57 protein-coding genes and 2 pseudogenes (1 of these 59 only partly in view) are annotated in these 56,868 nt (G+C 70.4%); 9 read left to right on the forward strand and 50 right to left on the reverse strand.

From position 1 onward, the window contains the following. Nucleotides 1-21: 21 nt before the first annotated feature. The 18 genes and pseudogenes from nuoN to VME70_06305 form a co-directional block, all read right to left on the reverse strand. A complete protein-coding gene (nuoN, locus tag VME70_06220) occupies nucleotides 22-1,557 on the reverse strand; it encodes an NADH-quinone oxidoreductase subunit NuoN (GenBank protein HTW19788.1) in 1,536 nt (511 codons plus the stop codon). Next, nucleotides 1,554-3,293, reverse strand: coding sequence for an NADH-quinone oxidoreductase subunit M (locus VME70_06225; protein ID HTW19789.1), 1,740 nt, complete (start codon nucleotides 3,291-3,293; stop codon nucleotides 1,554-1,556). Before VME70_06225 ends, nuoN begins: the two co-directional genes overlap by 4 nt. Next, complete coding sequence (gene nuoL, locus VME70_06230) at nucleotides 3,290-5,239, reverse strand: NADH-quinone oxidoreductase subunit L (GenBank protein ID HTW19790.1); 1,950 nt, start codon at nucleotides 5,237-5,239, stop codon at nucleotides 3,290-3,292. The genes VME70_06225 and nuoL overlap by 4 nt, the downstream gene beginning before the upstream one ends. A 7-nt stretch (nucleotides 5,240-5,246) precedes the next feature. Beyond that, nucleotides 5,247-5,546, reverse strand: a complete 300-nt coding sequence (gene nuoK, locus VME70_06235) for an NADH-quinone oxidoreductase subunit NuoK (protein HTW19791.1) — start codon at nucleotides 5,544-5,546, stop codon at nucleotides 5,247-5,249. Nucleotides 5,547-5,550: 4 nt separating this feature from the next. Next, nucleotides 5,551-6,330 carry an NADH-quinone oxidoreductase subunit J gene (locus VME70_06240; GenBank protein HTW19792.1) on the reverse strand — a complete coding sequence of 260 codons (780 nt, stop codon included), beginning with the start codon at nucleotides 6,328-6,330 and terminating at the stop codon, nucleotides 5,551-5,553. Next, nucleotides 6,327-7,010 carry an NADH-quinone oxidoreductase subunit NuoI gene (gene nuoI, locus VME70_06245; GenBank protein HTW19793.1) on the reverse strand — a complete coding sequence of 228 codons (684 nt, stop codon included), beginning with the start codon at nucleotides 7,008-7,010 and terminating at the stop codon, nucleotides 6,327-6,329. Before nuoI ends, VME70_06240 begins: the two co-directional genes overlap by 4 nt. Further along, a complete protein-coding gene (nuoH, locus tag VME70_06250) occupies nucleotides 7,003-8,325 on the reverse strand; it encodes an NADH-quinone oxidoreductase subunit NuoH (protein ID HTW19794.1) in 1,323 nt (440 codons plus the stop codon). Before nuoH ends, nuoI begins: the two co-directional genes overlap by 8 nt. After that, nucleotides 8,325-10,745 carry an NADH-quinone oxidoreductase subunit G gene (locus tag VME70_06255; GenBank protein HTW19795.1) on the reverse strand — a complete coding sequence of 807 codons (2,421 nt, stop codon included), beginning with the start codon at nucleotides 10,743-10,745 and terminating at the stop codon, nucleotides 8,325-8,327. The genes nuoH and VME70_06255 overlap by 1 nt, the downstream gene beginning before the upstream one ends. Then, entirely contained in the window at nucleotides 10,742-12,043 is a 1,302-nt protein-coding gene (gene nuoF / locus VME70_06260; GenBank protein HTW19796.1) for an NADH-quinone oxidoreductase subunit NuoF, read from the reverse strand. The genes VME70_06255 and nuoF overlap by 4 nt, the downstream gene beginning before the upstream one ends. Nucleotides 12,044-12,098: 55 nt before the next feature. Beyond that, nucleotides 12,099-12,734, reverse strand: coding sequence for an NADH-quinone oxidoreductase subunit NuoE (gene nuoE / locus VME70_06265; protein HTW19797.1), 636 nt, complete (start codon nucleotides 12,732-12,734; stop codon nucleotides 12,099-12,101). After that, nucleotides 12,734-14,107 (reverse strand): NADH-quinone oxidoreductase subunit D, encoded by a 1,374-nt coding sequence (locus VME70_06270; protein ID HTW19798.1) that lies wholly within the window; start codon nucleotides 14,105-14,107, stop codon nucleotides 12,734-12,736. The genes nuoE and VME70_06270 overlap by 1 nt, the downstream gene beginning before the upstream one ends. Further along, nucleotides 14,104-14,808, reverse strand: a complete 705-nt coding sequence (locus VME70_06275) for an NADH-quinone oxidoreductase subunit C (GenBank protein ID HTW19799.1) — start codon at nucleotides 14,806-14,808, stop codon at nucleotides 14,104-14,106. The genes VME70_06270 and VME70_06275 overlap by 4 nt, the downstream gene beginning before the upstream one ends. A gap of 152 nt (nucleotides 14,809-14,960) precedes the next feature. Beyond that, nucleotides 14,961-15,413: pseudogene (locus tag VME70_06280) on the reverse strand (NADH-quinone oxidoreductase subunit B family protein). Nucleotides 15,414-15,419: 6 nt separating this feature from the next. Beyond that, entirely contained in the window at nucleotides 15,420-15,773 is a 354-nt protein-coding gene (locus VME70_06285; GenBank protein HTW19800.1) for an NADH-quinone oxidoreductase subunit A, read from the reverse strand. 65 nt (nucleotides 15,774-15,838) lie between these two features. Then, nucleotides 15,839-17,107 (reverse strand): geranylgeranyl reductase family protein, encoded by a 1,269-nt coding sequence (locus tag VME70_06290; GenBank protein ID HTW19801.1) that lies wholly within the window; start codon nucleotides 17,105-17,107, stop codon nucleotides 15,839-15,841. Nucleotides 17,108-17,139: 32 nt separating this feature from the next. After that, a complete protein-coding gene (locus VME70_06295) occupies nucleotides 17,140-17,847 on the reverse strand; it encodes a class I SAM-dependent methyltransferase (protein ID HTW19802.1) in 708 nt (235 codons plus the stop codon). A 56-nt stretch (nucleotides 17,848-17,903) separates the two neighbouring features. After that, nucleotides 17,904-18,272, reverse strand: a complete 369-nt coding sequence (locus tag VME70_06300; protein ID HTW19803.1) for a response regulator transcription factor — start codon at nucleotides 18,270-18,272, stop codon at nucleotides 17,904-17,906. Nucleotides 18,273-18,298: 26 nt separating this feature from the next. Further along, on the reverse strand, nucleotides 18,299-18,661 hold the full coding sequence (locus VME70_06305) for a DUF4229 domain-containing protein (protein ID HTW19804.1): 363 nt from the start codon (nucleotides 18,659-18,661) through the stop codon (nucleotides 18,299-18,301). A 93-nt stretch (nucleotides 18,662-18,754) separates the two neighbouring features. Between VME70_06305 and VME70_06310 the strand changes: the two genes are divergently transcribed. After that, the gene (locus VME70_06310; protein HTW19805.1) at nucleotides 18,755-19,036 is read left to right on the forward strand and encodes a BldC family transcriptional regulator; all 282 of its coding nucleotides are present in this window, start codon (nucleotides 18,755-18,757) and stop codon (nucleotides 19,034-19,036) included. A 163-nt stretch (nucleotides 19,037-19,199) separates the two neighbouring features. Here VME70_06310 and ccsB read toward each other — a convergent pair whose 3' ends face one another. Genes ccsB through hemL form a run of 6 tightly spaced genes read right to left on the reverse strand, consistent with a single transcriptional unit; the run spans nucleotide 19,200 to nucleotide 25,335 of the window. Beyond that, a complete protein-coding gene (gene ccsB / locus VME70_06315) occupies nucleotides 19,200-20,279 on the reverse strand; it encodes a c-type cytochrome biogenesis protein CcsB (GenBank protein HTW19806.1) in 1,080 nt (359 codons plus the stop codon). Next, a complete protein-coding gene (locus tag VME70_06320) occupies nucleotides 20,280-21,887 on the reverse strand; it encodes a cytochrome c biogenesis protein ResB (GenBank protein ID HTW19807.1) in 1,608 nt (535 codons plus the stop codon). A 3-nt stretch (nucleotides 21,888-21,890) separates the two neighbouring features. Then, entirely contained in the window at nucleotides 21,891-22,739 is an 849-nt protein-coding gene (locus VME70_06325) for a cytochrome c biogenesis protein CcdA (protein HTW19808.1), read from the reverse strand. Continuing rightward, the gene (locus VME70_06330) at nucleotides 22,736-23,329 is read right to left on the reverse strand and encodes a TlpA disulfide reductase family protein (protein HTW19809.1); all 594 of its coding nucleotides are present in this window, start codon (nucleotides 23,327-23,329) and stop codon (nucleotides 22,736-22,738) included. Before VME70_06330 ends, VME70_06325 begins: the two co-directional genes overlap by 4 nt. A gap of 52 nt (nucleotides 23,330-23,381) precedes the next feature. Continuing rightward, the gene (locus VME70_06335) at nucleotides 23,382-24,038 is read right to left on the reverse strand and encodes a histidine phosphatase family protein (protein ID HTW19810.1); all 657 of its coding nucleotides are present in this window, start codon (nucleotides 24,036-24,038) and stop codon (nucleotides 23,382-23,384) included. Further along, complete coding sequence (gene hemL, locus VME70_06340; GenBank protein ID HTW19811.1) at nucleotides 24,019-25,335, reverse strand: glutamate-1-semialdehyde 2,1-aminomutase; 1,317 nt, start codon at nucleotides 25,333-25,335, stop codon at nucleotides 24,019-24,021. Before hemL ends, VME70_06335 begins: the two co-directional genes overlap by 20 nt. 61 nt (nucleotides 25,336-25,396) lie before the next feature. On the opposite strand from hemL, the gene VME70_06345 reads away from it, so the two are divergent. Further along, the gene (locus VME70_06345) at nucleotides 25,397-26,632 is read left to right on the forward strand and encodes a serine hydrolase domain-containing protein (protein ID HTW19812.1); all 1,236 of its coding nucleotides are present in this window, start codon (nucleotides 25,397-25,399) and stop codon (nucleotides 26,630-26,632) included. A 13-nt stretch (nucleotides 26,633-26,645) separates the two neighbouring features. Here the strand turns inward: VME70_06345 and VME70_06350 are convergent, their stop codons facing one another. Genes VME70_06350 through VME70_06380 form a run of 7 tightly spaced genes read right to left on the reverse strand, consistent with a single transcriptional unit; the run spans nucleotide 26,646 to nucleotide 32,899 of the window. After that, nucleotides 26,646-27,143: a TMEM175 family protein gene (locus VME70_06350; GenBank protein HTW19813.1), complete on the reverse strand. Its 498-nt coding sequence runs from the start codon at nucleotides 27,141-27,143 to the stop codon at nucleotides 26,646-26,648. Beyond that, on the reverse strand, nucleotides 27,086-27,286 hold the full coding sequence (locus VME70_06355; protein ID HTW19814.1) for a TMEM175 family protein: 201 nt from the start codon (nucleotides 27,284-27,286) through the stop codon (nucleotides 27,086-27,088). The genes VME70_06350 and VME70_06355 overlap by 58 nt, the downstream gene beginning before the upstream one ends. Beyond that, complete coding sequence (gene hemB, locus VME70_06360; protein ID HTW19815.1) at nucleotides 27,283-28,281, reverse strand: porphobilinogen synthase; 999 nt, start codon at nucleotides 28,279-28,281, stop codon at nucleotides 27,283-27,285. Before hemB ends, VME70_06355 begins: the two co-directional genes overlap by 4 nt. Continuing rightward, nucleotides 28,278-29,855: a uroporphyrinogen-III synthase gene (locus tag VME70_06365; protein HTW19816.1), complete on the reverse strand. Its 1,578-nt coding sequence runs from the start codon at nucleotides 29,853-29,855 to the stop codon at nucleotides 28,278-28,280. The genes hemB and VME70_06365 overlap by 4 nt, the downstream gene beginning before the upstream one ends. Nucleotides 29,856-29,886: 31 nt before the next feature. Next, on the reverse strand, nucleotides 29,887-30,831 hold the full coding sequence (gene hemC / locus VME70_06370) for a hydroxymethylbilane synthase (GenBank protein HTW19817.1): 945 nt from the start codon (nucleotides 30,829-30,831) through the stop codon (nucleotides 29,887-29,889). Beyond that, a complete protein-coding gene (locus tag VME70_06375) occupies nucleotides 30,828-32,147 on the reverse strand; it encodes a glutamyl-tRNA reductase (protein HTW19818.1) in 1,320 nt (439 codons plus the stop codon). Before VME70_06375 ends, hemC begins: the two co-directional genes overlap by 4 nt. Then, entirely contained in the window at nucleotides 32,144-32,899 is a 756-nt protein-coding gene (locus tag VME70_06380) for a redox-sensing transcriptional repressor Rex (protein HTW19819.1), read from the reverse strand. The genes VME70_06375 and VME70_06380 overlap by 4 nt, the downstream gene beginning before the upstream one ends. Before the next feature lie 200 nt (nucleotides 32,900-33,099). On the opposite strand from VME70_06380, the gene VME70_06385 reads away from it, so the two are divergent. After that, entirely contained in the window at nucleotides 33,100-34,302 is a 1,203-nt protein-coding gene (locus VME70_06385) for a DUF349 domain-containing protein (GenBank protein HTW19820.1), read from the forward strand. Nucleotides 34,303-34,335: 33 nt separating this feature from the next. Here the strand turns inward: VME70_06385 and VME70_06390 are convergent, their stop codons facing one another. The 4 genes from VME70_06390 to VME70_06405 form a co-directional block, all read right to left on the reverse strand. Continuing rightward, nucleotides 34,336-34,887 carry a hypothetical protein gene (locus tag VME70_06390; GenBank protein HTW19821.1) on the reverse strand — a complete coding sequence of 184 codons (552 nt, stop codon included), beginning with the start codon at nucleotides 34,885-34,887 and terminating at the stop codon, nucleotides 34,336-34,338. A gap of 39 nt (nucleotides 34,888-34,926) precedes the next feature. Then, on the reverse strand, nucleotides 34,927-35,184 hold the full coding sequence (locus tag VME70_06395) for a hypothetical protein (GenBank protein HTW19822.1): 258 nt from the start codon (nucleotides 35,182-35,184) through the stop codon (nucleotides 34,927-34,929). Continuing rightward, nucleotides 35,181-36,698 (reverse strand): AMP-binding protein, encoded by a 1,518-nt coding sequence (locus VME70_06400; GenBank protein HTW19823.1) that lies wholly within the window; start codon nucleotides 36,696-36,698, stop codon nucleotides 35,181-35,183. Before VME70_06400 ends, VME70_06395 begins: the two co-directional genes overlap by 4 nt. A 63-nt stretch (nucleotides 36,699-36,761) precedes the next feature. Next, on the reverse strand, nucleotides 36,762-38,744 hold the full coding sequence (locus VME70_06405) for a transglycosylase domain-containing protein (GenBank protein HTW19824.1): 1,983 nt from the start codon (nucleotides 38,742-38,744) through the stop codon (nucleotides 36,762-36,764). Nucleotides 38,745-38,808: 64 nt separating this feature from the next. Here VME70_06405 and VME70_06410 point away from each other — a divergent pair, with 64 nt between their 5' ends. Next, the gene (locus VME70_06410) at nucleotides 38,809-39,711 is read left to right on the forward strand and encodes an HAD-IB family hydrolase (protein HTW19825.1); all 903 of its coding nucleotides are present in this window, start codon (nucleotides 38,809-38,811) and stop codon (nucleotides 39,709-39,711) included. A gap of 38 nt (nucleotides 39,712-39,749) precedes the next feature. Here VME70_06410 and VME70_06415 read toward each other — a convergent pair whose 3' ends face one another. The 6 genes and pseudogenes from VME70_06415 to VME70_06440 all read right to left on the reverse strand — a co-directional run bounded on the left by VME70_06415 (nucleotide 39,750) and on the right by VME70_06440 (nucleotide 44,189). After that, nucleotides 39,750-40,724 carry a lysophospholipid acyltransferase family protein gene (locus VME70_06415; protein HTW19826.1) on the reverse strand — a complete coding sequence of 325 codons (975 nt, stop codon included), beginning with the start codon at nucleotides 40,722-40,724 and terminating at the stop codon, nucleotides 39,750-39,752. Further along, nucleotides 40,717-41,757 carry an NAD-dependent epimerase/dehydratase family protein gene (locus tag VME70_06420; protein ID HTW19827.1) on the reverse strand — a complete coding sequence of 347 codons (1,041 nt, stop codon included), beginning with the start codon at nucleotides 41,755-41,757 and terminating at the stop codon, nucleotides 40,717-40,719. The genes VME70_06415 and VME70_06420 overlap by 8 nt, the downstream gene beginning before the upstream one ends. A 37-nt stretch (nucleotides 41,758-41,794) precedes the next feature. After that, the gene (locus VME70_06425; protein ID HTW19828.1) at nucleotides 41,795-42,655 is read right to left on the reverse strand and encodes an SAM-dependent chlorinase/fluorinase; all 861 of its coding nucleotides are present in this window, start codon (nucleotides 42,653-42,655) and stop codon (nucleotides 41,795-41,797) included. A gap of 16 nt (nucleotides 42,656-42,671) precedes the next feature. Continuing rightward, a complete protein-coding gene (locus tag VME70_06430; protein HTW19829.1) occupies nucleotides 42,672-42,770 on the reverse strand; it encodes an AURKAIP1/COX24 domain-containing protein in 99 nt (32 codons plus the stop codon). A 70-nt stretch (nucleotides 42,771-42,840) separates the two neighbouring features. Continuing rightward, nucleotides 42,841-43,098: a helix-turn-helix domain-containing protein gene (locus tag VME70_06435; GenBank protein HTW19830.1), complete on the reverse strand. Its 258-nt coding sequence runs from the start codon at nucleotides 43,096-43,098 to the stop codon at nucleotides 42,841-42,843. A gap of 169 nt (nucleotides 43,099-43,267) precedes the next feature. Continuing rightward, nucleotides 43,268-44,189 (reverse strand): annotated as a pseudogene (locus VME70_06440) (CapA family protein). Here VME70_06440 and VME70_06445 point away from each other — a divergent pair. Continuing rightward, the gene (locus tag VME70_06445; GenBank protein HTW19831.1) at nucleotides 44,176-44,448 is read left to right on the forward strand and encodes a hypothetical protein; all 273 of its coding nucleotides are present in this window, start codon (nucleotides 44,176-44,178) and stop codon (nucleotides 44,446-44,448) included. The pseudogene VME70_06440 and the gene VME70_06445 sit on opposite strands and share 14 nt — an antisense overlap. Here VME70_06445 and VME70_06450 read toward each other — a convergent pair. The 5 genes from VME70_06450 to VME70_06470 all read right to left on the reverse strand — a co-directional run bounded on the left by VME70_06450 (nucleotide 44,408) and on the right by VME70_06470 (nucleotide 48,892). Next, on the reverse strand, nucleotides 44,408-45,484 hold the full coding sequence (locus VME70_06450; protein HTW19832.1) for an acetoin utilization protein AcuC: 1,077 nt from the start codon (nucleotides 45,482-45,484) through the stop codon (nucleotides 44,408-44,410). The two genes, VME70_06445 and VME70_06450, sit on opposite strands and share 41 nt — an antisense overlap. A gap of 3 nt (nucleotides 45,485-45,487) precedes the next feature. After that, nucleotides 45,488-46,297 carry a pyrroline-5-carboxylate reductase gene (proC, locus tag VME70_06455; protein HTW19833.1) on the reverse strand — a complete coding sequence of 270 codons (810 nt, stop codon included), beginning with the start codon at nucleotides 46,295-46,297 and terminating at the stop codon, nucleotides 45,488-45,490. Nucleotides 46,298-46,361: 64 nt separating this feature from the next. After that, a complete protein-coding gene (locus VME70_06460) occupies nucleotides 46,362-47,279 on the reverse strand; it encodes a proline dehydrogenase family protein (GenBank protein HTW19834.1) in 918 nt (305 codons plus the stop codon). Nucleotides 47,280-47,319: 40 nt separating this feature from the next. Further along, on the reverse strand, nucleotides 47,320-48,084 hold the full coding sequence (locus VME70_06465) for a class I SAM-dependent methyltransferase (GenBank protein HTW19835.1): 765 nt from the start codon (nucleotides 48,082-48,084) through the stop codon (nucleotides 47,320-47,322). After that, nucleotides 48,077-48,892 carry a sugar phosphate isomerase/epimerase gene (locus VME70_06470; protein HTW19836.1) on the reverse strand — a complete coding sequence of 272 codons (816 nt, stop codon included), beginning with the start codon at nucleotides 48,890-48,892 and terminating at the stop codon, nucleotides 48,077-48,079. The genes VME70_06465 and VME70_06470 overlap by 8 nt, the downstream gene beginning before the upstream one ends. 34 nt (nucleotides 48,893-48,926) lie before the next feature. Here VME70_06470 and VME70_06475 point away from each other — a divergent pair, with 34 nt between their 5' ends. The 3 genes from VME70_06475 (at nucleotide 48,927) to disA (ending at nucleotide 52,304) form a co-directional block, all read left to right on the forward strand. Continuing rightward, entirely contained in the window at nucleotides 48,927-49,661 is a 735-nt protein-coding gene (locus VME70_06475) for a hypothetical protein (protein HTW19837.1), read from the forward strand. Between the two features lie 64 nt (nucleotides 49,662-49,725). Next, complete coding sequence (gene radA / locus VME70_06480; protein ID HTW19838.1) at nucleotides 49,726-51,105, forward strand: DNA repair protein RadA; 1,380 nt, start codon at nucleotides 49,726-49,728, stop codon at nucleotides 51,103-51,105. Between the two features lie 107 nt (nucleotides 51,106-51,212). Next, nucleotides 51,213-52,304, forward strand: coding sequence for a DNA integrity scanning diadenylate cyclase DisA (gene disA, locus VME70_06485; protein ID HTW19839.1), 1,092 nt, complete (start codon nucleotides 51,213-51,215; stop codon nucleotides 52,302-52,304). A gap of 7 nt (nucleotides 52,305-52,311) precedes the next feature. Here the strand turns inward: disA and VME70_06490 are convergent, their stop codons facing one another. From VME70_06490 to VME70_06505, 4 genes are read right to left on the reverse strand one after another with little or no spacing between them, the layout of a single operon-like run. Beyond that, nucleotides 52,312-52,764 (reverse strand): chemotaxis protein CheW, encoded by a 453-nt coding sequence (locus VME70_06490; protein ID HTW19840.1) that lies wholly within the window; start codon nucleotides 52,762-52,764, stop codon nucleotides 52,312-52,314. After that, nucleotides 52,761-54,194: a CheR family methyltransferase gene (locus VME70_06495; GenBank protein ID HTW19841.1), complete on the reverse strand. Its 1,434-nt coding sequence runs from the start codon at nucleotides 54,192-54,194 to the stop codon at nucleotides 52,761-52,763. The genes VME70_06490 and VME70_06495 overlap by 4 nt, the downstream gene beginning before the upstream one ends. After that, the gene (gene cheB / locus VME70_06500) at nucleotides 54,191-55,444 is read right to left on the reverse strand and encodes a chemotaxis-specific protein-glutamate methyltransferase CheB (protein HTW19842.1); all 1,254 of its coding nucleotides are present in this window, start codon (nucleotides 55,442-55,444) and stop codon (nucleotides 54,191-54,193) included. Before cheB ends, VME70_06495 begins: the two co-directional genes overlap by 4 nt. A gap of 9 nt (nucleotides 55,445-55,453) precedes the next feature. Continuing rightward, a complete protein-coding gene (locus VME70_06505; GenBank protein ID HTW19843.1) occupies nucleotides 55,454-56,038 on the reverse strand; it encodes a hypothetical protein in 585 nt (194 codons plus the stop codon). Nucleotides 56,039-56,102: 64 nt separating this feature from the next. Here VME70_06505 and VME70_06510 point away from each other — a divergent pair, with 64 nt between their 5' ends. Continuing rightward, on the forward strand, nucleotides 56,103-56,868 hold the 5' portion of the coding sequence (locus VME70_06510; GenBank protein ID HTW19844.1) for an A/G-specific adenine glycosylase. 104 nt of this gene lie beyond the right edge of the window; the window shows 766 of its 870 coding nt (coding positions 1-766); it begins with the start codon at nucleotides 56,103-56,105; its stop codon lies beyond the right edge, outside the window.

Raw genomic sequence — 56,868 nt, forward strand, 5'->3', positions numbered from 1 at the left:
GATCGGCCGATCGCTAGCGCCTCAGTGATAGAACGGCAGTGCCTGGTTGGCGAGGTTCAACAGCGGCTGCGGGAAGACGCCGAGCACCACGGTAGCCGCAACGGCGAGAACCAGCGCACTCGCGGTTCCGCCGCCGGGAGCGACGACCACCGGCCCGTCCTCGATCGGCTCCGCGAAGAACATCATCACGATCACGCGGACGTAGAAGAACGCCGCCATCGCGCTCGTGATCACCCCGACGATGACCAGCGGCGTCGCTCCGCCGGAGACGCCGGCCGAGAACACGGCGAACTTTCCGGTGAAGCCCGAGGTCAGCGGGATGCCGGCGAGCGCGAGCAGGAACAGCGCGAATACGCCCGCCACCAGCGGCGAGCGCCGGCCGAGTCCCGCCCAGCGCGACAGGTGGGTCGCCTCACCGTCCGGGTCGCGCACGAGGGTGAGGATCCCGAACGAGCCGATGGTGGTCACGCCGTAGGTCACCAGGTAGAACATCGAGCCGGACAGGCCGGCCTTGTTGAGCGCGATCACCCCGATCAGGATGAAGCCCGCGTGCGCGACTGAGGAGTACGCGAGCATGCGCTTCACGTCGGTCTGGGTCACCGCGAACACCGAGCCGACGACCATCGTGAGGATCGCGACCCCCCAGGCAACCGGCCGCCACTCCCAGCCCAGGCCGCCGAACGCGACGTAGAACACCCGCAGCAGCGCGCCGAAGGCGGCCACCTTGGTGGCCGATGCCATGAACGCCGTGATCGGCGTGGGTGCGCCCTGGTAGACATCCGGGATCCAGGACTGGAACGGCGCCGCTCCAACCTTGAACAGCAGCCCGACCGCCAGCAGCGCGAGCCCGAGGAACAGCAGCGTGTCGCTGTGCGTGCCCGTCACCGTCGCGGCCTGGATACCGGCGAGCGACACCGTGTTGGCGTAGCCGTAGAGCAAGGCAACGCCGTACAGGAAGAACGCCGAGGAGAACGCGCCGAGCAGGAAGTACTTGACCGCCGCCTCCTGGCTCAGCAGCCGGCGGCGGCGCGCCAGCCCGCACAGCAGGTAGAGCGGCAGCGACAGGACCTCGAGCGCGACGAAGAGGATCAGCAGGTCGTTCGCGGCCGGGAACAGCATCATGCCGGTGACCGCGAACATCATCAGCGGGAAGACCTCGGTCTGCGCCCGGCCACTGATGATCCCGGCCCGCTCTTCGGACGAGCCAGGCGTCGACGACGCCTGTGCAACCAGGGCACCGCCACCCATCCCCGGCGAACGGTCCGAGACCAGCAGAACGCTGGCGATGCCGAGCACCGCGATCGTCCCCTGGAGGAACAGCGTCGGCCCGTCCACGCTGACCGCGGTCCCAGCCGTGACGATGTGGTCGCCGGCGAGAGCAGCGGCCGCGACCAGCGCGCCGAGCAGACCGAGCAGCGCGACCGCAACCTGCGTGCGCCAGCGCGCGACCGCCGGCACGAACGCATCGACCAGTACGCCGACCACGGCCGCGCCGGCCGGGATGATGATCGGCATCAGCGCGTGGTACGCGATGGACGGGGAGTGGAAGTCGCTCACTTGCCACTCCCGGCGCCGAAGTGCGACACGGGCTTGCCCAGTCCGGTGTTGACGTTGACGATCCCGGAATAGGTGTCACACAGCGTGATCGTCAGGCGCGACTGGTAGGCGGCGGTCCCGATGTTCTTCGGTACCGGGCGAGCAAGGCTCGTCGAACAGGCCGCGTTCGTCGCGGATCGTTCCGGGACCGAGGGGTACGGGTCGTGCGTCCGGACCACCGAGTTGGTCTGCTGCACCGACGGGTTGATGAAGTCGAGGATCGGCTTCGGGTAGACACCGAGCGCGACGATCACGACCATGACCGGCGCGATGACCCAGGCCTCCCGCAGGCTGAGGTCCTTGAAGCCCTCGACCGCGGCCGTCACCGGGCCGTGGATCGTGCGTTGGATCATCCAGAGCACGTAGACGGCGGCCAGCACGATGCCGAAGATCCCCACGACCGCGAACCAGCGGTGCGCCGTGAACGTCCCGACCAGCACGAGGAACTCGCTCACGAAGGTCGACATGCCGGGGAGCGCGAGCGCCGACAGCCCGGCGACCATCACCATCGCACCGAGCCACGGCGCGACCTTCGCCACGCCACCGAAGTCGTCGACCAGGCGCGAGCCACGGCGCGAGGCCAGGAACCCGACAACGATGAACAGCGCGCCGGTGGAGAACCCGTGGTTGACCATGTACAGCGTCGCGCCCGAGCCGCCCTGGGTCGTGAAGGCGAAGACTCCGAGCGCGATGAAGCCGAAGTGCGACACCGAGGAGTAGGCGACCAGCCGCTTCATGTCGCGCTGCCCGATCGCCGCCAGCGCGCCGTACAGGATGCCGGTCACGCACAAGCCGAGGACGTACGGCGCGAGCAGCTTGGAGGCGTAGGGGAACAGCGGGATGCAGAAGCGCAGGAACCCGAAGGTTCCGACCTTGTCCAGGACGCCGACCAGCATCACGGCGGTCCCGGTCGGCGCCTCGCTCGCGGCATCCGGCAGCCAGGTATGGAACGGCCAGAGCGGCGCCTTGATCGCGAACGCGATGAAGAACCCGAGGAACAGCGCGACCTGCTCGCCGTGGGAGATGTGCAGCCTCGAGACGAGCACCTGGTAGTCGAACGTGCCGGTGCCGAGCTGGTGGCTCGAGACGACGTACAGGGCGATCACCGCGACCAGCATCAGCAGGCCGCCGGCGAGGGAGTAGAGCAGGAACTTCACTGCGGCGTACGACCGGCGCGGGCCACCGAAGGACCCGATCAGGAAGTACATCGGGATGAGCATCGCCTCGAACAGGACGTAGAAGAAGAACACGTCCAGCGCACCGAACACCCCGACGACCAGCGTCTCGGTCGCAAGCAGCAGCGCGAAGAACAGCCGCGGCCCGCGACCGCTCGGTGCCGGGCCGTCCGGTCCGTCGACCGGGTCGGCGTCGTGCCACGACGCGAGCACGCAGACCGGGGTCAGCACCGTGGTCATGAGGATCAGCGCGAGCGCGATGCCGTCCACGCCGAGCGCGTAATGCGCGCCGAACGCCTTGATCCAGGTGTAGTCCTGCACAAACTGGAAGCGCGCGCCGTTGGTCTTGTAGGCGAACGCCATGACGATCGACACGACCATCGCGACGAGCGAGGCACCGAGCGCCACGAACTTCGCCTGCTGCTCGCGCGCCTTGGGCAACGCCAGGATCGCGACCACGCCGGCAAGCGGCACCAGCGCCGTGACCATCACCCAGGGGAACCCGCTGTGCACCGCGATCACCCCACCCTCAGCAGCACGAGGGTCGCGGCCACCGCGAATGCACCGGCGAGCATCGACAACGCGTACGAACGGACGAAGCCGGTCTGCGCCCGGCGCACCCGCGCGCTCGTGCCGCCGATGCCCGCGGCGAAGCCGTTGACGACGCCGTCGACGCCCCGGTTGTCGAAGAAGACGAGCGCGCGAGTCAGGTACTGGCCCGGTCGCATGAAGACGGCCTCGTTCAGCGCATCACCGAATAGCGACTTGCGCGCCGCCACCGTGATCGGCGTCACGTGCGTCGGCGGCTCGGCCGGCACCGGTCGCATGCCCACCCGCCAGTAGGCGATGCCGACGCCGACGAGCACGACCGCGAGCGCGAGCAGGCTGAGCGCGGTTGCTGAAAGCGGCCGGTGCGCGGGTACGGCGATCGCTCCGACACTCGGCGTCAGGAAGTGCTGCAGGTCACCGTGCAGGATCAGCAGGTAGCCGGAGACCAGCGCGCCGAAGGCGAGGATCGCCATCGGGATGACCATGACGTTCGGCGACTCGTGCGGGTGCACGTCCCTCGGCCAGCGCTTGTTGCCGAAGAACGTCATGAGCATGAGCCGGGTCATGTAGAACGCGGTCAGGCCGGCACCGGCCAGTGCGACGGCGCCGAAGATGTCGCCTCGAGCTCCACCCTGGTCGAGGGCGGACTCGATGATCTTGTCCTTGGAGAAGAACCCTGAGAACGGGATGATGCCGATGATCGCGAGGTAGCCGAACGCGAAACACGCGAACGTCCACGGCATCACCTTGCGCAGACCGCCGAAGCGGCGCATGTTGACCTCGTCGTCGTTGCCGTGCATCACCGACCCGGCGGATAGGAACATGTCCGCCTTGAAGAAGCCATGTGTCAGCAGATGCAGGATGCCAAAGGCATAGGCCGCCGGGCCGATCCCGACCGCGAGCATCATGTAGCCGATCTGGCTCATCGTGGAGGCCGCGAGCACCTTCTTGATGTCGTCGTGCGCGCACCCGATGACTGCTCCGAAGATGAGCGTCACCGCTCCCACGATCTCGACCACCAACCGGGCATCCGGCGCCACGTCGTAGATCGCATTGGACCGCGCCACGAGGTAGACGCCAGCGGTCACCATCGTCGCGGCATGGATCAACGCAGAGACCGGAGTCGGACCCTCCATCGCGTCGAGCAACCAGGACTGCAGCGGGACCTGCGCACTCTTGCCGCACGCGCCGAGCAACAGCAGCAGGCCGATTGCCGTCATGGTGCCGCTGTGTGCGTGACCGCTGCGCGCGCCGTTGAACACCCCGTCGAACGCCACTGTCCCGAAGGTGGTGAACATCAGCATGATCCCGAGCGAGAGCCCGAGGTCTCCGACCCGGTTGACCAGGAACGCCTTCTTCGCCGCGACGGCAGCGCTCGGCTTCTGCGACCAGAAACCGATCAGGAGGTACGACGCGAGACCAACGCCTTCCCATCCGACGTACAGGACCAGGTAGTTGTCCGCGAGCACCAGCAAGAGCATCGCCGCGACGAACAGGTTGAGCTCGCCGAAGAAGCGCCGGCGGTCCGGGTCCTCGGCCATGTAGCCGATCGAGTAGACGTGGATCAGGGAGCCGACGCCGGTGATCAGCAGGACGAACGTGATCGAGAGCGGGTCCAGAAGCACGTTGGCGTTGACGTGGAAGCCGGCGACCGGCACCCAGCTGAACAGATGCTGGTCGAGCTGGCGGTTCTCGCCGTGGTCACGACCGATCAACGCGAAGAACTCGATGACCGCGATGACGAACGCGGCGATCGGCGTCGCGCAGCCGAGCAGGTGGCCCCAGGAGTTCGTCCGGCGCCCGCCGAGCAGCAGAACGGCGGCGCTCAGTGCCGGCAGGAGCACGAGCAGGAAGGTCAGGTCGAAGGCCCCCGTGGCACTGGCGTAGTGCACGGTCGTCGGGGCGGACGCGAGAGTCATCGGCGGCTCAGTACTTCAACAGGTTCGCGTCGTCGACGGAGGCGGACCGCCGAGATCGGAAGATGGACATGATGATCGCGAGCCCGATGACGACCTCTGCGGCGGCGACCACCATCACGAAGAACGCGATGATCTGCCCGTCCAGACTGCCGTTGAGCCGGGCAAACGTCACCAACGTGAGGTTGACCGCGTTGAGCATCAGCTCGACGCACATGAACACGACGATCGCGTTGCGGCGCACGAGTACGCCGATCGCGCCGATGGTGAACAGCACCGCCGACAGATACAGGTAGTAGTCCGCGCTCATCCGCTCACCGCTCCAGCTCTCGCTCGGTGGCGTCGACGTGGTGCCGAGCGGAGGACACCTGCAGGTAGTCGGGCACGCTCGGCGCAGCGATCGAGCCGTCCGGCAGCAGGGCGGGCGTGTCGACCGCGTCGTGGTCGGCATAGACGCCGGGGCCCGGCAGCGGGCCCATGCCCGCTCCGCCCTTGTCGCGACGGGCCTCCATGCGTTCCCGCTGGCTGCGCTGCTTGGTTTCGCTCGGCTCTCGGTGCGCGAGCACCATCGCGCCGAGGCCGGCCGTGATGAGGAGCGCGCTCGTGGCCTCGAAGGCGAACACGTACCGGCTGAACAGCAGGTTGGCGATCGCGGCGACGTTGCCCTGGCCGTGCTCCGCCGCCGTGACGCCCTTCGGCGAGAACCCCGCAAGGGCGGTGGCCAAGGTGGCGACCAGCAGCACGGCAAACCCGAGCCCGATGACGAACGCGGCCAGCCGTTGACCGCGCAACGTCTCGACCAGGGAGTCCATCGAGTCGACGCCGATCAGCATGAGCACGAACAGGAAGAGCATCAGGACCGCGCCGGTGTAGACGACGACCTGGACGACCGCGAGGAACGGTGCGTTCTCGGTCGTGTAAAACGCCGCGAGGCAGAGCATCACGATCGCGAGCAGCAGGGCGGCATGGATCGCACTGCGGGCCAGCACCATGCCGACCGCTGCGGCCACCGCGATCGGGCCGAGGATCCAGAACACGAAAGCCTCGTGCAGCGGGGGCGAGCCGGACGCTGCCGCGAGCAGCGTCCCCGTCACGACCGGCCCTCCTTCGCGGTGGGCGTCGCCGGCCGATCGTAGTAGTCCTTCTCGTCGTCGCCGAGGCGCATCGGGTGCGGCGGCGCTTCCATGCCGGGCTGGAGCGGAGCGAGCAGCTGGTCCTTGGTGAAGATCAGGTCGACCCGGCTGTCATCAGCCAGCTCGTACTCGTTCGACATCGTGAGCGCCCGGGTCGGGCAGGCCTCGATGCACAACCCGCAGAAGATGCACCGCAGGTAGTTGATCTGGTACACCGCGCCGTACCGCTCGCCGGGTGAGTAGCGCGCCTGTTCGGTGTTGTCCGCACCCTCGACGTAGATCGCGTCCGCGGGGCACGCCCACGCGCACAGCTCACAGCCGACGCACTTCTCCAAGCCGTCCGGGTGTCGGTTCAGCAGGTGCCGGCCGTGGTAGCGCGGCTCGGTCGGGAGCTTCTCCTCCGGGTACTGCTCGGTGACCGGCTTGGTGAGCATCGTTCGGAAGGTCACCCCGAAGCCGGCGACCGGCGCGAAGATCTCCTTCAGCAACGACTGCTTGCGCTCGGGCGCGGCCGTGCTGCTCGGCGTCTCCGGCGTCGTTGCGGGGCCCTGCTGAAGTGCTCCGGGCGCGGTTTCGGTGTCGGGCTCGACCCGCTCCACGCTGGAGTCCGGGCGGGTCGGGGGGACGTCTTCGTCAGCCATCGAGCACCTCGGTGGAGTCCGCCCCTCGCTCGAGCTCCGGCACCGGGCCCGCAGCCGACAGCACGGGCACCGGGTAGCCGGTCGTATCCCCGGCTTCCCGCTCGGCGGCGGCCTCGAGCTCGGCCAGCTCGGCGTCGGCCGCGGCCTGGCTCGCGCGCGACTCGGCGACAAAGGTCCAGATCAACACGACCGCCGCAACCGGGATACCGACCCAGGCCAGCGTCTGCACGCGGGTCTTCCCCTCGTTGGTGAGCTCACGGAAGGCGGCCACGATCAACAGCCACACCAGGCTGAACGGGATCAGCACCTTCCAGCCCAGCCGCATGAACTGGTCGTAGCGCAGTCGCGGCAGCGTGCCGCGCAGCCAGATGAAGGTGAACAGCAGCACGAAGATCTTGCCGAGGAACCACAACACCGGCCACCAGCCGTGGTTGAGCTCGTCGTTGCCGATCAGCGACAGCGGCCACGGCGCCCGCCAGCCACCGAGGAACAGCGTGGTCGCGAGCGCACTCACGGTCGTGACGTTGATGTACTCGGCGAGGAAGAACATCGCGAACTTCAGCGACGCGTACTCGGTGTGGAAGCCGGCGACCAGCTCGCTCTCGGCCTCCGGCAGGTCGAAGGGCGCCCGGTTGGTCTCGCCGACCATCGCGATGAGGTACATCAACAGCGACGGGATCAGGGGCAGCGCGTACCAGAGCTTTGCCTGTGCCGACACGATCTGGCTGGTCGACAGCGAACCGGCGTACAGGAAGACACCGGCCAGGGCGAGGCCCATCGCGACCTCGTAGGAGATGACCTGCGCGGCCGAGCGCAGCGCGCCGAGCAACGGGTACGGCGACTGGCTCGACCAGCCGGCCAGCACGATCCCGTAGACCCCGATCGAGGCCATCGCGAGGATGAAGAGCACGGCGACCGGTAGGTCGGTGATCTGCAGCGGCGTGCGGTGCCCGCCGATGGACACGACCGGCCCCACCGGGATGACCGCGAAGGACAGGAACGCGGGAGCACTCGCGACGACCGGAGCCAGGATGTACAGCGGCTTGTCGACCATCGCCGGGATGAGGTCTTCCTTCAACGCCAGCTTGATGCCGTCGGCGAGCCCCTGCACCACGCCGAACGGGCCGACCCGGTTGGGGCCGAGCCGCGCCTGCATGAAGCCGATCACCCGGCGCTCGGCCCAGATCATCAGCAGGGTCGTGACTACGAGGAAGACGAACACGACGAGGCACTTGACGAGGGTCAGCCACCACGGGTCGTTGCCGAACGCGTTCAGGTGCGTGCCACCGGCGGCCGCGGCCGAGACGAGATGCATCACGACCCTCCCGCCGCTGCCAGCCGGACCACGGCGCCCGATCCTGCCCCGAGGGTCGCGTACAGATGCGAGCCAACGGAGTACGTCGGGAGCCAGACCACCTGGTCCGGCATCTCGGTGATCGCGACCGGAAGCGTAACCGTGCCGCGATCGGTGCTCACGCTGACCTCGGCGCCGTTGTCGATCCCGAGCGCGTTCGCGCTCGTCCGGGACAGTCGGGCCACCGCGGGCTTGCGAGTGCCCGCGAGGTAGGGCTCGTGCTCCTGGAGGCGACCGTCGTCGAGCAGGTGGTGCCAGGTCGCCAGCAGCGCCTCACCCGAGCCGGGGGTGGTGGCGGCCGGTGCCGGGTAGACCGGCGCCGGCGGGCGCGGACCGGCCCAGGAGCCGAGCATCGCGATCTGCGCGCGGATGCTTCGCGCCGTGGCGGTGTCGAGCTCGACGCCCAGCTCGGTCGCGAGCCGGTCGAGCACCCGGCCGTCGCTCAACGCACCCGTCGACTCGAGGGTCGCGTCGAACGGCCGAGCCCGGCCCTCCCAGTCGAGGAAGCTGCCGGCCTTCTCGACCACCGGCGCCACCGGGAACACCACGTCGGCGCGGTCGGTCACCGCGGAGTCCCGGATCTCGAGCGAGACGACGAACGGCGCCGCCTCGAGCGCCCGGAGCGCCAGGTCGGGGTCAGCGAGATCGGCCGGGTCGACCCCAGCCACGACCAGCGCGAGCTGCCCGGCCGCTGCCGCCTTTACGATCGCGTCTCCGTCACGGCCCGGCTCGGACGGCAGGGCACCCCAGAGCTTCTCCACCTGCTCCCGCGCCGCGGAGTAGGCGAGCGCGCGCCCGCCGGGCAGCAGGTTGGGCAGGCACCCGGCGTCGACCGCTCCCCGGTCGCCGGCCCGCCGCGGCACCCAGACCAGCCGCGCGCCGACCGCATCCGCCAGGCCCACGGCGGCGCTCAGCGCGCCCGGTGACATGGCCAGCCGCTCGCCGATCATGATGACCGCGCCGGGCTGCCGCAGCGCCTCGCCCGCCTCGCGCAGGCCGGCGTGGGAGAAGTCGTCCTTCCCGAGGGCGGAGAGCACGTCGGCCTCGCCACCCGGGCCGGCGGCGAGCAAGCGCCCGTGCAGCTTGGTCAGACCCGCGGTGGCGAACGGAGCGATCCCGAACACGTCGAGGCCGTCCTTCTGCGCCGCCTTGCGCAGGCGCAGGAAGACGATCGGCGACTCCTCTTCGGGCTCGAGCCCGGCCAACAACACGGCCGGTGCCGCGTCGAGATCGGCGTACGTCGTCTCGAGGTAACGCCCAGCTACCTGCGCGGCCAGGAACTCCCGCTCCTCGGCCGAGTGCGGTCGCGCCCGAAAGTCGATGTCGTTCGACCCGAGTGCCACCCGCGCGAACTTCGAGTATGCGAACGCATCCTCGACGGTCAGCCGGCCGCCGGTCAGCACGCCGGTCCGGCCGCGCCACTGCGAGAGCCCGGCGGCGGCGCGGGCGAGCGCCTCGCTCCACGACGCCTCGACCAGGTAGCCGTCAGCGTCGCGAACCAGCGGGGTCAGGATGCGGTCCCGAGCGGTCGAGTAGCCGAACCCCCACCGGCCCTTGTCGCAGTTCCACTCCTCGTTGACGTCCTGGTCGTCGCCGGCCAACCGGCGCAGCACCTTCCCGCGCCGCCAGTCGGTTCGCTGCTGGCAGCCGGACGCGCAGTGCTCGCACACCGACGGCGTCGAGACCAGGTCGAAGGGCCGGGCCCGGAAGCGGTACTGCGATCCGGTCAGCGCTCCCACCGGGCAGATCTGCACGGTGTTGCCGGAGAAGTACGACGTGAACGGCTCTTCTTCGAAGATCGCTACCTGTTCGAGCGCACCGCGCTCGAACAGGTCGATGAACGGGTCGCCCGCGATCTGCTGCGAGAAGCGCGTGCACCGCGCGCACAGCACGCACCGCTCACGGTCCAGCAGGACCTGGGACGAGATCGCGATCGGCTTCTCGTAGGTGCGCTTCACGTCCTTGAACCGGCTCTCGGCCGGGCCGTGGGTCAGCGTCTGGTTCTGCAGCGGGCACTCGCCGCCCTTGTCGCACACCGGGCAGTCGAGCGGATGGTTCAGCAGCAGGAACTCGAGGTTGCTCTCCTGCGCCTTCAATGCGATCGGCGAGGTGAGCTGGGTCTTGACCACCATGCCCTCGCTGACCGCGACGGTGCACGAGGCGACCGGCTTGCGCTGTCCCTCGACCTCGACCAGGCACTGCCGGCACGCGCCGATCGGGTCGAGCAGCGGATGGTCGCAGAACCGCGGCACGTCGATGCCCGCCAGTTCGGCCGCGCGGATGATCAGCGTGTCCTTGGGAACCCGGATCGCGATGCCGTCGATCGTCGCGCTCACGAGCTCGACCGGGGTCACGGCGGGGTCGACCGCTTCGGCCGTCACTTCTTCGCTCCTGCCGAGCTGAACAGCGTCGAGGCATCCGGGTCGAACGGGCAGCCGTTGTTCTCCCAGTGAGCGACGTACTCGTCGCGGAAGTACTGCACCGAAGAGATGATCGGGCTCACCGCGCCGTCCCCCAGCGCGCAGAAGGCCCGTCCGAAGATGTTGTCGCAGGTGTCGAGCAACGTGTCGATGTCGCTCTCGTCCGCATCGCCCGCCTCGAGCCGTTCGAGGATCTGGACCATCCAGTACGTGCCTTCACGGCACGGCGTGCACTTGCCGCACGACTCGTGCGCGTAGAACTCCGTCCACCTCAGGACCGCTCTAACCACGCACGTCGTGTCGTCGAAGATCTGCAACGCCTTGGTGCCGAGCATGGAACCGACGTCGGTCATGCCCTCGTAGTCCAGCGGCGCGTCGAGATGCTCCGCCGTGAGCAGCGGCGTGGAGGAGCCACCGGGCGTCCAGAACTTCAGCTCATGCCCCTCGCGGACGCCGCCGGCGAGGTCGAGCAACTCCCGCAGGGTGACACCGAGCGGCGCTTCGTACTGGCCGGGACGGGTCACGTGTCCGGACAGCGAGTACAGCGTGAAGCCCGGCGACTTCTCGCGCCCGAAACCGCGGAACCACTCGACGCCGCGCGCGATGATCGGCGGGACGCTTGCGATCGACTCGACATTGTTGACGACGGTCGGGCTCGCGTACAGGCCGGCGATCGCAGGGAACGGCGGGCGCAGGCGCGGCTGGCCGCGGTAGCCCTCGAGCGAGTCGAGCAGCGCGGTCTCCTCGCCGCAGATGTAGGCGCCCGCGCCCGCGTGCACGACGACGTCGAGGTCGAAGCCGGTGTCGAACAGGTTCTTCCCGAGCAGGCCGGCGGTGTAGGCCTCGGCGACCGCAGCCTGCACCCGTCGTACAACGTGCAGGACCTCGCCCCGGATGTAGATGAAGGCGAGGTTCGACCGGATCGCGAAACAGGTGATGACGATGCCCTCGACCAGCGAATGCGGGTTCGCGAGCATGAGCGGGATGTCCTTGCAGGTCCCGGGCTCGGACTCGTCGGCGTTGACGACGAGATAGTGCGGCTTGCCGTCGTCCTGCGGGATGAACCCCCACTTGCCGCCGGTCGGGAAGCCCGCGCCGCCTCGACCTCGTAGCCCCGAGTCCTTCACCGCGGTGATGACGTCGTCGGGTGAGATCTCGGTCAGCGCCTTGCGCGCCGCCGGGTAGTCCCCGCCGTAGCCCTCGAGCGTCCACGGCTTCTCATCGCCCCAGTTGGCGGTGAGCACAGGCGTCAGGTTCATCGCGGCGACCCCGCGCGGTCGTGGCGCTCAGGAGCAGCGGACCGGTACGGCGAGCTCATGCGGTCTCTCCGCGCTCGTTGGCCAGGTTGAGCCCTTCCAGGCTGGCCGGGCCGGCCGCGATGCCCTCGTCCGCACGTCCGTCGGGGAAGCCGGCGAGGATCCGCTCCGCTTCCTTCCAGGTGCACACCGACGCCGCGCCACGGGTCGGCGTCACCGGCTCGCCCGCCCGCAGCGCGTCGACCAGCTCACGGGCCGACGCCGGGGTCTGGTTGTCGAAGAACTCCCAGTTGACCATCACCACAGGTGCGTAGTCGCACGCCGCGTTGCACTCAACGTGTTCGAGCGAGACCTTGCCGTCGTCGGTGACGCCGTTCTGGGTCGAGATGCCGGTGTGCTCCTTCAGCGCGGCGTAGATGGCGTCGCCTCCCATCACGGCGCACAGCGTGTTGGTGCACACGCCGACGTGGTAGTCGCCGACCGGGCGCCGCTTGTACATCGTGTAGAAGGTCGACACGGCGCTGACCTCAGCCTTGGTCAGGTCGAGCAGCTCGGCGCACAGCGCGATCCCTTCCGTGGTGACGTAGCCCTCCTCGCTCTGCACCAGGTGCAGCAAGGGCAGCAACGCCGAGCGCGGCTTCGGATACCGCGCGATGATCTCGGCCGCCATCCGCCGGGTGTCGTCGCTCAGCATCAGCGGTCCACCCCACCCATGACCGGATCGATGCTCGCCACGCTCGCCACGATGTCCGCGACCATCCCGCCCTCGGTGACGGCCGGCACGGCCTGCAGGTTGACGAAGCTGGGATCGCGCAGGTGCACGCGGTACGGGCGGGTGCCGCCGTCGGAGACGACGTGCGCACCGAGCTCGCCGCGCGGCGACTCGACAGGGACGTAGACCTGGCCGGCAGGGACGCGGAAGCCCTCGGTCACCAGCTTGAAGTGGTGGATCAACGCCTCCATCGACGTACCCATGATCCGGCGGATGTGATCGAGAGAGTTGCCGAGGCCGTCGGAGCCGAGCGCGAGCTGCGCCGGCCAGGCGATCTTCTTGTCCTCGACCATCGTCGGACCCGGGCGCAGCCGGTCGAGCGCCTGCTCGATGATCCGCAGCGACTCGCGCATCTCGTTCAGCCGGACCTTGTACCGCGCATAGCAGTCGCCCGCGGTCTCGATCGGTACGTCGAAGTCGTAGGTGTCGTAGTCGAGCACCGGCATCTCGCGCCGCAGGTCCCACGCCAGCCCCGATGCGCGCAGCAGCGGGCCGGTAATGCCGAGCTGCATGCAGGACTCGGTGTCGAGGTAGCCGACGCCCTGGGTCCGAGCCATCCAGATCGGGTTGGCCGACAGCAGGTCCTCGTACTCGTCGACCCGGCTGCGCATCACCGGCACGAACTGGCGGATCGCATCGACGGCGCCCGGCGGGATGTCCTGCGCGACGCCGCCCGGGCGGATGTAGGCATGGTTCATCCGCAGTCCGGTGATCATCTCGAAGATCTTGCTGATCTCCTCGCGCTCGCGGAACGCCAGCAGCATCGCGGTCAGGGCCCCGAGCTCGAGACCGCCGGTGCCGAGCCAGACCAGGTGCGAGGAGATCCGCTGCAGCTCAAGCACCAGCACCCGCAGCACCCTCACCCGCTGCGGAATCTGGTCCTCGATGTCCAGCAGGCGCTCGACCCCGAGGCAGTAGGTCGCCTCGTTGAACATCGGAGACAGGTAGTCGGCGCGGGTGACGAAGGTCACCGCCTGCGTCCAGTTGCGGTACTCCATGTTCTTCTCGATGCCGGTGTGCAGGTACCCGATCACCGGCCGGGCGGCCATCACGGTCTCGCCCTCGAGCTCGAGCACGATCCGGAGCACGCCATGCGTCGAGGGGTGCTGCGGACCCATGTTGACGACGATCCGCTCGCTCTCCGCCGGGTCGATCGCCGAGACGACGTCCTCCCAGTCACCGCCGCCGACGGTGAAGACGCGTCCCTCGCCCTCGGGCTCCGCACCGGCGTACGGGTCCGCCTCGTTGTACGTGCTGGTGTACGGCGTTCCCTGGTCGGTTCCGGACTCGGTCATGCGTAGGACCGCCGCTCGTCGGGTGGCGGCACGGTCGCGCCCTTGTACTCCACCGGGACCCCGCCGAGCGGGTAGTCCTTGCGCTGGGGGTGCCCCGGCCAGTCGTCCGGCATCTCGATCCGGGTCAGGCCGGGGTGCCCGTCGAAGACGATCCCGAAGAAGTCCCACGTCTCGCGCTCGTGCCAGTTGGCGGTCGGGTAGACCTCGGTGGCGCTCGGGATGTGCGGATCCTCCGCGGTCACCGACACCTCGAGCCGGATCCGGCGCCGGAAGGTCATCGACAGCAGGTGGTAGACCGCGTGCAGCCGCCGGCCGGTCGGGTCGTCGGGATAGTCGGCGCCGGAGACCGACGCGCACATCTCGAAGCGCAGCCGCGGGTCGTCGCGCAGCGCCCGGAGCAGCTCGGCGAGCGGCTCCCGGCGTACGTAGAGCGTCAGCTCGCCGCGATGCACCACGATGCGCTCGATCGCGTCGCCGAAGTCGGGGTAGGCCGACTCGAGCGCATCGGCGGCCTCGTCGAACCAGCCACCGTAGGGGCGCGGCGAGGACACCAGCTGCGGCGGGCGGACGACCAGCCCGCCGAATCCGGAGGTGTCGCCGAAGCCGGACGCGCCGAACAGGTCGTGGCGCTTGCCGCCGGCCCCGGTCGGCTCATCGCTCGAGGGCGCCGCGGCGACGCCCTCGTCGGTCGGTTCGGTCACGATCCGGCTCCCGGTAGGGGCGCGGTGAAGGCGGGCACCTCGGCGTCGTCCGGCACGCCCTTCGAGATCCGGGTGTCCCGCTCGATCGGCTTCTCGTACGGCGCGGTGCCGCCGAGCTCGGTCCAGTCCGGCTTGCCGCTGATCGGGCCGTTGCGGATCTTCTCGTGCAGCTTGAGGATCGCGTCGAGCAGCATCTCCGGCCTCGGCGGGCAGCCGGGCAGGTACATGTCGACCGGCACGACGTGGTCGACGCCCTGCACGATCGCGTAGTTGTTGAACATGCCGCCGCTGCTCGCGCAGACGCCCATCGCGAGCACCCACTTGGGCTCGGGCATCTGGTCGTAGATCTGGCGCAGAACCGGCGCCATCTTCTGCGACACCCGGCCGGCGACAATCATCAGGTCGGCCTGGCGAGGGGACGCGCTGAAGCGTTCCATCCCGAACCGAGCGATGTCGAAGCGCGGGCCACCGACCGCCATCATCTCGATCGCGCAGCAGGCCAGGCCGAACTGCGCCGGCCAGACCGAGTTCTTCCGCGCGGTGTTGAGCACCTTGGCGACGGTGGTCAGCAGGATCCCGTCGGGGATCTTCTCCTCGATGCCCATGTCAGCTCAGTCCCACTCGAGACCGCCGCGCCGCCACACGTAGGCGTAGATCACGAACACGGCGCCGATGAAAAGGATCATCTCGACCAAGCCGAACAACCCGAGGGCGTTGAAATGCACGGCCCACGGGTAGATGAACACGATCTCGATGTCGAAGACGATGAACAGCATTGCGGTCGTGTAGTACTTCACCGGGAGCCGGTGGCCGCGGAATGCCTGAGGCGTCGGCTCGATGCCGCACTCGTAGGACTCGAGCTTCGCGCGGTTGAACCGCTTCGGCCCGGCAAGGGACCCGGCCACGATCGAAAACACCGCGAAGCCGGCACCGATGAGGGCCAGGATCAGGATCGGGACCACGATGTCCTCCTTCGCGACGTCTCGGCGGTCAAACCCACGAAAGTCTAGGTGGCGCGCTCACGCCCGGATCACGCGGCCGGGGTCAATCGGTTGAGGCCGGCGATGATGCGGTCCGCCGCGTCGCCGCCGCGGGGCTCGGAGAGGTTGGCGAGCAGCTTCAGGCAGAACCGCATGAGCGCGGGGTGCGGGAGCCCGTGGCGGGTGCACAGCTTCATCACGGACGGGTGCCCGATCGCCTTTACGAAGATCCGCCCGATCGTGTAGTAGCCGCCGTAGGTCTCCTCGAGCGCCGCCGGATACCCCTCGAGCACCCGTTCGCGGCGCGGTCCTTCCGGCTCGGCGAGCGCGAGCGCGACCAGCTCGGCGGCGAGCCGCCCGGACTCCATCGCGTAGGCGATCCCCTCGCCGTTCATCGGGTTGACCATCCCGCCGGCATCGCCGACCAGAAGGGCGCCGTCGGCGTAGTGCGGCTTGCGGTTGAACGCCATCGGCAGTGCCGCTCCACGAGTCGGGCCGACCGAGTTCTCCTCGGTGAAGCCCCACTCCTCGGGCAGCGAGGCGCACCAGCGATCGAGCATGGCGCGGTAGTCGGTCTTGCCGAACGCGTCCGAGGTGTTCAGGATGCCGAGCCCGACGTTGCTGGTGCCGTCACCGACGCCGAACACCCAGCCGTAGCCCGGCAGCAGCCGGCTCTGGCCGATCGCGCCGTCCCACAGCTCGAGCCAGGACTCCAGCCAGTCGTCGTCGTGGCGCGGACTGCGGAAGTACCGGCGGTAGGCGACCCCCATCGGCCGGTCCTCGCGGCGCTGGCGGCCGAGCGCGAGCGACAGCCGCGAGCTGTTGCCGTCGGCGACCAGCGTGATCGGCGCCCGGAAGCGGCGTCCGTCCTTGGTGGCCACGCCGACGATTCGCCCGGTGCGCTCCTCGCGCACCGGATCGATCACGGTGGTCTGCTCGTAGACCTGCGCGCCGGCCTTCTGGGCGGCGCGGGCGAGCACCTCGTCGAAGTCCAGCCGCGGGCGGACCAATCCGTACGACGGATAGCTCGCGAGATCCGGCCACGGGATCTCGAGCCGCATCCCACCACCGATGATGCGCAGCCCTTTGTTCGCGATCCAGCCATCGGCCGGCTCGGTCGGGATGCCCATGGCGACCAGCTGCTTCACCGCACGCGGAGTGAGCCCGTCGCCGCAGACCTTCTCCCGCGGAAACTGCGACTTCTCGGCCACGATGACGTCCAGCCCGGCCTGGGCCAGCCAGTATGCCGCGGTCGAACCGCCGGGGCCGGCGCCGACCACGACGACGTCCGCGTCGTAGTCCGCATGCTGCGTGCTCATGATCTCCTGCTCGTGAAACCGTTCACATGAGTCTAGTGACGGGCCGGGCCGGTGCGGGTCGCGCGATGCATGGCCACGGCTCCGAACGACAGCGTCCGCCAACCCACTGCGGTCCATCCGGCCGCGGCCAGGCGGGCGCTGACCTCGGCCGGCGCCGGCCACTGCGCGACCGACTCGGCGAGGTAGTCATACGCCTGGGCGTCGCCGGTGACCAACGCCGCCAGCCGCGGGAGGACGTGGGTCACGTAGAAGCGATGACCCGCGCGGAACGGCTCTCGCCGCGGCGCACTCGTCTCCAGCACCACGAGGCGTCCGCCCGGTCGGGTGACCCGAGCCAGCTCGGTCAGCGCGAGATCGACGTCGGCCACGTTGCGCAAGCCGAAGGAGATCGTCACGGCGTCGAACCCGCCGGCGGAGAACGGGAGCGCAAGAGCGTCCCCCGCGGCGAACTCGAGCGACGGGTGGCGGCGGCGGCCGACCGAGAGCATCCCGAGCGAGAAGTCGCAAGCCACCACGGATGCGCCGCGCCGCTGGATCGGCACTGCGCTGGCACCGGTTCCGGCGGCCAGGTCGAGCACGCGGTCACCCGGGTTCACCTCGAGCGCGTCGGCCACCAACTCCCGCCAGCGCCGCTCCTGCCCGAGCGTCATCACCGCGTTCATGCGGTCATAGCGGTCGGCGACCGCGTCGAACATCCCGGCAACCTCGCGCGGCTGCCGGTCCAGGTGAGCCCGGGGCACGGGGTCATTTTCGCGAGCCCGGGGCGCGACTCGCGCGGCGGGGCGGCTCGCCCCGGTCACTCGGCCGTGACCCGGCGGCCGCGGAGCTCGCGCAGCAGGTCGACCAGCTGCGTCACGCTGGCCCCCTTCTCGAGGTAAGCGTTGGCGCCGGCGGCCATCGCCTCGTCCACGAGGTCGGCCTGCTCGAACCCCGAGAAGATGACGATCAGCGCGCCGGGCAGGCGCTCACGCAGCTGCGGGAGCGCCTGCATCCCGTCCATGACCGGCATCGCCAGGTCGAGCAACACGATGTCGGGGCGCAACGCCTCCCCGACCGCGAGCGCCTGAGCGCCGTCGGAAGCGGTTCCGATGACCTCGAAGTCGTCCTCGGTCTCGAGCAGCAGCGTGAGCAGCTCGCGCAGGTTGGCCGCGTCATCGACCACCATGACGCGATCGCGCCGTGGCGCCCGCATCACGAGGTCTGGTCAGCGCGGGCGGTTGCCGGGCCGGTCACCTCCGCGGCGGCGTGTTGCGCCTCCTGAGCCGCCTGCACGGCTTCGACGTACCCGTCCTCGGCCGAGGTACGCGCGGCCAGCTTCGCCTGTCCGCGGGCAACGGTGCGCTCAACCGCCTCCGCCAGCTGCTCCCGCGGCCGCCGCAACAGGAACCAGCTCAAGATGCCGGAGATCAGAAGCGAGCCGATGATCAGGGGGAACGTCGGCACACCGATCGCCCAGCCGATGCCCAGGCAGGCCGCCAGCAGGCCGGCTCGCGCCGCGTTGTAGACCAGCGCGGCGCGCCCCGCGCCTCGCGGCGCGCCCGCGTCTGCTGCCATACAGTTCAGCCTACGTCGGGCCAACCAGAGCCCGCAGTTGGAAACGATTCGGCGGCGTTGGCTGACAACAACGAGGTCTAAACGTCACACTAAATGCGAGTGCGTCGTGCCAGCGCACAGTGGAGGGGGTTTGTGGTGGTTGAGTCCCGAGATCGGCTCTTGACCCCGGGGGAGGTCGCCAGCCTGTTTCGCGTAGACCCGAAGACGGTCACGCGATGGGCTGCAGCGGGGCGGATCAACAGCATCCGGACGCCGGGCGGTCATCGGCGCTTCCGCGAGTCGGAGATCAGAGATCTCCTGCGTCAGGACGGCTCGCGTGCTGCGACGCCGTCGCCGCGGGAGGCCGGAGAGGAGTCGGCGACCGCGCGGTCATAGCCGCCTGAGCCGGGCCAGCGTCGTCCCGGCCACCGATCACCCTGGCGATGCAACGCGCGCGCCTGTCTCGTGAGGATCGGCCGGTTCGCTGCGAAGGCGGCGGCGAGCGCGGCGTGCTACCGCACGCGAGCGAGCGAGGACGCCGGCAGCGGGCCGGCCGGCCTCACGAGATACCGGCGTAGGAGTGCAGGCCGGTGATGACGGTGTTCACCACGTAGTAGTCGACCATCAGGCAGGCGAACGCGATCAGCGAGAGCATCGCTGCCTTGCGGCCGCGCCATCCTGCGGTGGCGCGCGCATGCAGGTAGGCCGCGTAGCCGAGCCAGGTGATGAACGACCAGGTCTCCTTCGGGTCCCAGCCCCAGTAGCGGCTCCAGGCCTGCTCGGCCCAGATCGCGCCGGCGATGATCGCGAAGGTCCAGACCGGGAACGCGAAGGTGATGATCCGGTACGCCAGCCGGTCCAGCGACGCCGCGGATGGCAACGATTGCATCAGCCCGCTGCGGGCGTTCATCTCGGCCACGGCAGCGGTGCCGGGACCCACGCTGACGCGTTGGGGACGAAGCGGTGCCTGCACTCGCCTGCGCAGCGCCAAGCGCAGCGGCGGCAGACCGCGCTCCCAGCGTTCCTTCAGCAGGTACAGAGCGGTGACGACGCCGGACACCATGAACGCACCGGTGGCCGTGATTGCCGCGACCACGTGGATCTTGATCCAGTACGAGTCCAGGGCGGGGACGAGCGGACCGGGAGCGGCGTAGAGCACCGTGCCGGCCAGGCCGAGGTAGAGCACCACCGGCGCCATCATGAACGCGCCGAGGTAGCGCACGGACTCCCGCGAGCGCCAGCTGATCAGATGGGCGTTCGGCCGGCGCAGCGCGGTCGCGGCGATGCGCTTGAGCGGCTGGCTCATCAACAAAGCGAGGTAGATTGCGACCGCAACCAGCGTGACCATGCAGGAGAACTCGTACATGTTCCCCCAGGGCACGCGGTGCACCGCCAGCCCGCGCGTGGTGACCGACGCGATGTGGAAACCGAAGCCGATCACGGTGAGCGCGACCGCGGCTCGCCCGAGCCGGACGCCCGACAGGTAGCGCGCGAACAAGCCGGAGGCATCGCGCCGGGCCATCGAGCGGCGGGTTGCGGCGAACTCGGCGGCATAGCCCAGCATCGCGAACGCGTAGCAGAAGACCGTCCAGGTCAGGAGCACGTCCGAGACATGTGCAAGGTGAAGGTTGGGTGCCACTCAGTCCCTCTCGGTCCCAGCATCCCCGGCGCGCGACGGACCGATCTGCGCCATCAGGTCATCGAGCTCGTCGACGAACCCACCGACATCGCTGCGCGCCAGCCCGGCCGCGGTGACTACGGTACGCCCCGCCGGATCGCCGGCTGCGGCGGGCACGGCCCGGATCCAGAACCGCCGGCGCCGGACCCGCAACGAGCCGAGCAGGCCGGCGATGATCAGCACGGCTGCGGCAAGAACGGTGCGCTTCCCGGGCTCGTGCGCGACCTGGAAGGTGGCCCACTGGTCGATGCCCTCGAACGTCACGGTCGCGCCGTCCGGCAGCTTCCAGCTCTCGCCCTTGGTGAGGTCCTTCACACCGATGTTCTTCAGGCCGCCGACCGGCAGCGAGTAGTCGGACTGCGGCACCCCGCTGTTGAGGCCGAGGTTGCCGCGCCACGCCGCGAGCGACAGCATCGGGTTGTCGAGACCCGGATACGTGGACACCAGCCCGGCAGTGGTCGGAACTGCGGTCGGGTAGAACTCGCCGGTCAGGCCGAGCTGGCCGTCCTTGCCACCGAGCGACGGGATCTTCACGACGCCGTGCGACGCGAACTGGCTGTTGTCCGGAAGGAACGGCGTTTGCCCGTCGTACTCCACCTGGCCCTTGCGGTTGGTCACCTTGAGCAACAGCGAGTACCCGTGGCCGACCAGGAAGATCTTCGCGCCCTTCACGTTCAGCGGATGGTTGACGCGAATGTCGAACGGCCTGGCGACGGCGCTCGGTGAGGACTTGTAGCTCACGTAGGCGTTGAACGCCGTGGGCTCACCGTTCGACTGGTACGTCGCGGTGAAGTTCTGCAGGCTGAACGAGAACGGCGAGAGCTGGGAGTTGGAGAACAACCGCGACGGCTCGAACACGTCGTAGTCGAGCCGCGCGTTCGCGAAGCCCTGCCCGGGGCCGACCAGCACCGTGCCCTTGTATCCGTAGAGGCCGCTGAGCGCGATGCCGACCAGCAGCAAGAGCAGCGCGACGTGGAAGACCAGGTTGCCGGTCTCGCGCAGGTAACCCTTCTCGGCAGCGACGGTGACGACACCGTCCGGCTCCTCGCGTACGTCGGCCCGCCAGTGCATGCCGCGCAGCACCTGGTGGACGCGGGCCGCCACGTCCGCGGCCGGCTCATCGCTGTCCCACTGCGTCGAGGCGGTCAGCCGGGTCAGGTTACGCGGTGCGTTCGGCGGCCGGCGGCGCAACGCCCGTGCGTGCAGGCGGATCCGCGGCACGAGACAACCGACGAGGGACAGCGCGAGCAGCAGGTAGATCGCCGCGAACCACGGCGCCGCGAAGACGTCGAACAGTGACAGCTTGTCCATCAGTGGCCCGAGGTGCGGGTGCGCCGCGAGGAAGCTGTTGACCTTGACCGGGTCGAGCCCGCGCTGCGGGATCACCGTGCCGGGGATCGCGGCGAGTGCGAGCAGGGCGAGCAACAGGAGCGCGGTGCGCATGCTGGTCAGCTGGCGCCACAGCTGGCGCAGCGCCGCGAGCGGGGTGCGGACAGGAGCGCGCACCGGCGCGTCCGGCTGGGTCGAGAGCGCGGTGGTGCGGTCGTCGTCGAGGACGGTGTCGGACATCGCTCAGACCGGCGCCGTGTATGAGGGCAGCGCGTTGCGCAGGTCGATCGAGAGCGTGTTCCACTCGCCAGTCACCAGCAGGACGCCGACGGCGATCAGCAACAGGCCGCCGCCGCGGACAACCACGCCGTAGTGCCGCTTCACGAACGCGAAGGCGCCGAGTGCGCGGCGGAAGCCGAGCCCGGCGAGGATGAACGGCACCCCGAGCCCGATGCAGTAGGCCGCCGTGAGGACGGCCCCGCGCGCTGCGGTAGCGGTGTCCGGGTTGCCGGCGATCGCCAGCACGACGCCGAGGGTCGGGCCGGTGCAGGGCGTCCACCCGACACCGAACGCAATCCCGAGCAGCGGCGCGCCCGCGATGCCGAGTGACGGCAAGCGGTGGAAACGCCATTCGCGCTGGAAGCCGGGCAGCCATCCCATGAACGCCAGACCCATGACGATGGCAACGCCACCGGCGATGCGGTCGATCGCGGTCGCGTGCGCGACCAGATGATCGCCGGCGTAGCCGAAGAACGCGCCGAACAGCACGAACACCGCGGAGAACCCGCCGACGAACAGCACGGACCCGAGCAGCACGCGCCCGCGCCGACGCCGGCCCGAGCCGGCGGCCCGAAGCGCTTCGACGGCAACAGCTGCACCCGGTCCGTCACTGACCGAAGGGGGGCCGGCCGCGAGGTCGGCAGCGGACAGGCCGGTGACGTAGGAGAGGTACGCCGGCACGAGTGGCAACACGCACGGCGAGAAGAACGACACCAGACCGGCCAGCACCGCAACCGGCACCGCGAGCACGAGCGAGCCACCGGCCGCGTGCTGGAAGGTCGTGGCGGCGTCGGCCAGGACAGACGCAGTCACGCCGACTCCGAGAGCAGATCGTTCAACAACCGCTTGATGTGCGTGTAGTCGGACGGGCCGTTGATCCGAGCGGCGATCCCACCGTGGGGGTCGATGACGATTGTCGTCGGCGTGCTCGGCGCGCCGCCGGGAAAGCCGAGAACGAGCGAGTCGGCGCGGTCGATGAGGCTCGGGTAGGTGACGCCGAACTGGCGCTCGAAGCTCAGCCCGGAGGAACGGTTGTCACCCCAGTCGATCCCGACGAAGCGCACCCCTTTGCTCGCGTACTCCTTCGACAGCGCTTCGAGCGCCGGCTCCTCGCTTCGGCACGGCGAGCACTCCGACTGCCAGAAGTTGACGACGACGTAATCACCCCGGTAGCTGGCGAGGCTGAGCGGCCGGCCTTGCAGCGTCGTGCCGTTGACGTTGCCGACCATGGCGCGGCCCTGGGACTTGTACACGGTGATGTTTCCCGGGCCGAACTGGTAGCCCAGGCTGCCCGTCACCGAGGTGTTGACGTTGCCGGTACCGGCGCATCCGGCGAGCACCGCGATCGCCAGGACGGCGATCGGCGCGAAGCGCGCGGAGCGCGACAGTGCAACCCGAGACATTGCAACCATTGTGTCCTGTTGAGAGCGGCCGGCCGCACCGGGCTGGCGATCGTCACGCGCCGCCGACGCGCTGCCGTCCGCTCGCGCCCGCGGGCTCGGTGTAGTCCACCCGCAGCAGCCGCTCACCGTCGTAGACCAGCGACGTGATCGACGCGAGCGCACACCGACGGCGATCCGGCCGGTGCCAGAGGTGCTCACCCTGCACCTTGCGCCTGGCCACCTCGATCGGGAGCTGGTGGCTGACCAGAACGGCTTCGTGACCGGCCGCCGCGACCCGCGCTTCGTCGACCGCCTCGAGCACCCTGGTCGCGATCTCGGCGTACGGCTCCCCCCACGACGGCCGGAACGGGTTCCAGAGGTAGCGCCACACCGAGGGGTTCTTCAGCGATCCGTCGCCGACGCCGAACGTCCGGCCCTCGAAGATGTTGTCGCTCTCGATCAGCCGCGCGTCGGTCGTCGGCGCCAGGTCGTACACTGCGGCGATCGGTGCGGCGGTCTGCACCGCGCGCTCCAGCGGCGAGGACCGCACGACAGTGACGTCGCGACCACGCAACGCATCGGCATCGAGCAGCGCCATCTTCTCGCCGGCGGCGGAGAGCCGGAAACCGGGCAGCCGGCCGTAGAGCACGCCGGTGGGGTTGTCGACCTCGCCGTGCCGCACCAGGTGGACGACGGTTCGCGTCACTGCGTCACCGCGCGACCTCGGCATCGACGGCGACCGCCGCCTTGATCGCCGCGGGCAACGCATCGGCGACCCGGTCGAGCGCCGCATCATCGTGGCTCGCTCCGACGAACCACGCCTCGAACGCCGATGGCGGCAGGTAGACGCCCTGGTCCAGCATCGAGTGGAAGAAGGCCGCGTACCTGGCAACCGATGCACGCTTCGCGGTCTCGAAGTCCACGACGTCGTCGGCGGTGAAGAACACCGAGAACAGGCTTCCTGCGGTGTTGATGCGGTACGCCGCACCGGCATCGGCGAGCGCCGCGGCCAGCAGGCCCACCAGCCGCGCCGCCGCCGCGTTGACGCGGTCGTAGACGTCGTCGGTGCAACCCCGCAGCTGGGCGAGGCCGGCGGCGACCGCGACCGGGTTCCCGGACAGCGTGCCCGCCTGGTAGACCGGGCCGGCCGGCGCGAGCTGTGCCATGACCTCGGCCCGCCCGCCGAAGGCAGCCGCCGGCAACCCGCCGCTCATGACCTTGCCGAAGGTGAACAGGTCGCCCGGCACTCCTTCCAGGCCGAACCAGCCGGCCCGACTGACCCGGAAGCCGGTCATGACCTCGTCCAGCACGAGCAGCGCGCCGTGTTCCGCGGTCAGCTCGCGCAGGCGCTGGTTGAAGCCCGGCAGCGGCGGGACCACGCCCATGTTGGCCGCGGCGGCCTCGGTGATGACGCAGGCGATTCGCTCACCGTGCGCGGCGAACACCGCCTCGATGGCAGGGACGTCGTTGTAGGGAACGACGATCGTGTCCGCTGCGCTGGCACCCGTGACGCCTGGCGAGTCCGGCAGCGCAAAGGTCGCCACCCCGCTGCCGGCGCTGGCAAGCAGCGCGTCGACGTGCCCGTGGTAGCAGCCGGCGAACTTCACGACCTTGTCGCGCCGGGTGAACCCGCGCGCCAGCCGCACCGCGCTCATGGTCGCTTCGGTGCCGGAGTTGACCAGCCGGACCTCCTCGACCGGCCCGACCCGGTCGACGATCAGCTCAGCGAGCTCGACCTCGCCCGGCCCCGGCGCGCCGAACGACAGCCCGGCGGCCGCGGCGCGCTTCGTCGCCTCGACCACGGCCGGATGGGCGTGCCCGAGGATCGTCGGTCCCCAGGAGCAGACCAGGTCGACGTACTCGATGCCGTCCGCGTCGTACAGGTACGGGCCGTCGCCGCGGACCATGAACCTCGGCCCGCCGCCGACGGCACGGAACGCGCGCACCGGCGAGTTGACCCCCCCTGGCGTAACCGCCTGCGCACGGGCGAACAGCGCATCGGAGGCCGGAGTGGGGTCGGTGGGCACGCGGCCATCCTTTCAAGCCGCTGCTACCGCCGCGACCCGGCCCGCATGCCAGGCTTGCGCCATGACGGATTTCGCGGTCAACGTCGATCCGGCGGAGGTCGGGCTCGATCCGGAACGGCTCGAGCGGATCAACCGGCACTTCGCAAGGTACGTCGACGACGGCCGGCTGCCCGGTGTGCAGATCACGGTCAGCCGGCGCGGGCGGATCGCCCATCTGTGGACCTACGGCAGCGCGGACATCGAGGCCGGCCGAGCGGTCGAGACCGACACGATCTGGCGGATCTACTCGATGACGAAGCCGATCACCTCGGTCGCCGCGATGATGCTGTACGAGGAAGGTGCGTTCGAGCTCACCGACCCGATCAGCAGGTGGCTGCCGGAGTTCGCGCAACCGCGGGTCTACGTCGGCGGTCCGGCGTCGAAACCGATGACCGTACCGGCGACCGAGCCGATCCGGGTGTGGCACCTGCTCACTCACACCGCGGGCCTCACCTACGCCTTTCACCGGGTGCACGTCACCGACGAGATCTACCGGAACGCCGGCTTCGACATCTCCGACTCGCACGGGCTGGACCTCGCCGGTTGCGTGGCCGCCTGGGCGGCGCTGCCGCTCGCTTTCCAGCCCGGCGCGGAGTGGCTGTACTCGGTTGCGACCGATGTTCTCGGCCGGCTGGTGGAGGTGTGGTCGGGTCAGTCCCTGGACGAGTTCTTCCGGACGCGCATCTTCACACCGCTCGGCATGACCGACACGGGCTTCTGGGTACCTCCTGACGAGCACGGCCGGCTGGCCGCGCTGTATGCCATCGCGCCCGGCCTGCCCGAGAAGGTGCGCTACGACGCTCTCGGCGAACCGTTCAAGCAGCCGCCGGCCTGGTTGTCCGGGGGCGGTGGCCTGGTCTCGACGAGCAGCGACTATCTGCGGTTCTGCCACCTGCTTCTGCGCGGCGGAGCGCTCGATGGCGAGCGGCTGCTCTCCCCTCGGACGCTCGCCTACATGCGACGCAACCACCTTCCCGGCGGCGCTGACCTGCAGCAATACGGCCGGCCGATCTCGGCGGAGACGAGGTACGACGGAGTCGGCTTCGGGCTCGGTTTCGCGGTGACCGACAACCCGGTGGATGCGAAGGTGCTGACCGGCAGCGGCGAGTCCTACTGGGGTGGGATGGCGAGCACCGCCTTCTGGGTCGATCCGGCGGAGGATCTCGCGGTGGTGCTCATGACCCAGCTGCTGCCGTCGAGCACCTATCCGCTGCGCCCACAGCTACGCCAGCTGGTCTACCAGGCGATCGTCGACTGAACCGCCGAAAACCTCAGCGCCGCAAGGGGTCCAGCGCGTAGTAGATCGCCAGCGCCGCCTGCACCCCGAGCGTCAGCTCGGCGGAGATGAAGGACAGGCCGAGGGTCGGCAGGTAGAACAGCACGCCACCGCTGAACCCGCGCCTGCTCTTGCGCACGGTGGCGGCATCCATCGGCGTCCTGAGCAACCGCCCACCACCGGCGGTCACGTGCCACCAGATCAGCGCGTAGAGCACCGCCATCAGCGTCATGACCGCGCTGTAGAAGAACGCCGCGACGTGTGCGTTGCTGCCGCCACCGGTCAGGTAGTCGGCCAGCACGCGCGTGGGGAACGGCAGGAACGCGATCACGAGCAACAGGAGGAGGTTCAGCAGCATCAGCCGCCGGTCGACACGGGCGACCTGCCGGAACAGGCTGTGGTGGTTGATCCAGGTGATCCCGATGACCAGGAAGCTCACGACGTAGGCGGCGTACTCGGAGAGCTCGGTACGGGCGAACAGCGCATGGAACAGGTGCCCGCCGCCGGCATGCGCGGGCGCGCGGCAAGGTCGAGCACGAGCAGCGTCGCGGCGATCGCGAAGACACCGTCGCTGAAGGTCTCCAGCCGCCCGGTGGAGACCGGCTCGGGAGCGAGCTCGGCCTCTTGTTCGCTCACCGCCGCAGCCGGCCGGCCACCTCTGCCGCCCAGTACGTCAGAACGATGCCGGCACCCGCCCGCTTGATCGACGCGAGCAGCTCCGCGATGGCGCGGTCACGGTCGATCCATCCGTTCGCGGCTGCCGCCTCGAGCATCGAGTACTCCCCCGAGACGTTGTACGCCGCGACCGGTACGTCGACGGCGTCCGCGACCGCGCGGACGACATCGAGGTAGCCGATCGCGGGCTTGACCATCACCAGGTCCGCGCCCTCGGCGACGTCGAGCAACGCTTCACGGACCGCCTCGTCGGCGCTTCGCACCGGGTCCTGCTGGTAGGACGCGCGGTCACCGAACTGCGGCGCGCACTCCGCCGCATCGCGAAACGGACCGTACATGGCCGAGGCGTACTTCGCGGAGTACGCCATGATCGCGACGTCCGCAAAACCGTTGCTGTCCAAGGCATTTCTGATCGCGGCGACCTGCCCGTCCATCATGCCGCTCGGACCCACGACGTGCGCGCCAGCTTCGGCCTGGGCCACCGCGATCGACGCGTAGCGCTCGAGCGTGGCGTCGTTGTCGACCGCGCCGGTGTCGGTCAGCAGGCCGCAGTGACCGTGGTCGGTGTATTCGTCGAGGCACAGGTCGCTCATGACCACGACGGCGTCGCCGACTTCGGCGACCACGTCGCGAAGGGCCTGCTGCACGATGCCGTCAGGATCGTCCGCGGAGCTGCCGCGAGCATCCTTCATGGCCGGGATACCGAACAGGATCAGCCCGCCGACGCCGGCCTCGGCCGCTTCGCTCGCTGCCTTGCGCAACGAGTCGCGTGAGTGCTGCAGCACGCCCGGCATCGAAGGGATCGGCACCGGCTCGACCACCGACTCCTTCACGAACATCGGAAGCACCAGGTCGGAAGGCGACACCGCCACCTGTGCCGACAGCCGGCGAAGCGCGGGTGTGCGGCGCAGCCGCCGCGGCCGCACGGTGGGAAACCCGCCGGCCGGGAGGTTCATTTCGCCTTCTTGGCGCGGGTGATCCGTGCGCGGTTCGCCTTGCCCGGCGGCAGCACCTCGCCGCTCGCGCGCCGCTCACGTCCGAAGGTTGCCAGCGCGTCGGCGAGGGCCGCAACCGACGGCGAGTCGGCGCGCACGTCGACCCGCAGGCCGAGCTCGGCCGCGGTCTTCGCGGTCTGCGGGCCGATCACGGCGATGATGCTCGACGTGTGCGGCTTGCCGGCGATACCGACCAGGTTGCGCACGGTCGACGACGACGTGAAGAGCACGGCGTCGAAGCCACCGGTCTTGATCGCCTCGCGGGTCGCGGCCGGCGGGGGCGCCGCACGGACCGTGCGGTACGCCGTGACGTCGTCGACCTGCCAGCCGCGCTCGATCAGGCCTGCCGACAGCGTCTCGGTGGCGATGTCGGCCCGGGGCAGGAGCACCCGGTCGAGCGCGTCGTAGCCGGGCTCGTACTCCGGCCAGTCCGCGAGCAGGCCGTCGCTGGACTGCTCGCCGGACGGCACCAGCTCGGGGCGCACACCCCAGGCGACCATGGCGGCCGCGGTCTGCTCGCCGACACAGGCGATCTTCACCCCGGCCAGCGCTCGCGCGTCCAGGCCCAGCTCTTCGATCTTCTCGCGGATCGCCCGGACGGCGTTGGTCGAGGTCAAGGCCAGCCAGGCATAGCGCCCGCTCACCAGACCGCGGATCGCCCGGTCGACCGCCTGGGGCGTGCGCGGTGGCTCGACCGCAATGGTGGGCACCTCGACGGGGATCGCGCCGTACGACGCGAGCTGCTCGGAGAGCGCCGCCGCCTGCTCCCGCGTCCGCGGCACGAGCACGCGCCAGCCGAACAGCGGCTTGCTCTCCCACCAGGAGAGCCGATCGTGCAGCTTCACGACCTCTCCGACGACGACGAGCGACGCGCCCTCGAGCGATGCCGCATCGCGCTCGACGGTGTCGAGGGTGGAGACGATGGTTCGTTGCGCCGTCGTCGTACCGGCGGCCGTGACCGCAACCGGGGTGTCCCCCCGACGGCCGTGCTCGACCAATGCCGCGGCCGCCTTGCCGATCGACCCCTCGCAGTTGAGCAGCACCAAGGTCTGGTGTGCGGCCGCAGCGACGGACCAGTCCGGCTCGGGGCTGTGCGGCGACACGTCGACGATGTGGACCGTCCTGGTCCTGCGATCGGTCACGGGCACGCCGGCATAGCCGGGTACGGCGACCGCGGCGCTGACCCCGGGCACCAGCTCGAAGTCGATCTTGGCCTTGGCGCAGGCCTCGGCCTCCTCGGCAAACGCGCAGAGCACGGTCGGGTCACCGCCGAACAACCGGGCCACCTGCTTGCCCTGTTTCGCCGCCGCGATCGCCAGCTTGCCGGGGGCGGCGTCGTCACAGCCGGTGTTGATGATCTCCACATCAGGGCGGCAGAACGCCAGCATCGCCTCGAGGTGGGGAAGGGCGAGGGCAACCGCATCGGCCGCGGCCAGGACGTCCCGGGCGCGAACGGTGAGCAGATCCGGGTCACCCGGGCCGGCTCCCACGAAGGTCACGACCCCGGGTGTCGGCTTGCTCCGGCTGTTGGTCACGCTCTCACTCCGATCATGGCGGGTTGTGCGGTCATCGTGCGACGCCTCCCATCAGCTCGGCCGCGCCCTCGGCGAGCAGCTCCGCGGCGAGCTGGCGCCCGAGCAGGGCGGCGTCCGCTACCGGTCCGGTGCGGGAGAGGCGAATGGTGCGAGCACCGTCGACGGCGGCGGCGACGGCACGCAGGTAGATCTCATCAGGCCCGTCGTCCCCTGTCGAGACGTCCGCGAGGGCACCGATCGGAGCCGAGCAACCGGCCTCCAGCGCAGCGAGCAGCTCCCGCTCGGCCGTGACGGCGGCCCTGGTCGTCGGGTCGTCGAGCGCGGCCGCCAGCTCGGCCTGCAGGTCGGTCTCAGCGGCCCGGCACTCGACCGCAAGCGCACCCTGACCGGGCGCGGGCAACATCTGGCCGGGATCGAGCAGCTCGCTCGCCTCCGCCAGCCGACCGAGGCGGACCAGGCCCGCCGCGGCAAGCACGGCCGCATCCGCCGCACCCTCGGCGATCTTGCGGATCCGGGTGTCGACGTTGCCGCGGATGCCCACGACCTCGATCCCGAGGCCGAGGGCTCGTAGCTGGCCCGCCCGCCGCGGCGATCCGGTGGCCACCCGCGAACCGGGCGCGAGTCCCGACAGGCCGGCACCGTCGCGGCTCACCAGTGCGTCGCGCGGGTCGGCGCGCTCGGGCACTGCGGCCAGAGCGACATCGTCGGGCTGGCGGCTCGGGAGGTCCTTCAGCGAGTGGACGGCGAGGTCGACATCGCCGGCCAGCAGCCGCCGCCGCACCTCGGTGACGAAGACGCCGGTGCCGCCGAGATCAGGCAGCGCCGCTGCCGACCGGTCGCCCTCTGTCACGACCTCGACCAGCTCCACCTCGTGTCCCGCACCCCGCAGCACGTTCGCGACCTCGGTCGCCTGCACGAGGGCCAGCGGCGAGCGGCGGGTGCCGATCCGAAGCGTGCGCGTCGTCACGGCGGTCATTCGGGTCGCCCTTCCGAGGATCCGGTCTCCTCGACCACCACATCGGCACGGGTCACGGCCTCCGTTGCGGCCGGGTCGAGCGCGAACAGCTCGCGCAGCGCCTCGGCGTACGAGTCACCACCGGGGGACTCGGCGAGCTCCTTCACCCGAACCGTCGGCGCATGCAGCAGCTTGTCGACCACCCGCTCGACGGTTGCGCGGATCTCCTTGGTCGTCCGCTCGTCGGTGTGTGGCATCCGCCCGAGCAACCGGCTGAGCTCGGCGTCCACGACCTGCTGGGCGCGCGCCCGGAGCGCGACGACGGTCGGCGCCACGCGGTCGGCGCGCTGCTTGGCCAGGAACGACCCGACCCCGTCGGTGACGATCCGGCGTACGGCGTCGACATCCGCCTCGATCGATGCGGTCTCTACCACTTCCGACAGAGCATCGAGGTCGGCGACCGTGACGCCGGGAATCGAGGCGGCACGGGGATCGACATCGCGCGGCAGCGCGAGGTCGAGCACGAACAAGGGGCGCTCCGCGCGGTCGCCCAGCGCCTCGGGGCCGACGACCGTACCGACCGCGCCGGTGCACGAGATCATCAGATCCGCCTCCCGCACGACCGCAGCGAGCGCTTCCATCGCGTGAGCCTGCCCACCCACCTTGACCGCCAGTCGCCGGGCGCGCTCGGGCGTGCGGTTGACGATGTCGAGGTTCGCGATCCCCCGCTCGCGGAGCTCCCCGGCGGCCAGCGAGCTCATCGCGCCCGCGCCGACCACGACGGCTCGGCGCCCGGACAGCCCGCCGGTTGAGCGTTCGGCCAGTGCGACTCCGACGGAGACCAGCGAACGGCCGGCGCGGTCGATGTCGGTCTCGGTGTGCGCCCGCTTGCCGACCCGCAACGCGGCGTCGACCACCGCGCCGAGCGAACGCGCAACGGTGTGCTCGGCGCGCGCGAGGTTCAACGCGGACCGCAGCTGGCCAAGGATCTGCTGCTCCCCGACCACCATCGAGTCCAGCCCGGCGGCGACCGCGAACAGATGCTGTACGGCACGGTCCTCGTAGTGCACATAGAGGTGCTCGGTGAGCGTGTCGAGGTCGACCCCGGCGTGCGCGGCGAGCGCTTCGCTGATCTCCTGCACGCCGCCGTGGAACTTCCGGACCTCGGCATGCACCTCCAGCCGGTTGCAGGTGGCGAGCACGAGGGCCTCGTCGACATGCTCGGAGCCGACCAGGTCGGCGAGCAGCTTCGCGATCGAATCGGTGTCGATCACGACCCGCTCGAGCAGGTCTACCGGCGCCGACCGGTGCGACAACCCGATCGCGAGCAGGCTCACCGCTGTCCTGCTTCCTGGGTGACCAGCGACTTGCGCTGCTCGTGGAAGGCAAGGATCTGCAGCTCGATCGACAGGTCGACCTTGCGCAGGTCGACGCCGTCCGGGACGGAGAGCACGACCGGAGCGAAGTTCAGCACGCTGGTCACCCCGGCACGGATCAGCCGGTCGCACACGTCTTGCGCCGCCGAGGCAGGAGTCGCGATGACGCCGATCGAGATCTCCTCCTCGCCGAGGATCCGCTCGAGCTCGTCGACCGGGCGCACCTCGACTCCTGCGATGACCGAACCCACTCGCGACGGGTCGGCATCGACCAGTGCGGCCACCCGGAAGCCGCGGCTGCCGAAGCCGCCGTACCCGGCGAGCGCCTGCCCGAGGTTGCCGACCCCGACGATCACCACGCTGTAGTGCTGGGTGAGACCGAGGGCGCGGGAGATCTGGTAGACGAGGAACTCGACGTCGTACCCGACGCCGCGGGTGCCGTACGAGCCGAGGTGGGACAGGTCCTTGCGCAGCTTCGCCGGGCCGACGCCGGCTGCTCGGGCGAGCAGATCGGAGGAGATCGTCGCAACCCCGCCCTCGGCGAGGGAGGTGAGCACCCGCAGGTAGACCGGAAGCCGGGCCACCGTCGCCTCGGAGATGCCACCGCGCCGTGCCGTGCGGGCGCCGGAGGACCGGGGGGGTCGGCCGGTGCCGTTCGGCGAGCTGCCGTTGCGCGCCGAGGCGGAGGAGGGCTTCGTGGTCGGGTCCGCCATCGTCAACCGGACTCCCAACCGAGCTGTCTTTCCCCTCGGTCGACTGTAACCCGCTTGTGAAGATGTGCACAAAACGGTTGTGCGGTTGTGAACAGCCGATGAACCGGCACCGTCCGCGCGGATGGACGGCCGAGGTCAACCGGGTGGGAACCACCGGTCCGCCTACCGCTGCCTGCCGCCGCATGTGAGGATTTGTGGCGATGAGCAGCGAATGGGGCCGCATCGACGAGGACGGCACGGTATATCTCCGCACCGCCGACGGCGAGCGGGTGATCGGCTCCTGGCACGCCGGCAGCCCGGAGGACGGGCTCGAGTTCTACCAGCGCCGCTATGCGGAACTGGCCGCGGAGGTCGGCCTGCTGGAGGGACGGGTGGCCTCGGCCGCGAGCGACCCCCGTTCGGTGGGCACGGCGGCCCGCAAGCTGCGCGAGGTGGTCCCCTCGGCGGCCGCGCTCGGGGACCTCGACGCACTCGTCACGCGGCTCGACGCCGTACTCGCCGCAGTGGCGGACCGGCAGGCGGCGAAGGCGGCCGAACGCGCCGCCGCCGCGGATGCTGCGGTGCAGGCGAAACGGACCCTCGTCAGCGAGGCACAGGAGCTGTCGTCGAGCACCAGCTGGCGGGCGACCGGCGAGCGCTATCGCGCGATGGTCGAGGAGTGGAAGGCGATCCGGGGCGTCGACCGAAAGACCGACTCCCAGCTCTGGGAGCAGCTGTCCAAGGCGCGCCGCCAGTTCGACTCCCGGCGCCGCGCACACTTCGCCGAGGTCGAGACCCAGCGAGCCGGAGCCGCCGAACGCAAGGCCAAGCTGGCGAGTGATGCCGAGAAGCTCGCCGACTCGACCGAGTGGGCGGCCACCGCGAAGCGCTTCCGCGAGCTGATGACGGAGTGGAAGGCAGCCGGTCGGGCCGGCCGCGACGTCGAAGACGACCTGTGGAAGCGGTTCAAGACCGCGCAGGACGGCTTCTTCAGCCGGCGTTCCGAGGTCTTCGCCGCCCGCGACTCGGAGCTGAAGGCGAACCTTGAGGCCAAGCAGGCCCTGCTCAGCGAAGCCGAGCGGATCGACGCGACCGCGGACCCGGACGGCGCACGCAAGCGGCTGCGCTCCATCCACGACCGCTGGGAGAAGATCGGACACGTCCCGAGGGACGCGAAGGACACCGTCGAGTCGCGGCTGGCCGACGTCGAGCAGAAGATCCGCCACGCCACCTCGGCCGGGCGCAAGGTGCAGGTCACCGAGTCGACCCTCGTCATCCGGCTCCGCGAGTCGGTCGACAAGCTGGAAGCGCGCCTGGGACGCGCCCAGGCGGCCGGCGACGGCAAGCTGGTGGCCGAGACCGAGGCGGCGCTGTCGACCCAACGCGAGTGGCTGGCCCAGGCGGAGACCGCCGGCGCCGAGTGACCGGCGGAGCAACCAGCGGAGTAGCAGGCCGGCTCAGCCGCGCTGTTCCGCCAGCCGCCAGCGACGCGCGGCCACCGCGAAGTACGCCGCCAGCGCCAGCCCGGCGCCGACCTCCGCCAGCGCGACCCGCCGGGAGGTGATCGCCTGGCCGGCAAGATCGCGGATCGCCGGTTCGAGACAGACCATCGCCGCCGAGACGAGCGCACCGGCCCACGCGCGCTGCACCCGCCACTGCTGCCCGAACCACCCGAACAACGGCCCGGTGAAGGCTCCGCCGAGGAAGACGAACGGGTCGCTTCGGACGAAACCTTCGACGCCGCGGATGCTCAGCGTCGCCTGCTCGATCGGGCTCAGCGTCATCAGCAGGTAACCGAGCAGGGCGGCGAGCGTGGCGCCCAGCCCGAGCACCGCGGCGGGGCGCGGCGCCCGCTGCGTGCACCCGGCCAGAAAGGCGAGCACGAGCCACGGTGCCGAGAGCAGGCTGACCTGTGCCGCCCAGGCGACGCCATGCCCGCCGAGGCTGCCGACGTACTGGTCCGCCGCACCGAACGCGAATGCCGCTATCACCACGACGAAGGAGATCACCGGATCAGGATGGCACGAAGCGACCGCAGCGAACGCCGGTCAGCCGCGCCCCGCGAGCGTCGAGCGGAGCCGGTCGGGTGCCACGCGGAAGATGTCGTGCACCTCGCCGTCCACGAGGATCACCGGCACGTACTCGCGCCACCTGGCCTGGGCATCGGCCGCCAGCTCGGAGAGCGGGCGAGCGGTCCAGCCGACGTCGAGCTCTCGACACACCGCCTCGACCGCGGAGCAGGCCTCGTCACACAGGTGGCAACCGGACGTGACGAGCACGACCACCCTCGGGTCCGCGGTGGTCAACCGCCGGCAGCCGACGCATGGTCGTCGCCGCCGTCACCCTCGCGCAGCCGGCCCTTCGAGACCTTGCCGGACAACGAATGGGGCAGCTCCGCGACGAACTCGACGATCGTCGGGCACTTGAACCGCGCGAGCCGGGACGCCGCGTAGGCGATCAGCTGGTCTTCGGTCGCCGTCAGCCCGGGCCGCAGCACGACCAGCGCTTTCACCGTCTCGCCGGTGTAGAGGTGTGGCGCGCCGATCACGGCGACCTCGGCCACGGCCTCGTGTTCGGCGAGGACGTCCTCGACCTCGCGGGGATACACGTTGAAGCCGCTCACCAGGATCAGCTCGCGGGTTCGGTCGACGAGATACAGGTCGCCGTCGGCATCGGCGTACGCGACGTCGCCGGTCCGGAACCAGCCCTCGTCATCCGGGCCGCCCGCGCCGTCGGGCCAGTAGCCGGAGAACAGGTTGGCGCCGCGCACGATCAGCTCGCCGGGATCGTGCTCGTCGACCTCTTCCTCGGCGTCGTCGAGGATCTTGACCTCGACGCCCGGCAGCGGTCGACCGACGCTGCTCGCCTTCGGCACCGGGCTGCACAACGTCGTGGTGAGCACGGGAGCGGCCTCGGTGAGGCCGTAACCCTCGAAGATGTGGTGGCCGCTGGACTCCAGGACCGACCCGAGCACGGAGGGCGGCAACGGCGCCGCGCCGGACAACGCCAGGCGCACCGTGCTCAGCCGCTCGCCGAGCTGCGGCATCGCCGACCACGCGACGTACATCGGCGGAGCGCCGACGATGCAGCTGACCTGCTGGTCCTGGATGAGCTCGAGGGTCTCGGTCGGGTCGAAGCGGCGGGCGAGGATGCCGGTCGAGCCGGCCTTGGCGACCAGACCCAGCCCGGCGTTCAGGCCGTACACATGGAACAGCGGCAGGACGAGCAGAACGCGGTCGTCCGCCGAGACCACCGGCGGCTGGATCGCCACCAGCTGGTCGAGGTTGGCGAGCAACGCACGGTGGCTGAGCATCGCGCCGCGCGGCCGGCCGGAGGTGCCGGAGGTGTAGAGCAGTACGGCGAGGTCCTCGCCACCGACCTCGCTGCGCTCGCCGCTCACGCCCGCGTCCAGCAACTGGTCCCACGACCCGGACTCCGCGCCGACCACGACGAGCGAGTCCTCGGTGAGATCGGTGAGCTGCCCCTGGTGCTCGGTGTCCGTGACGACCAGGCGGACGGCGGCGTCGCCGAGCTGGTACCTCAGCTCCCGCGGGGTGTAGGCGGTGTTGAACGGTACGGCGACAAACCCCCCGCGCAGCGCGCCGAAGTACGCGGTCACGAACTCCACGCTGTTGGGCAGGAGCAGGCCGATCCGGTCGCCGGGCTCGCAGCCCGCCGCCTGCAAACCGGCCGCCGCCTGCTCGACCATGCGGTCGAGCAGTGCCCACGACACCGTTCGCTCGCCGTCGACGAGGGCAGGCTTGTCCGGGCTGGTCTCGGCCGCTGCCCGCACCAGATCGGCGACGTTCCCGGCGGCCATGGCGACGAGTGTTCCACACCTGCAAGCACCCGTGATCGGCGCCGAAGCGCGCCCGGCGCGCTGCTAGGAGCTGCCCTGCAGCGCGCGATAGTCAACGAAGGTCTGCGCGAACAGCTTCGCCGGGATGGTGCCGCCGTACACCGGCGCGCCTGATGCGTCGCGGAGCTCGTGCGGGTTGGTGTCCCCCATCCAGACCGTGATGCACAGGGTGCGCGTGCATCCGGTGAACCAGGCGTCGGTGAAATGGTCGGTGGTGCCGGTCTTGCCGTAGACCGGGAACGGCTGGCGGGCTGCCCTCCCGGTGCCCGAGTCGACCACGCCCTGCATCGCCGACGTGACCTCGTTGGCGATCCTCGCCGGCATGACCCGGCTGCCGGGTGGCTGCGGCGCGGCCTGGAAGAGCTCGCCCTGCACCGGGGTGCGGACGGTCAGGATGCTGCGCACCGCGTGATGGATGCCATGGTCGACGAAGCTGCCGTAGGCATCCGCCTCGGACAGCGGGCTGACCGGAATGCCCAACGCGTACGACGGGCAGATCACGCCCCTTCTCGCACCGCAGGAGTGACCCGTGTCGAGATGCCCGACGACCATCCCGGCCCGCTTCGCCAGCCGGACGATCCGGTTCATGCCGACCTGGACCGCGAGCGGCGCGTAGACGGTGTTGATCGACTGCTCGAGCGCGGTCTCGAGGGTGTAGTAGCCGGCACCGCCCTCCGCGTTGCAGGGCCGGTAGCCCGGTCCGATCCGGATGCACTCCGGAGCCTGATGGCCCTCGGACAACGTGTGTCCGTGCTGGAGCGCGACCGCGAGCGTGAACGGCTTGATGGTGGATCCCGACGAACGGGTGATGTCCGCGACCGGCGGGTCGGCGAGGTCGAGACCGTTCTGCACGTAGCCGCCGGCCTTGTGCTCGGCGAGCGCCCGCAGGTCGCCGTTGCGGGGATCGACCGCGACGACTGCCGCATTCAGGTGCTTCTGCTTCGGCAGGATCTCACCGAGTGCCTCCGTGGCCGCTTGCTGCAGGTCGAGGTCGAGGGTGGTCGTGACCTGCATCCCGCCCGAGTTGAACAGCGTCGAGTCGCCGTAGTGCGCGAGCTGCGCGGCGACCAGGTCGCGGAACTCGGGAGCGATCGTCTGCGCCTCGGGCTCCGCCTGGGCGACGACCCGCGGCAACGCGGAGCCGTAGGCATCGCCGGCCTGCTCGGAGTTGATGTAGCCGGCCACCTGCATGCGGTTGAGCACGTACAGCTCGCGCGAACGCGCTGCCGTAGGGTCGTGCAGCGGGTTCCAATCCGACGGTGCCGGCGCCATGCCGGCGAGAGTTGCGGCTCGGGCCAGTGCCAACGACGGATCGCGCTTGCCGGTCGCCGGGTTCAGCGACAGCTCGTTGATCGGTACGCCGAAGTAGAACCGGCTCGCCGCCTCGACCCCCGCCGTACCGTTGCCCAGGTAGAGGGTGTTCAGGTAGCGGGTGAGGATCTCGCTCTTGGTCAGGTGCTGTTCGAGCCGGAGCGCGAGCGAGGCCTCCCGCAGCTTGCGCAACGGGGTCCGCTGGCTGCCGGTGTAGACGTTCTTGACGTACTGCTGGGTGATCGTGGAACCACCCTGAAGCCCGTGCCCGGTGAGGTCGTGCCAGGCCGCCCGCGCGATCGCGATCGGGTCGATGCCGGGACTCGAGTAGAACCGCTGGTCCTCCGCCGCGACGATCGCCTCACGCATGACCAGCGGGATCTGCGAGCCCGGCACCGGGTCCTCGACCTGCGGCGAACGGATCGTCGCGAACGGCTGGCCTGCGGAGTCCAGCAGGAGAACGGACTTCGGGGGCACCGGTTGGAAGTTGTAGTTCAGCGGTGCGGCAACCAGCCCCGACACGAATGCGCCCAGCGCGACGAGGATCGCGACCACGCTCCAGACGAGGACCTGCATGCGCCGGCGCCGTTCGCGCCTCGTGCGATTCTCCCGGGCGGCAACCGCCGACGCGGCGCTGCGGGCGGCCGCCGGCGAGCGCCCGGCCGGCAGCCGGCGCGACGGACGCAACGCGGGCACGAGTCAACGGTAGCCACTGGCCGCCCGCCGCCTCTTCCGAGCGCTCGCGACTACCCTCGACGGCATGGCCGCCCGGTCGCGCTCGCGGCGCAGTGCCGTCGAAGCCGGACATGCGTCCGCAGCCGCGGCAGAGGTCGAGGCCAGTCTCGCGATGCCCGCGGATCCGCACGCGGCGGCGTTCTTCGACGTCGACAACACGATGCTGCAAGGCGCATCGATCTACCACTTCGCCCGCGGGCTCGCGGCTCGGGACTTCTTCTCGTGGCGGGACCTGGCCGCGTTCGCATGGCGGCAGGTCGCCTTCCGGCTGCGCGGCATCGAGAACCTCGACCACATGGAGGACGCCAAACAGGCCGCGCTCGGCTTCATCGCCGGGCACTCGGTCGACGAAGTCACGGAGCTGGCCGAGGACATCTACGACGAGCTGATCGCCGACCGGATCTGGTCCGGCACGCGGGCCCTGGCGCAGCTCCATCTCGACGCCGGCCAGCGGGTCTGGCTGGTCACTGCCGCGCCTGCGGAGCTCGCCGCACTGCTGGCCCGCCGGCTCGGCCTGACCGGAGCGCTCGGCACGGTGTCCGAGGTGGTGGACGGCGTCTACACCGGGCGTCTGGTCGGCGAGCCGCTGCACGGACCGGCAAAAGCCGAGGCCGTGATGGCGCTCGCGGCACAGGAAGGACTGGACCTCGCGCAGTGTTCGGCGTACTCCGACTCCGCCAACGACCTCCCGATGCTGACCACGGTCGGACATCCGGTCGCGGTCAACCCGGACGCGCGGCTACGACGGATCGCGCGGGAAAACGGCTGGGAGGTGCGCGACTTCCGCACCGGACGCAAGGCGGCGAAGGTCGGCGTACCGGCTGCTGCCGGGGCGGGCGCGATCGCCGGCGGCATCGCCGTGGGACTCGCCATGCACCGCAAGCACAACGGCGCGATCAGGGCGCCGCGCAAGGCCCTGAAGCCTTAACGCACAAGCCTTGACAGACGAAGCCTCTGCAGCAACGCCTAGAAGAAGACGCTGCGTCGGGCGAGCAGGAGCTTGTACAACGTCTGCTGGATGACCTCACGGACCTGGTCGGTGAGGTTGAACACCAGCATCGGGTCGTCCGCGCCCGCGGCACCGATCTGATCGGTCTCGATCGGCTCGCCGAACTCGATGATCCACTTCGACGGCAAAGGCAGCAGGCCCAGCGGCCCGAGCAACGGGAACAACGGCGTGATCGGGATGTACGGCAGCCCGAGCGCACGCGCCAGGGTCGGCACGTTGCCGATGATCGGGTAGATCTCCTCGGCCCCCACGATCGAGCACGGAATGATCGGTACGCCGGCCCGCAGCGCCGCCGAGACGAACCCGCCGCGGCCGAAGCGCTGCAGCTTGTAGCGCTCGCTGAACGGCTTGCCGATCCCCTTGAACCCCTCCGGCCAGACACCGACCAGCTCACCCGCACCGAGCAGCCGCTCGGCGTCCTCGTTGCACGCCAGCGTCGCACCCGACTTGCGCGCCGCCGGTGCCACGACCGGAAGGGTGAAGACGAGGTCGGCGGCGAGCATGCGCAGGTGGCGATGCGCCGGATGGTGGTCGAGCAGCGCGAGCTGGGTCATCGCCGAGTCGACCGGAATGGTGCCCGAGTGGTTGGCGACGATGAGCGCGCCGCCCATCACGGGAACGTTGTCCATGCCCTGGACCTCGACCCGGAAGTACTTCTCATAGATCGGCCGCAGCAACGGCATGAGCACGTGCTCGGTGAGATCGGCGTCGAAGCCGAAGTCGTCGATCTCGTAGTCGCCGGTGATCCGGCGGCGCAGGAAGGCGAGAGCGCCGGCCGCCCGCCGCTCCCAGTCACCCGGCTCCGCCGACGGTTCCTCGTCGAGCTCCGGCACCGGAGCCGGCGCGGGTGCGGGCGCTTCCGCGCGGGCGCGGCGGCGCCTGGCGGGTGGGCCGTCGCCCGAGTCCAGCCGGATCACGCGAGCGTCAGACACCGACGGCCACCCCCAGCCGCCCTACGACATCGCGGACGAGCTCGCCGGCCGCCTCGACCCGCGCCGGGTCGATCACCGGCCGCAGGCCGCTTCCCGCGACGAAGTCGTCGAACGCCTCGACGGTGGTGTAGCGCGCGAGATAGCCGAAGTCCTCGACCAAGCGCCTGGTGTCGACCCCGCGACCGAAGAGCAGGAACTGCAGCTGCTCCGGCGAGAAGTCCACCAGCCCGGTATGCCGGAACGCCGACCCGACCACGCTGACCGCGGCGTTCGGGAACTGCACCGACGTCCGACCGGCGCGCCGGATGGCCTGCGACAGAAGCAGCACACCGTCCGCCGCGACGTTGAAGGTGCCCCGATGGTCCTCGACCACGGAGCGGTGCAGGACCTGCATCCCGTCGTCCTCGTGCAGCAGCTGCAGCCGCGGGTCGAACCCGAACACCGTCGGAACCACGGGCAGCGAGAAGTAGCGGGTGAGCGGGGTGTCGATCCGCGGGCCGATGAAGTTCGCGAACCGAAGCAGCGTGACATCGACGTCCGGACGCCGGCGGCCGAACCCGCGGACGTATCCCTCGACCTCGACCGAGTCCTTGGCGTAGCCCGACCGCGGGAGCGCCCGCGGCTCCATCTCCTCGGTGAACAGCGCAGGGTCTCGCGACGACGACCCGTAGACGGCGGTGGTCGACTTCACGACCAGCTTCCGCACGCTCGGCGCCTTCTGGCACGCGGCCAGAAGCTGCATCGTGCCGATGACGTTGATCTCCTTCATGGCCGCCCGGCCGCCGGCTCCGAACGGCGTCGCGATCACGCTGAGGTGCGCAACCGTGTCGACCTTCGCCTGCGCGATCACCTTCGCGATGATCGGGTTCCGGATGTCGGCTCGGACGAACTCCGTGCGCCCGAGATCGGTCTTCGGGGGCTCGACGTCCACCCCGATGACGCGCTCGATCGACTCGTCGTCGGACAGCCGGGCAGCGAGCAGGGCGCCGATCCGGCGCGAGACACCGGTCACCAGGACCACGCCTGAGCTCACGACGCGATGGTAGTCGGGCGGCTCGGCGCCCGAGTGGTCAGTTGAGCGAGCCCGGCCGGGCTGACTGCTGCGGCAGCCGGGCGATGACAACCGGCTCGCCGCGGCCCACGCGCAGCTCGCGGCTCGCGTGGCCGGCGTTGACCGCCAGCATGATCGAGCGGAACGAGTCCTCACACAGGGTGAGCCGGCCGCGGGCGACGTCGCCGTACGTCGCGTTGAACGGCACGTCCAACGTACGGCCGTTGCAGCGCACCTCGACGGTGTCGCCGAAGGTCATGCCGGCCGCCTCGAGATCGGAGCGGCAGACGTTGAGCGAGACGTTGCCGAAGTGGTCGACCAGGCTGACCTCGCCGTGGACGTGGTCGTCGTCGACGACGACCCCGCGCACCGGCAGCGTGACCAGCTCGTCGGTGGAGACCGCCGCACCGATCTCGCCCAGCTCGGTGCCGTTGGCGAGGTGGGCGGCCACGGGGGCGAAGATGTCCCGACCGCGGAAGGTCCGGTGGATGGTCTCGAGACACAGTGCCGGGTTCGAGATCTCCACGGCCTGCTTGGCGCCGCCACGCTGCTCCCAGGCGAGGGAGAGGATCCCGTTGTCCGGTCCCACCAGCAGCGAGCCGTCGCCGGTCTCGACGACCACCCCGCGGGCGGTCGCCCCGTGCATCGGGTCGACCAGCGCGAGATGGACGGCGAGCGGAAGGTAGGGGATCGCGGAGGCCAGGCTGTTGGCGCCCTGGGCGACATCCTGCGGCGTCACCTGGTGGCAGACATCGAGAACCCGCACGTGCGGCGCGATGGAGGCGACGACCCCGCGGCAGACCCCGACGAACACGTCGTCCAGGCCGTAGTCGGAAGTGAAGGTCACCCAGTCGTAGCGCCGTTGCTTCGACGAGGACACGCTCGCGCCCCTCTCGTTACTTCTTGTTGCGTCGCTGCACGCGCGTCTTCTTCAGCAGCTTGCGATGCTTTTTCTTCGCCATGCGCTTGCGACGCTTCTTGATGACCGAACCCACGTGGCGCCTTTCCGACAGCCGTCCCCGAGCAAATCCCGGCCAAGGTTAGCCGGAACGGCGGCCCGGTGGGTCAGCCGGCTTCGACGAACGAGTGCTGCAGGTAGTCGTGCACCGCCTGCTCAGGCACCCGGACCGATCGACCCACGCGCACGGCGGGCAGCGTCGCGGCGTTCACCAGCCGGTAGACGGTCATCTTGGAGACCCGCATCAGGGTCGCGACCTCGGCGACGGTCAGAAACCGCAGCTCGCCGAGCCGCTCGGCCTCCGGGTGGGCGGGACTCGTCACCGCCCCGGCACCATTCCCGGGGATGCCAGCGTCCGCAGCCATGGAACAACCGCCCTTCCACGCGTGCGGCGCGTCGGCTTCCCCTCCGACGCAGGCACCGCATGCGTGCTGTATCGACTGTATCGGCTTGTGCCTCATGGCGTCATAGATACGGGTGGGACATCACCCGAACGAGTGACGCGCCGTCCGGCCTGCGGCGTGTCGTGCCGTTTCAGCCCTGATTGGGGGTGATCACGCCGTCAGTACTGAACCGCGCGCGAGCCGGCCCGAAGTCCTCGCGGGACAGCCGCCGGACCAGCCCGACCGACCCACCGCCGCGGGTCGGGTGCCCCTCGCCATCCAGCCGCACCGAGAACAACCGGGCAAAGCGGAACTGTCCGTCCGGACCGAGTGAAACGTGCAGGATCGCCGAGTCGGACAGCACGCCGCCGGCGCCGAAGTCGTGGTAGTTCGCGAAGTTTCCCAAGCTGTACGCGATCAGGTGATGCCGGTAGAACTCCATCCCCCGCAGCACGTGTGGGCCACTCGCGATCACCAGGCTCGCACCGTTGCGCACCGCCATGTGCGCGAACTTCTCCGGGTTGCCCCGGTCCTCGCCGACGTAGTACTCCTCGTGCCCCGTCACGTGGTCGGCGTCGGCGCCCTCCGCGCCGGCGTGCATGTAGACCACGACGATCCGCGCCTCGTGGCGGGCCCGGCGGATCAGCCGCGCGGCGGCTTTGAGGTGCAGCAGATCGGCGGTGTTGGGATACGGCGCAAAAAGCGACGAACGCCACCTTCGTCGTACCCGTGTGCACGACGGTGACCTCGCCCACCAGGCCGGTCTGCTGCATCCCCGCGTGGTGGATGGCCCGGATGGTCTGGTCGAGGCCGGCCTGGCCGAAGTCGTGCGAGTGGTTGTTGGCGTCGTTGAGCACGGTGAAGCCGTCGGCGGCGAGGTAGCGGGCGTAGTGCGGCGGATCGCGGAAGGCGAAGCAGTCGCCGCCGTTGTGGGCGCACTTGCCGTGGGTGACATCGGTCAGCGTCCCCTCGAGGTTGCCGAAGACGATCTGCGCGTGCCACTTGAGCGGCTTGTCGACATCCGAGAGGTAGGCCCCGGGGTCCGGCGGGAGGTCCGGCGTGTTGCCGAGCATGGTGTCGCCGACCGCGGAGATTCGTACGGCGACCGACCCGCTCGCCGCCCCGCCGGTCTTGATCGAACCCGCCGGAGCGGTCTGCGCCGGGCCCGTGCTGCGTACGACGGGAGGCGGCGCGGAGCCGTGCACGCTGGTGACCGCGCAGGCGGTCAGGCCGACCGCGGCGATCGCCGCCGCGGCCGCGCGGGCCATGGCACCGGACAGCGTCATGGCGCTCATGCTCCGCTCGCCGTGGGCGGCCGATCGGTCATCCTGATCGGGGCGTGCTCGCCGGTCCGGCGCTTGACGAACTCCCGCCAGGGTTCCGGCGTCGGCGTCTCAGGATCGACCGGGGCGCCGGTCGCGATCGCGAGCAGGTGCGTCCAGGTGCGCGGCACGACCTGCACGAGCTCGTAACCGCCGCCGCCGTGCGCGAGCCAGCGGCCACCGCAAACCTCGTGGGCGAGGTCGTGCAGCTTCGCATGGGCCAACCATTGCCCGTCGACCGTGAGCAGCAGGTTCGCCAGCGGGTCGAGCGCATGGGTGTCGCAGCCGTGCTGCGTGACCAGGTAGTCGGGGGCGAACTCGCGGACCGCCTCCGGGACGACGGCGTCGAACGCGCCGTGCCACGCGACGTCCCGGGTGCCCGGCTCGAACGGGATGTTGATCGCCGTACCTCGCGCGCTCGGCCCGCCCACCTCGGAAGCCGCACCGGTCCCCGGGAACAGCGTGCGACCGCTCTCGTGCAGGCTGATGGTCAGCACCCGGGGGTCGTCCCAGAAGACCGCCTGCACCCCGTCCCCGTGGTGAACATCGATGTCGACGTAGGCGACCCTCTCGACGCCTTGGGACAACAGCCATGCGATCGCGATCGCCGGGTCGTTGTAGACGCAGAAACCCGACGCCCGATCAGGCATCGCATGGTGCAGCCCGCCCGACACGCTCACCCCGTGGTCGTGCGTGCCCGAGTGCACCGAGCGGGCGGCGGCAACGGACGCGCCCGCGACGAGCGCGCTCGCCTCGTGCATGCCGGCGAACACCGGGTCGTCCGCCGTGCCGAGCCCGTGCGCCGGGTCCGGCCGCAACGTCTCTCCGGCCCGCCGCACCGCATCGAGGTAGTCCGGCCGGTGCACGAGCTGGAGCAGCTCGTCCGTCGCGGCCTCGAACTCCAGGACGTCGACCCGGTCGAGCACGCCGAGCTCCTCGGCGAGCGCCATCGTCAGCTCGACCCGCACCGGCGCCAGCGGATGCGCCGGGCCGAAGTCGTAGTCGAGCAGCCGGCGGTCCCAAGGCGCCGCAACCGTGCAGCCCATCGCCTATCCCGCCCCGGCGGCCAGCTCCTGGGAGCGGTCGCGCGCCGCTTCGAGAGCGGAGAGCAGCGCCGCTCGCACGCCGTGGTTCTCCAGCTCGCGGATCGCCGCGATCGTCGTACCGCCCGGGCTGGTCACGGCCTCGCGCAGCTGGACCGGATGTTCGCCGGACTCTCGCAGCATGACCGCCGAACCGTACGCGGTCTGCACGATCAGCTCTGCCGCGATCGCCCGCGGCAGGCCGAGCAGGATGCCGGCGTCGATCATCGCCTCGACCAGGTAGAAGAAGTACGCCGGGCCACTGCCCGACAGGGCGGTCACGGCATCGAGCTGCGACTCGGGCAGCCGGATCACCTTGCCGACCGGCCGAAGCAGGTCCTCGGTGCGCTGCAGGTGCTCTTCACCGGCGTGGGCGCCCGCCGAGATCGCGCTCATGGCCTCGTCGACGAACACCGGGGTGTTGCTCATCACCCGCACGACCGGCGTGCCCTCGGCCAACCGCTTCTCGAAGGTCGACGTCGGGATCCCCGCCACGATCGAGATGACCAGGTTGCGCGCGGTGACTGCGGGCACGAGATCGTCGAGAAGCGCCTGGGTCTCTTGCGGCTTCACCGCGACCAGCAACGTGTCCGCACGCTCGGCCGCCTGCGTCGTCGTGACCGCCTCGACGCCGAGCCGCGCGCTGATGTCGGCGGCCCGGTCCGGATGCCGCTCGGTGAACAGCAGGCTCGGGGCGGCCCGCCCGGAGCGCAGCATCGCGGTCAGCAGCGCCTCGCCCATCTTGCCCGCACCCAGCACGGCCACCGTCTCGCCCATGCCGCCATCGTCCCACGGCGCGGGCCACGCCGATCGGAGCTCGTCGTCGGGTTCGCGGGGCCCGCTACCGTCGCGACGCGAGGGAGCGCAGGAAGAACTTGACGTTGGCCGGGCGCTCGGCGAGGCGGCGGACGAGATAGCCGTACCACTCGTCGCCGTACGGGATGTAGACCCGCATGATGCGGCCCTCGCGAGCGAGCCGCTGCTGCTCGTCGGGACGGATCCCGTAGAGCATCTGGAACTCGTAGCCGTCGGCCGGTCGTCGGTTCTCGTCGATGATGTCGGTCGCGGCCGACACCATCGCCGGGTCGTGGGTCGCGATCATCGGGTAGCCGTCGCCCTCGAGCAGCGCGCGCAGGCATCGCACATAGGACGCGTCGACCTCGGCGCGGCGTTTGTACGCGACCGACTCCGGCTCGTCGTACGCGCCCTTGCACAGCCGGATCCGCGACCCGGCGCCGGCCAGGTCACGGCAGTCGGCCTCGGTGCGGCGCAGGTAGGCCTGCAGCACCCCACCGACCGACGGGAAGTCCGTGCGCAGCTCACGTAGCACGTCGAGCGTGCCGTCGGTCGTCGTGTGGTCCTCGGCGTCGAGCGTCACCGTGGTTCCGGCGGACTGGGCGGCGGCACAGATCTCGCGCGCGTTGTCCACGGCGAGCGAGCGATCGAGTGCTTGGCCGATCGCGGACAGCTTGACCGAGACCTCGGCCTTCGCGGCGAGACCCGCGGCGGCGAGCTCGTCAAGCAGGGTGAGGTACGCCGCCGCGGTCGCCTTCGCCTGCGCGACCTCGGTGATGTCCTCGCCGAGATAGTCGAGGGAGACCCAAAGGCCGGCATCGACCAGCTCACGGGTCGCGCGGACGGCGTCGTCAACCGAGGATCCGGGGACGAACCGCTTCACGACCCGCCGCGACACGGGAGCGTGCTCGACCACCCGGCGGACTCCGTCGCGACGGGACGCGGCCATCAACGCCGCACGCATGCCCGACCGCAACACAGTGCCGAGCGTACGGGGCGCGCGCTCAGAAGCGTGCGACGACGAGCGGTCCCCACCACCGCTGGTCGACGACCGGCCAGGGTGCGAGCGCCGCGTCGATCTCGGCCAGCAGCGCCCGACGCTCATCCTCGGGGCGGGCCAGCTGGGGTGAGTAGGTCGCGATGGTGCGCAGGTGCTCCGCGCGCGTCACCGATCTGGTCCACGCGAACTCCCTCACGAACACGACGTCGACACCGCGGGCGCGAAGGTCGTCGACCGCGTCGCTCGGTCGCGATCCGGGCGGGTCCGGACGTGCGCCGTACTCCTGGTCCCAGCGCTCGATGACGGCGCTCTGCGCGTCCTCCCACTCGATGCCGTCGCCGAACGGGCTGACCGCCCACCACAGCGCAAGATGGCCACCGGGTCGCAGCACCCGAGCGACCTCGGCAGTCGTCTCGTCCGTGGGCAACCACTGCCATGCGGTCGCGCACGTCACGACGTCGGCGACTCCGTCGCGCAGTGGCAGCCGCTCGCTCCGCCCGACGACGGCGGGAACATCCGGGCTGCGCGACCGCAGGCGCATCAGCATCGCGTGGTCCGCATCGACCGCAATGACGTGGGCGCCACGGGCCACGAGCGTGCGGGTCTGCAGCCCCGTACCGGCGGCGAGATCCACGATCAAGCAGCCGGCGAGACCACCGATCACGTCGTCGAGCGCGTCGAACACCTCGTCCGGATAGCTCGGCCGGGCTTCGTCGTACTGGTCGGCGACGGTTCCGAACCGCCGGCCGAAGTCGTCCGCCTCACTCACTCACGGCCGCCGGTGCAGCGAAGTGCAGGCGCGTGTAAGCGAGTGCTTCGGCCAGGTCGGTTTCGCGGTCGGCCCGCGACTCGGCCCGCCGGGTGTTGATCTCGACAACCACGTGACCGGCGAAGCCGTGGGCGGCGAGGCGCTCGAGCAGCTCGGCGCACGGTTGATCGCCGCGGCCAGGGACGAGGTGCTCGTCCCGAGCAGTGCCCAGCCCGTCGGCGATGTGGACGTGGGCGAGCCGGTCGCCCATCCGCTCGGCCATGTCCAAGGCGTCGTTCTGCGCGACCGAGGTGTGCGACAGGTCGAGGGTGAAGTGCCGGAAGTCCTCCTCGCTCGGGTCGTAGTCCGGCGAGTAGGCGACCACGGACCGCCCGCGGGCCCGCAGGGGAAACATGTTCTCGACCGCGAACCGCACATCGGTCTCGCCGGCCATCCGCTCGAGGCCACCGACGAACTCGCGGGCGTACTCCCGCTGCCAGCGAAACGGCGGGTGGACCACGACGGTCGAGGCGCCGAGTGCCTCCGCGGCCTCGCGGGCGCGCACCAGCTTGCCCCAAGGCTCGGTCCCCCAGACCCGCTGCGTCACGATCAGGCACGGCGAGTGCACCGCAGCCACCGGAATTCCGTGGTAGTCGACCAGGTGGCGCAGCGCGTCGATGTCCTGGCTGATCGGATCGGTCCAGACCATGACCTCGATGCCGTCGTACCCGAGCCGGGCCGCCAGCTCGAAGGCCGTGGCCGTCGACTCGGGATAGACCGATGCCGTCGACAGCACCACCTTCGCGTCCGGGACCTGCACGACCGCCACGGAGCGAGGGTATGCAGGTCACTACAGTTGGCGGGTGCCCGAGGTCGACCTGAACTTTCCCCGCCAGTGGATCGAGTTCGTCGATCCTGCCGACGCCGACCAGGTCTTCCGGTGCGACCTCACCTGGTTGCTGTCGCGATGGACCTGCATCTACGGCAGCGGTTGCAAGGGAATCCTGGCCGAGCGGCCGGACGACGGGTGCTGCTCGCACGGCGCCTACTACTCGGACAAGGGCGATGAGAAGCGGGTTCGCAAGTTCGCGAAGGAGCTCACCGCGGAGGAGTGGCAGTACCGCAAGCAGGGCTTGAAGCTCGGGATCAGCGAGGTCGAGGACGGCAGCCGCCGGACCCGCCGGCACAACGACGCGTGCATCTTCCTCAACCGTCCGGGCTTTGCCGCCGGCGCGGGCTGCGCCCTGCACCTGCACGCGCTCAACACCGGCCGCCACCCGCTCGAGACCAAGCCGGATGTCTGCTGGCAGCTGCCGATCCGCCGCAGCTACGACCGGGTCAAGCGACCCGACGACACAGAGGTCCTGGTCACGACGATCGGCGAGTACGACCGGCGCGGTTGGGGCGCCGGCGGTCACGACCTCGACTGGTGGTGCACCGGCGCGACCGAGGCGCACGTAGCGGCCGAGCCGCTCTACCTGGGCTACCAGGCCGAGCTCGTCGAGCTGCTCGGCCAGGCGGCGTACGACGTCCTGGTCGGGTTCTGCGAGGAGGCGCTCGCCGCGCGCGTCGCTCCCCACCCCGCCGACCCCGCCTGACCGCCGTCCACAGCGGCGCGTCGGTGCGGGAAAGCGTCGTAGCCCCGCTCTAGCGTCACCGGCGATGGCTACGAAGACCGCCAAGGCCGCGCGTCCGGCGTACCGCTGCGAGGAGTGCGGCGTCGAGGTCGTGCGCTGGGTCGGTCGCTGCCCGGAGTGCCAGGCGTGGGGCACGGTCACCGAGGTCGGCGCCCGGCCCGGCCTGTCGGTCGTCGCCGGGCCGGTCACGGCGGCAGCGCTTCCGATCGCGCAGGTGCGGGGGCAAGACGCGCAGCACCGCCCGACCGGCGAGCCCGAGCTGGACCGAGTGCTGGGCGGCGGGCTGGTTCCCGGCTCTGTGGTGCTGGTCGCCGGCGAGCCCGGGGTCGGCAAGTCGACGTTGCTGGTGAGCGCGGCCGCGCGGATCGCTGCCGGCGGATCGACCTGCCTGCTGGTCACCGGCGAGGAGTCGGCCGCCCAGGTCCGGATGCGGGCCGGTCGGATCAAGGCGCTTGCCGACAACCTCTACCTCGCCGCCGAGACCGACCTGGCCGCAGTGCTCGGTCACGTCGATGCGGTCTCCCCCGCAGTGCTGATCGTCGACTCGGTGCAGACCATCGCCTCGGCCGGCGTCGACGGCTCGGCCGGTGGTGTCGCTCAAGTGCGCGAGGTGGCCAGCTCGCTGATCAAGCTCGCGAAGTCCAGGGGCATCGCGGTGCTCCTGGTCGGACACGTGACCAAGGACGGCGCGATCGCCGGGCCGCGCACCCTCGAGCACCTCGTCGACGTCGTGCTCTCGTTCGAAGGAGATCGGCACTCGAGGCTGCGCCTGGTGCGCACCGTGAAGAACCGCTTCGGCCCGGCCGACGAGGTGGGCTGCTTCGACCTGCGCGACGACGGCATCGTCGGGCTGCCGGACCCGTCCGGCCTGTTCCTCGCGCACGGCGCCGAGCCGGTGTCCGGCACCTGCGTGACCGTCACCATGGAGGGCCGGCGGGCGTTGGTCACCGAGGTCCAGGCACTGGTCGGCGAGGAGCAGCCGACCACGCCGCGGCGGGCAACCAGCGGGCTCGATGCGCAACGGATCGCGATGCTGCTCGCCGTGCTGGAACGTCGGCTGGGTTTGAAGCTCGCCCGCCGGGAGGTCTACGCGGCGACCGTGGGCGGGGTGCGCCTCGCGGAGCCGGCCGCCGATCTCGCGCTGGCGCTCGCGATCGCCGGGTCGCTGCGTGACCAGGCGATCGGACCGGGTGTCGTGGCGATCGGCGAGGTCGGTCTGGCCGGGGAGCTTCGGCCCGTGTCGGCGATCCGGGCCCGGCTCGCGGAGGCGGCCCGGCTCGGCTTCACGACCGCACTGGTGCCACGCGGGTGCGGCAGCGCGCACGGAGCGCTGAACGTGATCGAGGCCGGTGATCTCGCCGATGCGGTGCGACGCGCGTCGGCAACGCCTCGTCGGCCCGCCTAGGCAATCCACGGGAAACCCACAGCATCGTGATCGCTCGGTGATCAGCGCGGTCCGCGCGCGCCCGTAGACTCAAGGCGCCTTCATCGAGTGCGGCGACGAGGAGTCCGGTGGCAACCTCCGAGCGACCCGACGGTGAACAGCTGCGCGCGACTCTCGCCAGGGTCGCGCCGGGCACCCAGCTCCGCGACGGTCTCGAGCGGATCCTTCGCGGCCACACCGGTGCCCTGATCGTTCTCGGCTACGACAAGACGGTCGAGTCGTTGTGCACCGGCGGATTCCCGCTCGACGTCGAGCTGTCATCGACGCGGCTTCGCGAGCTGGCAAAGATGGACGGCGCGATCGTCCTCGACGACTCGCTCAGCCGGATCGTATGGGCGGCGACGCATCTGGTGCCGGATCCGACCATCCCGACCGACGAGTCGGGCACCCGGCACCGTACGGCGGAACGGGTGGCGAAGCAGACCGGCTATCCGGTCATCAGCGTGAGCCAGTCGATGCGCATCATCGCGCTCTACCTCGACAGCCGCCGCTACGTGCTCGACAACTCCGCAGCGATCCTGTCCCGCGCCAACCAGGCGCTCGCCACGCTCGAGCGGTACAAGATGCGCCTCGACGAGGTCAACGGCACGCTGTCGGCGCTCGAGATCGAGGACCTCGTGACCATACGCGACGCGGTCGCCGTCACCCAGCGGCTGGAGATGGTGCTCCGCATCGCCTCCGAGATCGACGGGTACGTCGTCGAGCTCGGCACCGATGGCCGGCTGCTGGCGCTCCAGCTCGACGAGCTGATGGCCGGCGTACCGCTCGAGCGCGACCTGATCATCCGCGACTATCTGCCGACACAGCACGGCCGCAAGCCGCGGACAGTCGTCGATGTCCGTTCGGAGCTCGACAACCTGTCCTCGACCGACCTGCTGGATCCTGCGGTGATCGCGCGGGTCTGCGGCCTGGGCACCAGCCCGGACGTGCTCGACAATGCGGTGTCCCCACGCGGCTACCGCCTGCTGGCCCGGGTTCCGCGGCTGCCCAGCGCGGTGGTGGACCGCCTGGTCGACCACTTCGGCGGCCTGCAGAAGCTGCTCGCCGCGTCGATCGACGACCTGCAGCTGGTCGAGGGCGTCGGTGACAGCCGGGCCCGATCGGTGCGGGAGGGCTTGTCGCGCCTGGCCGAGTCGTCGATCCTCGAGCGCTACGTCTGACCCTGTCTCAGGACGCGAGGATCGAGCCCGAACCGGGAAGCGAGTCGCTCCACCCTTCGGCGACGATGTCCAGCATCCGCTGCAGATCGACCAGCAGGACCGGACCGCTCGCACTTCGTCGCAGACCGATGACGTACGACGGAAGCGCCTTGGCGGGGGCCTCGTCGGCCTCGGGCAGGTCCTTCGCGGCGAGAACGGCGAGAACCGCGTCGACGGCGATGCCGACCAGGTCACCGTTGACCTCCATGACGAGCACGTCGCCGTGGTCGTCGGCGGCGTTCGCACCGCGCAGGTCGAGCACCGGCAGCGGGGTTCCCCGCAGCATGATCACGCCGACGAGTGGCGGTCGGGTCCCCGGCAGCCGTTCGATGCCGGTGAGCCGCACGATCTCGCGGGTCTCGGACAGCGAGAACGCGAAGCTTCGCTCGCCCACCCGGAACAGCACGTAGCCGGGCGTCACGACGACCGCTCCTGAGCTCGTGACGCCTGCTCGGCCCGCTCGGCCAGGTCCTCGCACAGCGCCGCGAGCTCGGCGACGCTGCGGCCACCCAGCTCGCCAGCGACGCCGTCGACCGGGCGCCGCCCGAGGGTTCGTGCCGCCGCGCGATACGACCGTGACGCCGCGACCGGCTCGTCGAGGCGCTCGAGCGCGCCGCCGAGCATGAAGTGGGCGAACCCGTGCTCCGCGTCGAGATACACGGCTTTGCGCAGCACGACCAAAGCATCGGCATCGCGACCGAGATTGGTTAGTGCGACCCCGTGCAGGTAGTACGCCTGTGCCCACAGCGGTGTGGCGCTGACGACCTCTTCGGCGAGGTCGGCCGCCTCGGCGTACCGGCCCTGGGCAATCGCCCCGCGGACCGCGTCCAGCGGGTCCCGGGTCGGAGCGGGCGGCTCGAGGGCAGCGCTTGCGTCGGGCGCGCGCGAATCCTCTGCGGCCCCGCCTCGACGATCGGGGGTAGCGCGGCGGCGATCGGTCCGGGTCGGCCGCAGCTCGTCCTCGGTGCGCCGGTCGCGCAACACCCAGCGCCGCCGCTCGCCATCGGGCGCCGTCTCGAGCCGCCGGTACACGAACGCGTCGCCGAGCGACACCAGCGAGAAGTCGTCGCTGATCTGCCAAAGGGTCTCGGCGTGCCCGAGGAACAGGTAGCCGCCGTCGCGCAGCCGGTCGTGCAGCCGCTTCATCAGGCGACGAGTGGTCTCGCGGTCGAAGTAGATGGTCACGTTGCGGCAGAGGATGAGATCGACCTGGTCGAGGTCGAGCTGCGGCTGGTCGGTGACCAGGTTGTGGTGCTTGAACTCCACGAGCTCCCGCACCTCGTCGCGCACGACCCACGAGCCCTGCACCGTGTCGAGGACGAACCAGCGGGCCAGGTCGAGCGGGTCGGTCATGACGAACGAGCGCTCGTTGTAGTGCGCGGTGCTGGCCGTCGCGAGCGCCCGCGTGGAGACGTCCGTGGCGATGACCTTCACGTCCCAGTCGGCGCCGGCCGGCAGCAGCTCGCGGATCATGATCGCGATCGTGTAGGCCTCTTCACCGGTCGAGCAGCCCGCGCTCCAGATCCGCAGCCGGCGCCCCGCGGCCGCCTGCCGGAGCAGCTCGGGCAGGACGTAGGTGCGCAGTGCTCGCACCTGTGGCGGGTTCCTGAAGAAGTGGGTCTCCGGGATCGTGACCTCGTCCAGCAGCGCCTGGCGTTCCTGCGCCCCGCCGGAGCTGATCAACAGCGCGAGGTACGCCGCGACATCCGCGCACCCGGTCGCCGCCATGCGCTCGGCGACCGAGAAGGTCAGGGAGTCGCGCCGGGACTCGTCGAAGGTCAGCCCGGCGGCGTCGTGGAGCAGGCTCGCGATCGAGGCGAACTGCTCGTCGGTGAGCGCCGGGCGGCTCATGCCGAGCCCTCCGCCGACTCGAGCTCGCCGGTCTCGAGCAGTCGGTACACCGCCGAGCAGATCTCCGGCAGCGGCAGTTGCAGGTCGACGGCGCCCGCTGACATGGCCGCGGCCGGCATCCCGTACACCGCGCTCGTGGACTCGTCCTGGACGAGGGTCAGCGCGCCATGGTCGCGCATCCGCTTCAGACCACGGGCACCGTCACGCCCCATCCCGGTGAGCAGCACGCCCACAGACGCGGCGCCGTATGCCTGGGCGACCGAGGAGAAGGTCACGTCGATCCCGGGCACGTGATACTGCCCGGGTTCGGGTTCGTGCGTCGTGATCCGTAGGCGATCGTGGACGACGAGGTTGCGCCCGCTCGGGGCGAGCGTGATGGTTCCTGGGCTCATCCGCTTGCCATGCTCACCGAGGACCACCGGCAGCGGGCAGATGTCGTCGAGCCAGCTGGCCAGCCCCTCCATGAAGCCGTCGGCCATGTGCTGGACCACCACGATCGCGGCCGCTGTGTCGCGGGACAGCCCCGACAGCAGGGTGGCGAGTGCCTGCGGGCCGCCGGTCGACGCACCGACCGCCAGCACCTTGACCGCGCGCAGCTCCGCTGGGTCGACCGCCGGCTTGCGCGGTCGCGCGGATCGCGCCGGCGCCCGCCCCGAGCCGTGCCCGGCACCAGTGCCGTCCGCGGCCGGGTTGAGACGAAGCGTGGTCAACGCCGACCCCGACATCCCGAGCCGACCCCGTGGATGCGTGATGACCCGGACCCGCCCGGCGATCTTGAGCCGCCGGCAGAGCGCTTCGGCGTAGGACTCGAGCCGGTCGCTGTCGTGCGGCCCGGGTTTCGCGATCACGTCGACCGCGCCCGCCGAGTACGCCGATGCCGCGTTGTCGCGGTCGACGCCGTCGACGAACGACGAGTACACGACGATCGGTGTCGGCCGGGTCGCCATGATCCGCTCGATCGCCTGGATGCCGTCCATCACTGGCAGGTGCAGGTCCATCAGCACCGCGGAGGGTCGCAGCCGCTCGACCAGCGCTACCGCATCGCGGCCGGTGCGGGCCTCGCCGACCAGCTCGAGCAGGGGATCGGCTTCCAGCGCCGTGCGGATGAAGCGGCGCTGGGTCTCCGAGTCGTCGACGACGACGACCGTGACCGGAGCAGGGCTCTCCGGCTGCGCGCTCACTCCTGTGGTGTCGTCGCAGGACCGAAGGTGCTTGAGCACGCCTGGCGCCGGATTCGTCCGGTTCGGCACCGATGCACGCTATGAGGTCACGTGGAAGACGGCGATCTTGCCGGTGATTCCGGCAATCTTCGCGTGCAGGACATACTCGCCGGGCAGCGCGGTCGCGCCCGCCGTGCAACCAGGATCGATCCGCCGGCCGTCCCAGACGATCGAGATCGTCTTCGTGGCTCCCGGTTCGAGCTTGATCGTGCGCCCCGTGACCGCGCTCGCGCAGCCCTTCGTGGTCCAGATCAGGTCCGTCCCCGACATGACCCGCCATACCTGCTTCGCCGGGCTGGCGACGATCTTGCACGCGGTCGTCGACGGGTTGCTGAACACGCCGGACAGCTTCGGGGAGTCACCGGCGTGGTAGGTGTCGCTGTCCGTGCCGAGTGCGAGCGTGACCACGCTCGGGTCGCACAGTGCGAGTGCGGTCGTGGTCGGCGTCTGCGACGGGCCGGGCGAGTTGTGATGGTGAGACGCGGCCGGCTTGGGCGAGCCGCCGCTCGGCAACAGCGCGACGATCAGAACGACGACGAGCACGATCACCGCGAGAAGCACGATCCGCCGGATCCAGTACACCCACGGCGCGTTCGGTCCCACCGGCCGCAACACGGTGCTCACGTGGCTGATCGTAGGTCCCACGGGCAGATTCCTTTGCCTTGGCGTGACAGACTCACCGACCGTCATGAATGACGTGTCATTCGCCGCAGCGGTTGGTCAGTGGTACGACGCCAACGCGCGCGACCTGCCGTGGCGCGGGCCGCATCGCAGCCCGTGGGGCGTTCTGGTCAGCGAGATCATGCTTCAGCAGACGCCGGTATCCCGCGTCCTGCCCGCGTGGGGCGAGTGGATGGCGCGCTGGCCGACGCCCGCCGCACTCGCCGCCGACTCGCCGGGCGAGGCGGTACGCGCGTGGGGACGCCTCGGCTACCCGCGCCGCGCGCTCCGCCTGCACGCGGCGGCGGTCGCAATCGTCGAGCAGCATGGCGGAAGCGTGCCTTCGGCGTACGACGACCTGCTGGCGCTGCCCGGCGTCGGGACCTACACCGCGGCGGCGGTCGCCGCGTTCGGCTTCGGTGCGCACCACGCGGTCCTCGACACGAACGTCCGGCGCGTGCTCGCCAGGGTCTTCGACGCAACCGCAGATGCGCCCGGTAGCGCGCCCACCGCATCCGAGCTCCGGCGTGCACGAGCGCTGATCCCGCCGGGCGACGCGGCGCACCATGCCGTAGCCGTGATGGAACTCGGCGCGCTGATCTGCACGGCCCGCACGCCGCGGTGCACCGAGTGCCCGGTGGTCGCTTCGTGTCGGTGGTGGCAGGCCGGCCGGCCGCCGGCCCAGCGGCGCAGAGCGGTCCAGCGCTACGCCGGCACCGACCGGCAGGTGCGTGGCCGGCTGCTCGCCGTACTCCGCGACGCCGAAGGGAGCGTCGCTCGCAACGAGCTCGATG

Source organism: Mycobacteriales bacterium (genome assembly GCA_035504215.1).
Classification (GTDB): Bacteria; Actinomycetota; Actinomycetes; order JAFAQI01; family JAFAQI01; genus DATAUK01.

Excerpts from the sequence above, each read along its gene's own strand:
- nuoI (HTW19793.1), bottom strand. The coding sequence starts at position 7,010 with ATGGCTGACGAAGACGTCCCCCCGACCCGCCCGGACTCCAGCGTGGAG.
- VME70_06460 (HTW19834.1), bottom strand. The coding sequence starts at position 47,279 with ATGCGTGCGGCGTTGATGGCCGCGTCCCGTCGCGACGGAGTCCGCCGG.
- VME70_06305 (HTW19804.1), bottom strand. The coding sequence starts at position 18,661 with ATGGCAGCAGACGCGGGCGCGCCGCGAGGCGCGGGGCGCGCCGCGCTG.
- VME70_06435 (HTW19830.1), bottom strand. The coding sequence starts at position 43,098 with ATGGCTGCGGACGCTGGCATCCCCGGGAATGGTGCCGGGGCGGTGACG.
- VME70_06320 (HTW19807.1), bottom strand. The coding sequence starts at position 21,887 with ATGTCCGACACCGTCCTCGACGACGACCGCACCACCGCGCTCTCGACC.
- nuoF (HTW19796.1), bottom strand. The coding sequence starts at position 12,043 with ATGAACCTGACGCCTGTGCTCACCGCCAACTGGGGCGATGAGAAGCCG.
- VME70_06330 (HTW19809.1), bottom strand. The coding sequence starts at position 23,329 with ATGTCTCGGGTTGCACTGTCGCGCTCCGCGCGCTTCGCGCCGATCGCC.
- VME70_06380 (HTW19819.1), bottom strand. The coding sequence starts at position 32,899 with ATGGCGGACCCGACCACGAAGCCCTCCTCCGCCTCGGCGCGCAACGGC.
- VME70_06450 (HTW19832.1), bottom strand. The coding sequence starts at position 45,484 with ATGGGCTGCACGGTTGCGGCGCCTTGGGACCGCCGGCTGCTCGACTAC.
- hemC (HTW19817.1), bottom strand. The coding sequence starts at position 30,831 with ATGACCGCCGTGACGACGCGCACGCTTCGGATCGGCACCCGCCGCTCG.
- VME70_06400 (HTW19823.1), bottom strand. The coding sequence starts at position 36,698 with ATGGCCGCCGGGAACGTCGCCGATCTGGTGCGGGCAGCGGCCGAGACC.
- proC (HTW19833.1), bottom strand. The coding sequence starts at position 46,297 with ATGGGCGAGACGGTGGCCGTGCTGGGTGCGGGCAAGATGGGCGAGGCG.
- nuoL (HTW19790.1), bottom strand. The coding sequence starts at position 5,239 with ATGACTCTCGCGTCCGCCCCGACGACCGTGCACTACGCCAGTGCCACG.
- radA (HTW19838.1), top strand. The coding sequence starts at position 49,726 with ATGGCTACGAAGACCGCCAAGGCCGCGCGTCCGGCGTACCGCTGCGAG.
- hemB (HTW19815.1), bottom strand. The coding sequence starts at position 28,281 with ATGAACCTCCCGGCCGGCGGGTTTCCCACCGTGCGGCCGCGGCGGCTG.
- VME70_06300 (HTW19803.1), bottom strand. The coding sequence starts at position 18,272 with ATGGTGGTCGATGACGCGGCCAACCTGCGCGAGCTGCTCACGCTGCTG.
- nuoE (HTW19797.1), bottom strand. The coding sequence starts at position 12,734 with ATGCTGAGCGACGACACCCGGCGGATGGCGGCCGAGATCATCGCGCGG.
- VME70_06410 (HTW19825.1), top strand. The coding sequence starts at position 38,809 with ATGGCCGCCCGGTCGCGCTCGCGGCGCAGTGCCGTCGAAGCCGGACAT.
- VME70_06335 (HTW19810.1), bottom strand. The coding sequence starts at position 24,038 with ATGCCGAGGTCGCGCGGTGACGCAGTGACGCGAACCGTCGTCCACCTG.
- VME70_06345 (HTW19812.1), top strand. The coding sequence starts at position 25,397 with ATGACGGATTTCGCGGTCAACGTCGATCCGGCGGAGGTCGGGCTCGAT.
- VME70_06290 (HTW19801.1), bottom strand. The coding sequence starts at position 17,107 with ATGAGCACGCAGCATGCGGACTACGACGCGGACGTCGTCGTGGTCGGC.
- VME70_06495 (HTW19841.1), bottom strand. The coding sequence starts at position 54,194 with ATGAGCCGCCCGGCGCTCACCGACGAGCAGTTCGCCTCGATCGCGAGC.
- nuoK (HTW19791.1), bottom strand. The coding sequence starts at position 5,546 with ATGAGCGCGGACTACTACCTGTATCTGTCGGCGGTGCTGTTCACCATC.
- VME70_06310 (HTW19805.1), top strand. The coding sequence starts at position 18,755 with ATGCGAGTGCGTCGTGCCAGCGCACAGTGGAGGGGGTTTGTGGTGGTT.
- nuoH (HTW19794.1), bottom strand. The coding sequence starts at position 8,325 with ATGCATCTCGTCTCGGCCGCGGCCGCCGGTGGCACGCACCTGAACGCG.
- VME70_06385 (HTW19820.1), top strand. The coding sequence starts at position 33,100 with ATGAGCAGCGAATGGGGCCGCATCGACGAGGACGGCACGGTATATCTC.
- VME70_06270 (HTW19798.1), bottom strand. The coding sequence starts at position 14,107 with ATGACCGAGTCCGGAACCGACCAGGGAACGCCGTACACCAGCACGTAC.